Origin of the sequence: Acinetobacter nematophilus (assembly GCF_026344175.1) — a bacterium.
Lineage (GTDB): Bacteria > Pseudomonadota > Gammaproteobacteria > Pseudomonadales > Moraxellaceae > Acinetobacter > Acinetobacter nematophilus.
Map to the genome: position 1 here is coordinate 57,672 of NZ_JAPKMY010000011.1, position 57,671 is coordinate 115,342.

The 57,671-nt window shown below is 39.3% G+C and carries 51 protein-coding genes and 8 tRNA genes (2 of these 59 cut by a window edge); 24 read left to right on the top strand and 35 right to left on the bottom strand.

The features are described from left to right. Positions 1 to 929, top strand: the 3' portion of a protein-coding gene (locus tag OSH00_RS17195) for an anthranilate synthase component I family protein (RefSeq protein ID WP_266131447.1). The gene continues 418 nt to the left of window position 1, outside the view; 929 of the gene's 1,347 nt are visible here — the last part of the coding sequence; its start codon lies beyond the left edge, outside the window; its stop codon occupies positions 927 to 929. Between the two features lie 241 nt (positions 930 to 1,170). Here the strand turns inward: OSH00_RS17195 and hisC are convergent, their stop codons facing one another. From hisC to OSH00_RS17235, 8 genes are all read right to left on the bottom strand, one after another. After that, entirely contained in the window at positions 1,171 to 2,268 is a 1,098-nt protein-coding gene (gene hisC, locus OSH00_RS17200; RefSeq protein WP_266131448.1) for a histidinol-phosphate transaminase, read from the bottom strand. 190 nt (positions 2,269 to 2,458) lie between these two features. Then, positions 2,459 to 3,760, bottom strand: coding sequence for a histidinol dehydrogenase (hisD, locus tag OSH00_RS17205; protein WP_266131449.1), 1,302 nt, complete (start codon positions 3,758 to 3,760; stop codon positions 2,459 to 2,461). Positions 3,761 to 3,888: 128 nt separating this feature from the next. Further along, complete coding sequence (locus tag OSH00_RS17210) at positions 3,889 to 4,551, bottom strand: DUF4272 domain-containing protein (RefSeq protein WP_266131450.1); 663 nt, start codon at positions 4,549 to 4,551, stop codon at positions 3,889 to 3,891. Between the two features lie 147 nt (positions 4,552 to 4,698). Continuing rightward, a complete protein-coding gene (gene hisG / locus OSH00_RS17215; protein ID WP_266131451.1) occupies positions 4,699 to 5,394 on the bottom strand; it encodes an ATP phosphoribosyltransferase in 696 nt (231 codons plus the stop codon). After that, positions 5,394 to 6,659: a UDP-N-acetylglucosamine 1-carboxyvinyltransferase gene (gene murA, locus OSH00_RS17220; protein WP_004830086.1), complete on the bottom strand. Its 1,266-nt coding sequence runs from the start codon at positions 6,657 to 6,659 to the stop codon at positions 5,394 to 5,396. The genes hisG and murA overlap by 1 nt, the downstream gene beginning before the upstream one ends. Positions 6,660 to 6,665: 6 nt before the next feature. Continuing rightward, positions 6,666 to 6,917 (bottom strand): BolA family iron metabolism protein IbaG, encoded by a 252-nt coding sequence (gene ibaG, locus OSH00_RS17225; RefSeq protein ID WP_004830087.1) that lies wholly within the window; start codon positions 6,915 to 6,917, stop codon positions 6,666 to 6,668. A 148-nt stretch (positions 6,918 to 7,065) separates the two neighbouring features. After that, complete coding sequence (gene hpf / locus OSH00_RS17230; RefSeq protein WP_266131452.1) at positions 7,066 to 7,407, bottom strand: ribosome hibernation-promoting factor, HPF/YfiA family; 342 nt, start codon at positions 7,405 to 7,407, stop codon at positions 7,066 to 7,068. A gap of 180 nt (positions 7,408 to 7,587) precedes the next feature. Continuing rightward, the gene (locus OSH00_RS17235; RefSeq protein ID WP_266131453.1) at positions 7,588 to 9,036 is read right to left on the bottom strand and encodes an RNA polymerase factor sigma-54; all 1,449 of its coding nucleotides are present in this window, start codon (positions 9,034 to 9,036) and stop codon (positions 7,588 to 7,590) included. Positions 9,037 to 9,561: 525 nt separating this feature from the next. On the opposite strand from OSH00_RS17235, the gene OSH00_RS17240 reads away from it, so the two are divergent. The 4 genes from OSH00_RS17240 (at position 9,562) to OSH00_RS17255 (ending at position 12,844) form a co-directional block, all read left to right on the top strand. Then, complete coding sequence (locus tag OSH00_RS17240; protein WP_004830092.1) at positions 9,562 to 10,473, top strand: amino acid ABC transporter substrate-binding protein; 912 nt, start codon at positions 9,562 to 9,564, stop codon at positions 10,471 to 10,473. A gap of 91 nt (positions 10,474 to 10,564) precedes the next feature. Next, positions 10,565 to 11,407, top strand: a complete 843-nt coding sequence (locus OSH00_RS17245; protein WP_266131454.1) for an amino acid ABC transporter permease — start codon at positions 10,565 to 10,567, stop codon at positions 11,405 to 11,407. Between the two features lie 2 nt (positions 11,408 to 11,409). Next, positions 11,410 to 12,087, top strand: a complete 678-nt coding sequence (locus tag OSH00_RS17250; RefSeq protein ID WP_266131455.1) for an amino acid ABC transporter permease — start codon at positions 11,410 to 11,412, stop codon at positions 12,085 to 12,087. Positions 12,088 to 12,100: 13 nt separating this feature from the next. Beyond that, the gene (locus tag OSH00_RS17255) at positions 12,101 to 12,844 is read left to right on the top strand and encodes an amino acid ABC transporter ATP-binding protein (protein WP_266131456.1); all 744 of its coding nucleotides are present in this window, start codon (positions 12,101 to 12,103) and stop codon (positions 12,842 to 12,844) included. Between the two features lie 64 nt (positions 12,845 to 12,908). Here the strand turns inward: OSH00_RS17255 and OSH00_RS17260 are convergent, their stop codons facing one another. The 4 genes from OSH00_RS17260 to OSH00_RS17275 all read right to left on the bottom strand — a co-directional run bounded on the left by OSH00_RS17260 (position 12,909) and on the right by OSH00_RS17275 (position 15,410). After that, positions 12,909 to 13,583, bottom strand: coding sequence for a DUF799 domain-containing protein (locus OSH00_RS17260; RefSeq protein WP_266131457.1), 675 nt, complete (start codon positions 13,581 to 13,583; stop codon positions 12,909 to 12,911). After that, entirely contained in the window at positions 13,580 to 13,960 is a 381-nt protein-coding gene (locus OSH00_RS17265; RefSeq protein ID WP_266131458.1) for a DUF4810 domain-containing protein, read from the bottom strand. Before OSH00_RS17265 ends, OSH00_RS17260 begins: the two co-directional genes overlap by 4 nt. Positions 13,961 to 13,974: 14 nt before the next feature. Further along, the gene (locus OSH00_RS17270; protein ID WP_266131459.1) at positions 13,975 to 14,646 is read right to left on the bottom strand and encodes a CsgG/HfaB family protein; all 672 of its coding nucleotides are present in this window, start codon (positions 14,644 to 14,646) and stop codon (positions 13,975 to 13,977) included. A gap of 140 nt (positions 14,647 to 14,786) precedes the next feature. Next, entirely contained in the window at positions 14,787 to 15,410 is a 624-nt protein-coding gene (locus OSH00_RS17275) for a LysE family translocator (RefSeq protein WP_196076473.1), read from the bottom strand. 402 nt (positions 15,411 to 15,812) lie between these two features. Between OSH00_RS17275 and OSH00_RS17280 the strand changes: the two genes are divergently transcribed. Then, entirely contained in the window at positions 15,813 to 17,432 is a 1,620-nt protein-coding gene (locus tag OSH00_RS17280; RefSeq protein ID WP_266131460.1) for an oleate hydratase, read from the top strand. A 63-nt stretch (positions 17,433 to 17,495) separates the two neighbouring features. Here the strand turns inward: OSH00_RS17280 and OSH00_RS17285 are convergent, their stop codons facing one another. From OSH00_RS17285 to OSH00_RS17305, 5 genes are all read right to left on the bottom strand, one after another. Next, positions 17,496 to 17,675, bottom strand: a complete 180-nt coding sequence (locus OSH00_RS17285) for an NF038215 family lipoprotein (RefSeq protein WP_196076475.1) — start codon at positions 17,673 to 17,675, stop codon at positions 17,496 to 17,498. A 104-nt stretch (positions 17,676 to 17,779) separates the two neighbouring features. Continuing rightward, complete coding sequence (locus OSH00_RS17290; protein WP_338150171.1) at positions 17,780 to 18,340, bottom strand: hypothetical protein; 561 nt, start codon at positions 18,338 to 18,340, stop codon at positions 17,780 to 17,782. Positions 18,341 to 18,398: 58 nt separating this feature from the next. Beyond that, a complete protein-coding gene (locus tag OSH00_RS17295) occupies positions 18,399 to 19,160 on the bottom strand; it encodes a class I SAM-dependent methyltransferase (protein WP_266131462.1) in 762 nt (253 codons plus the stop codon). A gap of 99 nt (positions 19,161 to 19,259) precedes the next feature. Further along, complete coding sequence (locus tag OSH00_RS17300) at positions 19,260 to 19,898, bottom strand: hypothetical protein (protein ID WP_266131463.1); 639 nt, start codon at positions 19,896 to 19,898, stop codon at positions 19,260 to 19,262. A gap of 70 nt (positions 19,899 to 19,968) precedes the next feature. After that, positions 19,969 to 20,640 carry a D-Ala-D-Ala carboxypeptidase family metallohydrolase gene (locus OSH00_RS17305; RefSeq protein ID WP_266131464.1) on the bottom strand — a complete coding sequence of 224 codons (672 nt, stop codon included), beginning with the start codon at positions 20,638 to 20,640 and terminating at the stop codon, positions 19,969 to 19,971. 205 nt (positions 20,641 to 20,845) lie between these two features. Between OSH00_RS17305 and OSH00_RS17310 the strand changes: the two genes are divergently transcribed. The 5 genes from OSH00_RS17310 to OSH00_RS17330 all read left to right on the top strand — a co-directional run bounded on the left by OSH00_RS17310 (position 20,846) and on the right by OSH00_RS17330 (position 26,669). Beyond that, positions 20,846 to 21,394: a TetR/AcrR family transcriptional regulator gene (locus OSH00_RS17310; RefSeq protein ID WP_196076478.1), complete on the top strand. Its 549-nt coding sequence runs from the start codon at positions 20,846 to 20,848 to the stop codon at positions 21,392 to 21,394. Between the two features lie 11 nt (positions 21,395 to 21,405). Continuing rightward, the gene (locus tag OSH00_RS17315) at positions 21,406 to 23,058 is read left to right on the top strand and encodes an MFS transporter (protein ID WP_266131465.1); all 1,653 of its coding nucleotides are present in this window, start codon (positions 21,406 to 21,408) and stop codon (positions 23,056 to 23,058) included. A gap of 74 nt (positions 23,059 to 23,132) precedes the next feature. Further along, positions 23,133 to 24,278, top strand: a complete 1,146-nt coding sequence (locus OSH00_RS17320) for an HlyD family secretion protein (protein WP_266131466.1) — start codon at positions 23,133 to 23,135, stop codon at positions 24,276 to 24,278. Between the two features lie 124 nt (positions 24,279 to 24,402). Beyond that, positions 24,403 to 25,290: a 1-aminocyclopropane-1-carboxylate deaminase/D-cysteine desulfhydrase gene (locus tag OSH00_RS17325; RefSeq protein WP_266131519.1), complete on the top strand. Its 888-nt coding sequence runs from the start codon at positions 24,403 to 24,405 to the stop codon at positions 25,288 to 25,290. A 179-nt stretch (positions 25,291 to 25,469) separates the two neighbouring features. Then, a complete protein-coding gene (locus OSH00_RS17330; protein ID WP_266131467.1) occupies positions 25,470 to 26,669 on the top strand; it encodes a BaiN/RdsA family NAD(P)/FAD-dependent oxidoreductase in 1,200 nt (399 codons plus the stop codon). 26 nt (positions 26,670 to 26,695) lie between these two features. Here OSH00_RS17330 and OSH00_RS17335 read toward each other — a convergent pair whose 3' ends face one another. The 3 genes from OSH00_RS17335 to OSH00_RS17345 all read right to left on the bottom strand — a co-directional run bounded on the left by OSH00_RS17335 (position 26,696) and on the right by OSH00_RS17345 (position 28,868). Continuing rightward, the gene (locus OSH00_RS17335) at positions 26,696 to 26,848 is read right to left on the bottom strand and encodes a hypothetical protein (protein WP_266131468.1); all 153 of its coding nucleotides are present in this window, start codon (positions 26,846 to 26,848) and stop codon (positions 26,696 to 26,698) included. Between the two features lie 151 nt (positions 26,849 to 26,999). After that, entirely contained in the window at positions 27,000 to 27,164 is a 165-nt protein-coding gene (locus OSH00_RS17340; protein ID WP_196076483.1) for a hypothetical protein, read from the bottom strand. Between the two features lie 81 nt (positions 27,165 to 27,245). Continuing rightward, positions 27,246 to 28,868: a mechanosensitive ion channel gene (locus OSH00_RS17345; protein ID WP_266131469.1), complete on the bottom strand. Its 1,623-nt coding sequence runs from the start codon at positions 28,866 to 28,868 to the stop codon at positions 27,246 to 27,248. A 552-nt stretch (positions 28,869 to 29,420) separates the two neighbouring features. Between OSH00_RS17345 and OSH00_RS17350 the strand changes: the two genes are divergently transcribed. Continuing rightward, positions 29,421 to 29,843 carry a hypothetical protein gene (locus OSH00_RS17350; protein ID WP_266131470.1) on the top strand — a complete coding sequence of 141 codons (423 nt, stop codon included), beginning with the start codon at positions 29,421 to 29,423 and terminating at the stop codon, positions 29,841 to 29,843. A gap of 30 nt (positions 29,844 to 29,873) precedes the next feature. On the opposite strand, the gene OSH00_RS17355 is transcribed toward OSH00_RS17350, so the two are convergent. Further along, positions 29,874 to 30,323 carry an ABZJ_00895 family protein gene (locus OSH00_RS17355; protein ID WP_266131471.1) on the bottom strand — a complete coding sequence of 150 codons (450 nt, stop codon included), beginning with the start codon at positions 30,321 to 30,323 and terminating at the stop codon, positions 29,874 to 29,876. A gap of 525 nt (positions 30,324 to 30,848) precedes the next feature. Next, positions 30,849 to 32,054 (bottom strand): multidrug effflux MFS transporter, encoded by a 1,206-nt coding sequence (locus OSH00_RS17360; protein WP_266131472.1) that lies wholly within the window; start codon positions 32,052 to 32,054, stop codon positions 30,849 to 30,851. A 147-nt stretch (positions 32,055 to 32,201) separates the two neighbouring features. Here OSH00_RS17360 and yccS point away from each other — a divergent pair, with 147 nt between their 5' ends. The 4 genes from yccS (at position 32,202) to OSH00_RS17380 (ending at position 38,734) form a co-directional block, all read left to right on the top strand. Beyond that, entirely contained in the window at positions 32,202 to 34,376 is a 2,175-nt protein-coding gene (yccS, locus tag OSH00_RS17365) for a YccS family putative transporter (RefSeq protein WP_266131473.1), read from the top strand. A gap of 99 nt (positions 34,377 to 34,475) precedes the next feature. Continuing rightward, a complete protein-coding gene (locus tag OSH00_RS17370; RefSeq protein WP_266131474.1) occupies positions 34,476 to 35,036 on the top strand; it encodes an SdpI family protein in 561 nt (186 codons plus the stop codon). A gap of 166 nt (positions 35,037 to 35,202) precedes the next feature. Further along, positions 35,203 to 37,815 (top strand): sulfite reductase flavoprotein subunit alpha, encoded by a 2,613-nt coding sequence (locus OSH00_RS17375; RefSeq protein ID WP_266131475.1) that lies wholly within the window; start codon positions 35,203 to 35,205, stop codon positions 37,813 to 37,815. Positions 37,816 to 37,948: 133 nt separating this feature from the next. Beyond that, positions 37,949 to 38,734, top strand: a complete 786-nt coding sequence (locus OSH00_RS17380; RefSeq protein ID WP_266131476.1) for a YdcF family protein — start codon at positions 37,949 to 37,951, stop codon at positions 38,732 to 38,734. Between the two features lie 29 nt (positions 38,735 to 38,763). Here the strand turns inward: OSH00_RS17380 and OSH00_RS17385 are convergent, their stop codons facing one another. The 10 genes from OSH00_RS17385 to OSH00_RS17430 form a co-directional block, all read right to left on the bottom strand. After that, on the bottom strand, positions 38,764 to 39,231 hold the full coding sequence (locus OSH00_RS17385) for a DUF2750 domain-containing protein (RefSeq protein WP_266131477.1): 468 nt from the start codon (positions 39,229 to 39,231) through the stop codon (positions 38,764 to 38,766). 77 nt (positions 39,232 to 39,308) lie between these two features. Beyond that, positions 39,309 to 39,384, bottom strand: a tRNA-Val gene (locus OSH00_RS17390). A gap of 100 nt (positions 39,385 to 39,484) precedes the next feature. Further along, a tRNA-Asp gene (locus tag OSH00_RS17395) sits at positions 39,485 to 39,561 on the bottom strand. 8 nt (positions 39,562 to 39,569) lie between these two features. Further along, positions 39,570 to 39,645 (bottom strand) — tRNA-Val (locus OSH00_RS17400). A gap of 115 nt (positions 39,646 to 39,760) precedes the next feature. Then, positions 39,761 to 39,837, bottom strand: a tRNA-Asp gene (locus OSH00_RS17405). Between the two features lie 8 nt (positions 39,838 to 39,845). Beyond that, positions 39,846 to 39,921: transfer RNA gene (locus OSH00_RS17410), tRNA-Val, on the bottom strand. A 76-nt stretch (positions 39,922 to 39,997) separates the two neighbouring features. Beyond that, positions 39,998 to 40,074, bottom strand: a tRNA-Asp gene (locus OSH00_RS17415). Between the two features lie 42 nt (positions 40,075 to 40,116). Beyond that, positions 40,117 to 40,193: transfer RNA gene (locus OSH00_RS17420), tRNA-Asp, on the bottom strand. A gap of 21 nt (positions 40,194 to 40,214) precedes the next feature. Beyond that, positions 40,215 to 40,290 (bottom strand) — tRNA-Val (locus tag OSH00_RS17425). A gap of 284 nt (positions 40,291 to 40,574) precedes the next feature. Next, positions 40,575 to 40,967 (bottom strand): YbaN family protein, encoded by a 393-nt coding sequence (locus OSH00_RS17430; protein ID WP_266131478.1) that lies wholly within the window; start codon positions 40,965 to 40,967, stop codon positions 40,575 to 40,577. A 214-nt stretch (positions 40,968 to 41,181) separates the two neighbouring features. Between OSH00_RS17430 and OSH00_RS17435 the strand changes: the two genes are divergently transcribed. The 3 genes from OSH00_RS17435 (at position 41,182) to dapE (ending at position 43,578) form a co-directional block, all read left to right on the top strand. Beyond that, entirely contained in the window at positions 41,182 to 42,027 is an 846-nt protein-coding gene (locus OSH00_RS17435) for a DUF1853 family protein (protein WP_266131479.1), read from the top strand. A 115-nt stretch (positions 42,028 to 42,142) separates the two neighbouring features. Beyond that, a complete protein-coding gene (locus OSH00_RS17440) occupies positions 42,143 to 42,283 on the top strand; it encodes an entericidin A/B family lipoprotein (RefSeq protein WP_004830144.1) in 141 nt (46 codons plus the stop codon). Between the two features lie 161 nt (positions 42,284 to 42,444). Continuing rightward, positions 42,445 to 43,578, top strand: a complete 1,134-nt coding sequence (gene dapE / locus OSH00_RS17445) for a succinyl-diaminopimelate desuccinylase (protein ID WP_266131480.1) — start codon at positions 42,445 to 42,447, stop codon at positions 43,576 to 43,578. 399 nt (positions 43,579 to 43,977) lie between these two features. Here dapE and OSH00_RS17450 read toward each other — a convergent pair whose 3' ends face one another. Then, a complete protein-coding gene (locus OSH00_RS17450; protein ID WP_266131481.1) occupies positions 43,978 to 46,161 on the bottom strand; it encodes a carboxy terminal-processing peptidase in 2,184 nt (727 codons plus the stop codon). A gap of 196 nt (positions 46,162 to 46,357) precedes the next feature. On the opposite strand from OSH00_RS17450, the gene nagZ reads away from it, so the two are divergent. After that, positions 46,358 to 47,377, top strand: a complete 1,020-nt coding sequence (gene nagZ / locus OSH00_RS17455; RefSeq protein ID WP_266131482.1) for a beta-N-acetylhexosaminidase — start codon at positions 46,358 to 46,360, stop codon at positions 47,375 to 47,377. A gap of 243 nt (positions 47,378 to 47,620) precedes the next feature. Then, positions 47,621 to 48,463 (top strand): class I SAM-dependent methyltransferase, encoded by an 843-nt coding sequence (locus OSH00_RS17460; protein ID WP_266131483.1) that lies wholly within the window; start codon positions 47,621 to 47,623, stop codon positions 48,461 to 48,463. Between the two features lie 202 nt (positions 48,464 to 48,665). On the opposite strand, the gene OSH00_RS17465 is transcribed toward OSH00_RS17460, so the two are convergent. Further along, positions 48,666 to 50,009, bottom strand: a complete 1,344-nt coding sequence (locus OSH00_RS17465; RefSeq protein ID WP_266131484.1) for an alpha/beta fold hydrolase — start codon at positions 50,007 to 50,009, stop codon at positions 48,666 to 48,668. Between the two features lie 304 nt (positions 50,010 to 50,313). Between OSH00_RS17465 and OSH00_RS17470 the strand changes: the two genes are divergently transcribed. The 3 genes from OSH00_RS17470 (at position 50,314) to pta (ending at position 55,811) form a co-directional block, all read left to right on the top strand. Then, the gene (locus OSH00_RS17470) at positions 50,314 to 51,579 is read left to right on the top strand and encodes a glutamate-5-semialdehyde dehydrogenase (protein ID WP_266131485.1); all 1,266 of its coding nucleotides are present in this window, start codon (positions 50,314 to 50,316) and stop codon (positions 51,577 to 51,579) included. Positions 51,580 to 52,179: 600 nt separating this feature from the next. After that, the gene (locus OSH00_RS17475; protein ID WP_266131486.1) at positions 52,180 to 53,397 is read left to right on the top strand and encodes an acetate/propionate family kinase; all 1,218 of its coding nucleotides are present in this window, start codon (positions 52,180 to 52,182) and stop codon (positions 53,395 to 53,397) included. A gap of 272 nt (positions 53,398 to 53,669) precedes the next feature. Continuing rightward, the gene (pta, locus tag OSH00_RS17480) at positions 53,670 to 55,811 is read left to right on the top strand and encodes a phosphate acetyltransferase (RefSeq protein ID WP_266131487.1); all 2,142 of its coding nucleotides are present in this window, start codon (positions 53,670 to 53,672) and stop codon (positions 55,809 to 55,811) included. 120 nt (positions 55,812 to 55,931) lie between these two features. On the opposite strand, the gene OSH00_RS17485 is transcribed toward pta, so the two are convergent. Continuing rightward, a protein-coding gene (locus tag OSH00_RS17485; RefSeq protein ID WP_196076503.1) for a TonB-dependent receptor crosses the window boundary here: on the bottom strand, positions 55,932 to 57,671 show its 3' portion. It continues 450 nt past the right edge of the window; 1,740 of the gene's 2,190 nt are visible here — the last part of the coding sequence; its start codon lies beyond the right edge, outside the window; its stop codon occupies positions 55,932 to 55,934.

The following is a 57,671-nucleotide window of genomic DNA, read 5'->3' on the forward strand; positions in this document are numbered from 1 at the left end:
AATCATGTGCAGAAGACTTTTTTAGATTCATAGAAAACCTTTTAAATACAGACCATGCATTAAGCAAATTTAAACTGGACACGCCCTGTAAGGCGACATGGGCAAAACAAGACTATGTGCACGCCTTTACCCAAGTCCAAGAATACATCAAGGCGGGGGATTGCTATCAAATCAATTTAACACAAGAATTCACCGCACAGGCGCAAGGCTTACTTTTAGATACAGCTGAACATTTCTGGAAATTGACTGACGCCCCATATTCGGGCTATTTAAAACTTGATGATTTTGAGTTATTAAGTTGTTCACCTGAATTATTTATTGATTTTAAAGCTGAGCGTAAAATTATCACCAAGCCGATCAAAGGCACGATGCCTCGCTATAATGATCCAGTTTTAGATCAACAGTCCAAGGATCGATTAATTCATTCTCAAAAAGATCAAGCTGAAAATGTCATGATCGTAGATTTGTTACGTAATGATTTAAGTGTATATGCTGAAACAGGTTCAGTGAAAACACCTCAACTTTTCAATATTGAATCTTTTAACCAAGTCCACCACATGGTGAGTGAAGTCACAGCAATATTAAAACCTGAAGTCAGTCCATTTGATGTACTGTTGACAGCATTGCCTGGTGGTTCAATCACTGGCGCACCGAAAATTCGGGCAATGCAAATTATTGAGGAGCTAGAGAGTGCTCCCCGTGGTGCTTATTGTGGTTCTTTGGGATATTTTAATTTTGATGGCACAGGATCTTGGAATATTTTAATCCGTTCCATTCAAAAATTTCAGAATAAGGTTTCTGTATGGGCAGGTGGTGGAATTACCATTGCTTCTGATTGCGATGCTGAATATCAGGAATGTTTTGATAAAGTTTCTGCAATGCTTGATTTACTCAATACTTGGTATCAAACAGATTCAGAAGATCAATAACCTGAGTTCAATATAAAACGCTTGGTGAACATCATACTCAAAAACATCACTCGCGACAGCTTGAGGCAAGTCTTCATTTATACAGTGTTGTTTCTGTAATTCATTGAATACGAACTAAGTCAGCCCCTGTGATCAGCGAATCATCGTTTATTTTTAATTAGATGAGGGGAACATATGTCCCCCTCTCCCAAATATTCATTGAGATGGCGACATCAATCTCTAGCACACTTTATACTCAGCTTTAATTCAAGATATCATGCTTTAAAGTATCGACAAGCCGTTGATTCTGTTCGTCTGTACCAATCGTAATGCGTAAAAACTGGTTAATACGGGGCTTATTGAAATAACGTACAATAATTCCCTTTTCACGTAACGCTTGTGCAAGTTCACCAGCATCTTTAGAAGGTAAAGATGCAAAAATAAAATTTGCTTTTGATGGCAGCACGTTAAAACCTATCGCCTCTAAATCTGCAACAAGTTTGTCTCGGCTAAGGATCACTTTTTGACACTGAGCTTCAAAGTATTCTTGATCTTCAAATGATGCAACAGCAGCAGCTATAGCAAAACGATCGATTGGGTATGAGTTAAAACTATTTTTAACAGCTTCTAATGCTGCAATCAGGTGCGGCTGTGCAATCGCAAATCCAACACGCAGTCCAGCCAAAGAACGAGATTTTGAAGTCGTTTGACAGACAACCAAATTCTCATATTTTTCAACCAACTGTACAGCAGACTCCGCACCAAAATCAACATAAGCTTCATCAATCACAACCACAACATCTGGATTAGATTGCAAAACCTCTTCAATGGCACCCAAACCTAGCGCAATACTGGTGGGCGCATTTGGATTGGTAATAATAATTCCACCATTGGGCTGTTTATAATCATTCACCTCGATTTCAAACTGGTCATTTAAAGGGATGATTGTTGTTTTAGCCGAAAGCCCAAAAAACTGACTATAAACAGGATAAAAACTATAGGTAATATCTGGATAGAGGATAGGCTGATCTTGTACGAAGAAAGCTTTAAAAATATGGGCGAGAACTTCGTCTGAACCATTACCGACAAAAACATTGGCGATATTGACATGTTGTTGTTGAGCAATTGCCTGTTTCAGTGCAGTTGCATCTGGATCGGGATAGAGTCGCAACGCATCTGCGGAATTTTCCAAAACCGCTTGAACCGCTTCAACCACTTTCGGCGATGGTGGATAAGGATTTTCATTGGTATTCAATTTTAATAAATTTTGAATTTTCGGCTGTTCCCCTGGAATATACGGTTCTAATGCACGTACTTCAGGACTCCAAAAACGCATTTGTTCAGGGCTAATCTTTGACATTTTCTTATCTCTTATTTTCCTCATCCATCCCTTTCAATACTTTAACAGTAAATCTAAAGGTCCGTTTAGAGCAGATAATTCCAACCTATCAAAATGAATGCTGCATAGCCAGCATTCTATTTTAGAAGGTTTCCTCCCTTTTGCTTTGAGAGGAATATGTATTACATGATCAATGAGGTATTCAATTTAATTACTGGTAACGGTATCGTGCAGATCTCGCATGCGCATCCAGATCTTCTTGCTGAGCAAGAAGATCTGCAGTTTTCGCAAGTGATTTTACGCCTTGCTCAGAACACATGATTAAACTTGAACGTTTTTGGAAATCATAAACACCCAAAGGTGATGAGAAGCGTGCTGTGCCCGATGTTGGCAATACATGGTTAGGACCTGCACAATAATCACCAATCGCTTCTGGTGTATAACGCCCCATAAAGATCGCACCTGCATGGCGAATGTTTTCTGACATCAACTGGGCTTCATCCAGACACAACTCCAAGTGCTCTGGCGCAACCTGATTAATTAAATCAATCGCTTCTTGACGGTTTCTCACCAAAACCAATGCACCACGATTGGCAATTGAAGTTCGCGCAATTTCCGCTTTTGGCAAAGCAGCCAAATGAGCCTCAACCGCCTGCTCCACATCGTTTAAAAGCTGTTCATCTGGTGTAATAAAAATCGCCTGTGCAACAGCATCATGTTCTGCTTGTGACAATACATCCATTGCTAACCACTGGGCGTTATTTTCCCCTTCTGCATAAACCAAAATCTCAGAAGGTCCAGCAATCATATCAATACCCACTTGGCCAAAAACCGCACGTTTTGCAGCGGCAACAAAACGATTGCCTGGTCCAGTGATTTTATCCACCTGTGGAATAGTTTCTGTGCCATAAGCCAATGCTGCAACTGCCTGAGCACCACCAATGGTAAATACACGATGTACTCCTGCCAGATATGCAGCAGCCAAGACCAAAGGATTTAATTCACCGTTTGGCGCAGGTACAACCATGATAATTTCTTTTACACCTGCAACATGTGCAGGTATGGCATTCATCAGCACAGAAGAAGGATAAGATGCCAAACCGCCTGGAACATAAATCCCAACACGATCTAAAGGTGTCACTTTTTGACCGAGGGTGTTGCCCAACTCATCAATATAGGTCCAACCTTCTTGTTTTTGTGCTTGATGAAATGAACGGATGCGTTGTGCCGCCATTTCCAAGGCTTCGCGGATTTCAACCGTTAAGCCTTCAAACGCCGCTTTTAATTGGGTTTGTGACAGTTCTAAATCTGAAAATTGATGCGCTGGATGTCGATCGAACTGTTGAGTGAGTTTTAATACATGTGCATCGCCATGCTGACGCACATCTGCAATAATTTGGTCTACTGTTTTTAAAAGCTCAGGATCACTCACTGTTTCAAAAGCTAACAAGTCAGCAAAGACTTGTTTAAAGTTCTGCTCTTGAGTCGATAAACGTCGCATCAATTTACCCACAAGGTTGTTTAAGAAAGATTTAGTTTACCTTGTTTTGAACATCTTGTGGGCAAAGATCACATGGTCAATTCAACTTAGTTTGATAGAAAAGTCTGATGAGGAATTCTGCTGATCATACAAAATCTGATTTAAGTGCTCACGTCTGGATAATCCCAGTCGCTTTCAGCCTGAATTAGCCAATTCAATGCACCGTGTCGTTCAACCACAACCGATGAGTTTAGATTCGCAGGCGCTTGTTGTTGTTTTAAACGTGCATCGACACATGCCCAGTCATAACGATAAATTAAATCTGCTTGATCTAAAATTTCGTCAATCTCCCGTAATTTTACTTTTGCCATAAATGCCTCAAATGTTTCACAAGAGGTCACCACCTGAATCGCAAAATCACAATCAATAATATGATCAGGATAGCTCAGCTCATCCACGATGCCTAAAGCCCATAACAAAACCCAATAGGCTTCATATTTCCAAACCATATTGACAACATCTTGTTCAGATGCATCACGGTTTAAAATCGCCCGTTCTTTTTCGGTCAATTCGTCCAAAACTTGCATTTTTTTTAAAATATCAAATACAAATTCCTGCGTTTCATCATCGTATTGATCGTTGTTTAGATCACAAGCCACCTGAATGACCCACAAACAAGCAATCGCTCGTTTTGCAATCTCTTCAGCTGTACGCATTTGCACTTCTTCCACAGATTCGATCACAGGTAAGTGATCAATATAGGGAATTGAATTTTGCTTAAGGATCTGTATAGATTGATTTTTACGTTGTTGAGGCGTTTTCATCTGAGCTTTTATATATGAATGACTATGATGTTTTATCATAAACCGTATATAGGTTATGCCATAATTTGTTAAAAATTTGATTTTGATTATAAAAAAACACCACTCTAGTTTGAGTGGTGTTTTTGATTATACATTGACTTGAGGATATTACTTTTGCTGTTCACGCTCTTCCACTGCTTTTTCAAGCTGTGCAAGTATAGGATTTAATAAAGTTTGCTTACGCTTAAAGCTTGCTTTATTCACAATCAAACGTGAAGACACTTTGCAAATTTCTTCCAAAGGTTCTAAACCATTGGCACGCAAAGTATTTCCTGTATCAACCACGTCTACAATATAATCACCCAAACCCACCAAAGGCGCCAACTCCATTGAACCATAGAGTTTAATCACATCCACTTGCTCACCTAGGCTTGCATAGTATTGACGAGTTAAATTGACATATTTTGTGGCAATTTTTAAACGCCCTTTAGGACGCACCATCCCCACCTTACCTGCTGTCATTAACTTACAATTGGCAATTTTTAAATCTAATGGTTCATAGACATTTTGAGCGCCATGCTCCATTAATACATCTTTACCTGCTACACCAATATCTGCTGCACCATTTTCAACATAAGTGGGCACATCAGAAGCACGTAAAATTAAAATACGGACTTGTTTATGTGTGGTTGGGAAAATCAACTTACGCGATCTATCTGGATCTTCCAGTAAGTTAATCCCCGCCGTTTCAAGCAAAGGAAGCGTTTCTTTAAGAATACGCCCTTTACTCAATGCCAAAGTCAAACCATGATCAAAATTGCCCATAACGTCAAAATTTGGATCATCGTTTCTCATATCGCTCATTAACTTGTCTCGCTCACTCGCTTAATTTGGGCACCCAGACCTTGTAATTTTGCTTCGATATTCTCATAACCACGATCAATATGATAAATACGATCAACAATGGTTTCGCCTTCAGCAGCCAATGCGGCCAAAACCAGAGAGAACGAAGCACGCAGGTCGGTTGCCATTACAGGTGCAGCAGATAGTTTTTCTACACCTGTTACAATAGCATCATTACCTTCAACCTGAATATTTGCACCCATACGTGCCAATTCAGGGACATGCATAAAACGGTTTTCAAAAATCGTTTCGGAAATTGTTGCAAAGCCGCGACCAATTGCATTTACAGCCATGATCTGTGCTTGCATGTCTGTTGGAAACTCTGGATGAGGTAAAGTACGGAAACTGACTGCTTTGGGACGTTTGCCCATCATGTCAAGCTCAATCCAGTCTTCACCACGAGTGACTTCTGCACCCATTTCTTCAAATTTATCTAAAACAGATTCAAGCAAATTTGGATCTGTATGGGTGGTTTTTACTTTACCGCCAGTGATTGCCGCAGCAGCCAAATATGAACCAGTTTCAATACGATCAGCAACTACTGAATATTCACAACCGTGTAGGCTTTCAACACCTGTAACCACCAAGGTATCTGTATCCAAACCTTCGATTTTTGCGCCCATTTTAATCAGCATTTGCGCTAAATCTGTAATTTCAGGTTCCCGTGCAGCATTACGAATCGTCGTGACCCCATCAGCCAAAACAGCTGCGGTTAAAATATTTTCAGTTCCACCGACCGTCACCATGTCAAAGATGACTTCACCACCTTTTAAGCGTCCATCGACTTTGGCATGTACATAACCCGCTTCGACCTCAATTTGTGCACCTAAAGCTTCCAACGCTTTTAAATGCTGGTCTACAGGGCGTGAGCCAATCGCACAACCGCCCGGAAGTGAGACTTTTGCACTACCATAGCGCGCCAATAATGGCCCAAGCACCAAAATTGATGCACGCATGGTTTTTACCAACTCATAAGGTGCAAATTGATTATCCAGTGTAGAGGTGTCCGCAATCACGGTTTCTCCCTCGTAACTCATGGTGACGCCAAGGCCACCAATCAATTTAACCAAAGTACGTACATCTTTTAAATTCGGGACATTTCTTAAAGTAATTGGTGTGTCTGCAAGAATCATTGCAGCCAACAAAGGTAACGCCGCATTTTTTGCACCCGAAATGCGTACTTCGCCTTCGAGTTTTACACCGCCTTGAATGACAAATTTATCCATTGACGCTTAAGCTCCAAACATACTGGCTTTGCGCCATTCTTCTTTAGTCATCGCACGAATAGTGACCGCATGTACTTCACCACTAGCAATATAACTGTTAAGTGGTGCATAAACAGCTTGTTGACGAGGAACAGGACGTTTCCCTTCAAATTGATCATCGACAATACGGAGATCAAATTTACCTGCTTGTCCACTGACAGCAACCTCAGCATCAGGAAAAGCTGCTTTTAAAATTTCAGTGAGCTGTTCACTATTCATTGCATCGACCTCTTTATAGGACTGACAGTGTAAAAACTGGCTATTTTACTATAACTCACTAAAATAATTCATTAGCTGGTACAAAAAATATAGATAAAAAAAAGAGGTATTTTCAACCTCTTTTCAAAATGTTTAAAAAAATTGGAGTTTAAGTCGTTAAAATATTCATTGGTTGATAATCCAACTGCATTTTGCGATGCTTATCTAATTGTCTTTTTAATTTATCAGTCAGCTTAGTAATGGCATTATACATATCATCCGCAGTTGCTTGTGCAAAAAGTTCAATACCTGGCAAACGGACAATTGCTTCCGCAATATGATTTGCACTGCCTTTTTTTGATCTTTTATCTAATTGATGATCTTTACTTAATTTCACCTGCATACTGTTGACTTGATCAATATGCTTTGTCATCTGTGAGAATCTATCTCGTATATTTTCTTCTATCGCAGGTGTAATGGTTAAATGATGTCCACGAATTGTAATTTGCATAGCTTTATCCCTCTCCTTTTATAGGAATATGAAAGTCATAACCAAAACGATCCCATGACAGAATTCACCAAGGAAAAAACTGTGCTGAATATCATGCAATCATTTAAGTTACTCCAAAAGACAAACAAGCGATTCATTATTTCGTCATAATGAATCATTAGAATAGCCACACTTTAAAAACTAGATCAAGACTTTTCTGTCTGATGACGATGGAATATGTAACGATTCGCGATATTTTGCGACAGTACGTCGCGCAACATCGATTCCATCCTCTTTCAACAAATTGGCAATCGTATTATCAGACAATGGTTTACGAGGATTTTCATCTGCCACCAATTTTTTAATTTTGGCACGAATTGCTGTGGATGATGCTTCACCGCCAGAAGTAGTCCCAACATGACTTGAAAAGAAATATTTCAACTCAAACAAACCGAGTGGGGTCAACAAAAACTTATTGGTCGTGACTCGCGATACTGTTGATTCGTGCAATTCAACTTCTTCTGCAACATCTCTCAACACCAAAGGCTTCATGCCTTCTGCACCAATTTCTAAAAACTCACGTTGATGCTGAACGATACAGCTGGCAACTTTTAATAACGTTTTATGACGCTCATCTACACTTTTGATAAAGTTTTTAGCTTCCAACATTTGATTACGCAAATATTGGTTCTCATCACTTTGATCAGCACGCTTGATCATGCCTGAATAGAAAGAGTTGATTCTCAACTTTGGCAAAACATCTGGATTCAGTTGAACATGCCAGTGATTATTCTTTTTGGAAACCACCACATCAGGAATTTGATAATCTGATTCTTTTTGCTCAAACTCTGCCCCTGGATAAGGTTTCATGGTTTTCAGCAGTTCAATTGCTGATTTCAATGACTCAGCATTCAGACCTGTCTGTTTAATCAATTTATTCAGATCATTGCTAACCAAAAGCTCATAATGTTTTAATAACATGAGAGCTTCTTTTCTAAATAAAGTGTTAGCAGGTAAAGCCTCGATTTGCACAAATAGACATTCTGCAAGATTTCGTGCGCCAATACCTATCGGTTCAAGCCGTTGGATATACTTCAAGACAACCAGAACCTCATCCTCTTCAACTTCAATGTCATAGTCCATTTGCTGTAGCAAATGTTGGACAGAGCTGACGATTTCGTCGATATCTGCTTCCAAAAAACCTTTCTCATCAAGCGCATCGACAATACAGTAGGCGATCAGTTTATCGACTGGGGAAAAATGCAGTAAATTCACTTGTCCCAGCATATGCTCTTTTAATGATGCATTTGAATGGCGATTATCTTCACGATCTTCAAACTCTGGACGTTCCATTGCAGTAGATTGATGGGTATATACGTCATCCCAATCAGTATCTACAGGCAACTCATCAGGTAAATGATTGGCATTTAAAGCATCAGAAAGTTCATACTCTTGTTGCTCTTGTTGTACACTTTCCAAACTTTCATGTGTTTCTTCTTCAACTTTTTCAAGTAAAGGATTGCTGTCCAGTTGAATTTGAATTTCCTGTTCAAGTTCTAAACTCGATAATTGTAGCAATCGAATGGCTTGTTGCAGTTGTGGCGTAAGCGACAACGAATTTGCAACTTTTAGTCCAACCGATAACTTCATACCTTTACTTCCTACAGTGCTTTATTTCACTTTGTTTTGCTTCAATAAATCAAGCAAAATTCATGCCTATTCATTTTTTATACCACAGTAAACATAGGACGACTAGCAAAAAAAATGAATAAATCACATAAAAATATTTATTATTTATAAGTTAAAGTTAAATTTTTAAAATGTATTATTTTTATGAACCACTTACCAATTTGTCAAAGATTGGAACTGATGAAATAGACATCAAATATCTAAATATAGATTAAAAAACTATAAGCAAAAATAAATGAGCTTAGGGCTATTTATTTCAAAATATTTAAATAAAATAGGTTTCGCTTTGTGATACCAATCACATTTCTAGTTTTGCTAAATTTATTATTTTTATCCTTTACTTATTGGAATAGTGAGTATAAAAATAATGATATAAAGAAATATGATGGATCATTCTTTCAAGGAAAAGCATTGGCACGATAACTGCTTAATTTAAGGACAAGCACTATTGTAATGCCAAAATAATCATGTAATGGAGAACTCAAAATGACACAATCAACTAAAGCACTATCAAAAAAAGTATTTACCACTGCACTTGGTGTACTGATGGCAGGTGGCGCTTTTTCACAAGTTCAAGCTGCTGATACTTTGGCAAAAATCAAGCAATCAGGAAAAGTCATCATTGGTTATCGTGAGTCTTCAGATCCAATTTCCTATGTTGTTGGCGGTAAGCCTATGGGCTATGCTGTTGATATTTGTAACAACTTTGCCAATGAACTGAAAAAAACACTCAAAATGCCTAATCTTAAAGTGGAATATAAGGCAGTTACTTCATCTACGCGTATTCCAGAAATGCTGGCAGGCAATATTGATATGGAGTGTGGAACAACCACCAACTCTATTCAACGTCAACAACAAGTGAGCTTTTCTACCAACTACTATGCCACAGAAGTACGCATGGCAGTCAAAGCAAATGCACCAATTAAATCAATTGCAGATTTAAATGGTAAAGCTGTAGTGACGACTCAAGGAACGACTTCTGATAAATATATCAAAATGGGTGAAAAAGGTGAAAAGGTCAACGTAAACAATGTCTACGGTAAAGATCATTCTGATTCATTCGCAATGGTGGCATCAGGACGTGCTGCAGCATTTGTTATGGATGACAATATTCTTGCTGGCCTCATTGCGAAATCTTCAAATCCGAAAGACTTTAAAATTGTAGGTCCAGTACTTTCATCTGAACCTTACGGCATTATGCTTCCTAAAGGTGATGCAGCATATAAGGCAATTGCGGATAAAACTGTCACCACAATGTGGAAAAACGGTCAAATGGCTGCTTTATATAAAAAGTGGTTCCAGTCTCCAATTGCACCAAAAAATGTGAACTTAAATATGCCAATGAGTTCATCATACTTAAAACTTAAAGCCAACCCTACAGACGCTGGCATTAACTAATCCCGTGCTCAAATCACAGTTTATAGATCAGGCTTAAATCAAAGTCTGGTCTATAAGTTTTTTACAAAATTAAAAATACAAAGGAGCACACATGTCAGTAGGCTCACTTAACTGGACAGCATATTGTCTCCCCTCAAATGAATATAGTTTGGACAAGGCTGCATGGGCTGAATCCGTCTGTAAAGCTATAGGTGGTGAAAGTTACTCTCCTGTTGCTGATGCACCCACATGGTTACAACTGTTAGGTTCAGGTGTCTGGACCATGGTTTGGACTGCGGTACTTGCATTTTTTATCGCTTTCCTTCTGGGTTCGTTAATCGGAATCTTACGCACGATTCCAAACAAGCCCCTTGCATTTATTGGCACATGTTATGTCGAATTGTTTCGAAATATTCCACTGATTGTACAACTCTTTTTCTGGGCATTCGTGTTTCCAGAACTACTTCCACTCAGCCTAAGCACAGGAAGTGGTGAAATGGTTCATGGTGGATGGTGGCAAAATATTCTCAATGACAACCCGGCAGTAGTTGGTGTATTCGCTTTGGGTCTATACACTGCTGCCCGTATTGCAGAACAAGTTCGCTCAGGAATCAATACTGTTTCCAGAGGTCAAAAAAATGCAGCTTTTGCGATTGGTCTCACCCAAAGCCAAAGCTATCGTTATGTCATTCTTCCTGTTGCATATCGAATTGTATGGCCAACACTCACTTCCGAAGCAATGAACATTTTCAAGAACTCTGCCGTGCTGTATGCACTCAGTGTTTTAAACTTCTTTGCTTATACCAAAACGATGCGAGAAGAAACATCACAAGATATTGTGATCCTTATTCTTTCAACACCAGTCTATTTGGTCATTACCTACACCATTAAGCTCATCATGGCGTGGATTGAAAAACGAATGGCTGTTCCTGGTCTTGGTTCAGGAGGTAAATAGTCATGGATTTTAGTATTTTACAAAATCAGGATGTGATTCAAACACTGATTGCAGGGTTTAAGTTTACCGTTACTGTGACGATTTTATCTATTATTGGTGGAATTCTGATTGGCACACCTTTAGCCATGATGCGTTTATCCAACAATACACTCGCCAGTAATTTTGCTAAAGCATATGTTGACTTTTTCCGTGGCGTTCCACTGATTCAGGTCATTTTTATTTTCTATTTTTTATTGCCAAAGTTCTTTGAGTTTCAATCTGATACCTATTATGGACCACTCTTTTCAAGTGTGGTGACCTTTGCAATTTTTGAAGCTGCATTCTTTTCAGAAATTGTTCGTTCAGGTATTCAGTCTGTCTCAAAAGGTCAAGTCAATGCAGGTTATGCCTTAGGCTTCACATATGGACAAACCATGTCCAATGTCGTACTGCCTCAAGCATTTAGAAATATGCTGCCTGTTATATTGACTCAATCTATCGTACTTTTCCAAGATGTCTCATTGGTATATGTGATCAGTGCGCCAGACTTCCTAGGCAATGCAAATACTTTAGCAAATACTTACGGTGCTGAAACCAAAGCAACATTCTACCTTATTGTAGCGGTTGTTTATTTCTGTATCTCCTTTGCGCTTTCTCGACTTGTGAAGCGTTTACATCAAAAAATAGCAATAATTCGTTAATTGGAGAATCAATATGCCAATGATAGAAATACAGCATATCTCAAAATGGTATGGAGATTTTCAGGTTCTCACAGATTGCACCACATCCATTGAAAAAGGTGAGGTTGTGGTGGTTTGTGGACCATCTGGTTCTGGAAAATCTACACTGATTAAGACAGTCAATGCATTAGAACCATTTCAAGAAGGCAATATTATTGTTGATGGAACAGCGCTCAAAGATTCAAAAACTGATTTGGCCCAGTTTCGCTCTCGCGTAGGCATGGTATTCCAACACTTTGAATTGTTCCCGCATATGACCGTTTTAGATAACTTGACCATCGGACAGCTCAAAGTACTGAAACGTTCTAAATCGGAAGCTGAGAAAAAAGCTTTACAATACTTAGATCGTGTGGGTTTAGCAGCACATAAAAACAAATTCCCTGGACAGCTGTCTGGCGGCCAGCAACAACGTGTTGCGATTGCTCGTGGTTTGTGCATGGATCCAGTATGTATGCTATTTGACGAGCCGACTTCTGCACTTGATCCAGAAATGGTTGGAGAAGTTCTTGAAGTCATGAGCCAACTGGCAAAAGAAGGTATGACCATGATGTGTGTAACCCATGAAATGGGCTTTGCACGAAAAGTCTCGTCACGAGTGATTTTCATGGATCAAGGTAAGATTTTAGAAGATTGTGCAACTGATGATTTCTTTAATAAACCAGATGAACGCCATGAAAGAACCAAGTTCTTCTTAGACAAGATTTCAATGGTACATTGATATTTCGACTTAAAAACAAAACCCCAATTTAAATTGGGGTTTTGTTTATTACACCAGTAAACCATTAAGGTTTTACGGTATTTTGGGTAAAGTTAGGTGATCTTGGGCCATATAGTAGCCCCTTTTGTTGAGCTGAATTAGGTGAGTACAATTGTGAACTGACGACACTCGATAAAGTATAAGCTTTATCTGACAAATGATTGGAAATTTGATCCACTAAAGCACCAACCAATGCCCCCAATAAACCGGCATTACTATTGTCATTGGCTTGTTGAAGTCTTTCCTCCCCTTGCCAAAGTAAAGTGCCAGAAGCTAAATCTACTAATTTTGCATCCACAGCAACTGTTGAAACAGATTGGATGACTTGGTATTTAGAACCATATTCTTTCACTGTGATATACAGTGCAGCATCTGCCCCAAAAATTTCTTTTAATTTTTGAGGTGCGATCGCCTGAGCATCAAATCCATTGGTTACACCATTTTCCTTAAACATGGTATCCACCACAGAAATCGGGAAAACATAATAGCCAGCTTCAGCAACAGGAAGTGTTACTGTTGACCAATATCCATAAGTTGCACGCGTATCAGGTGAATTGTTAATTGGCGGAAGGACTAAAATCGACTTAGGTTGATGCGCATGATATGCAGCCAAATCTCGATTGGCTTTTGGGGCTACAGCGCAACCAGTAAAAAGCATTCCGAAACAGCTTAAAATCAGCAATTGCCTCATTTTCTTCATGGCGTTTTACCCTCAGCCGATGGATTGGTCATTTTCTTAAGTAAACGATCCATCAATACTGTAGACTCAGGGTAAACTTGACGTTCCAATTCAAAATATTCAACGGCACGAGGCGCATTATTGATATTCAAGTTTAATAACCCCAAATGTGCATATAAACCAGGCGGAACTGCTTCATTTCTGGCTTTTGCTTTTTCAATATCTTTTTCAAGCAGCGAAATTTGTTGCTGCGGTGACGTCTTTTCAGGAACACTCAACATCAGGTAAGTTTGTTGAGGAAATTCTCCCCAACGATATAAAGACTTTGGCCCAGATGAAGCACAACCGACTAAACTAAAGGTCGCCAAACAACTGATCAAGAATAAAACAATTTTCATGGGTTGATTCAAACCTATTGTGTTGACCACTTATTGGTTTGAATATCACTCACAAGATTATTGACCGCTTCACGAACAGCCAAATCTAAAACCTTGCCATTGAGTGTTGAGTCATAGGATGCCGTTGACCCAAAACCTAAAACTTCCCGTTCGCTAAGCGCATATTCACCTGCGCCCTGCACAGAATGTACAACTTCAGCAGTTTTTACATCCACCACATTGATATTGACTTTTGCATACGCAATTTGTGTTTTGCCACGTCCAAGCAAACCAAATAATTGATGATCACCTACTTCTTTACGACCGAACTCTGAAACATCTCCAGTCAGTACGAAACGTGCACCTTTAATCGCTTGAGCAGATTGACTAAATCCAGCTTCTTGCTTTAATTCAGAAAGATTCTCTCTATTCAATACAGAGAAGTATCCTGTTTGCTGTAAATGCGTCTCTAAAATGGTTTTTGCTTGTCCACCCAAACGGTCAACATTGTCAGAAAAAATGCCACGCATATAGCTTGAGCGATTATCAAATTTACCAATTGAAATAGGCGTTTTAACTCCTGCATATTTAATCGTTGTCGTTGCAGCAGTCACTTGTGGTGCTTGAATCGTTTTAGAGGTTTCAGTTGTCGAACAAGCAGTCAATGCTGCCGCATTCAAGGCAGCAATAAGTAATATTTTTTTCAAGGTTACATCTCTCTACGGTCTAAGCCATTATAATTTGCAAGCCGATTATAACAAGCAAATAGCGTTTTAAATAATTAATTTAATTCACAAAATAATCATGCTTGAATTAAATACTAAATTTTCATGGAACAATCACTTGATTATTTCAGTCCAAAAATTAACTTCAAACCCAGTACAGTCATTACACCGCCCGCCACTCGATCAAATAGTTTTTTAAATTTTAAATATACACGGCGTGGCTTTTCTGCAGACAATGCAACCGCAACTAAGGAATACCACCCGACATCAATAAAAAAACACAAAATGGGTAAAACAAAATAATAATAAGTTGGAATTTCTTTGGGTAAAAGTGCAGTAAAAATACTCGCCAAAATAATGGCGATTTTAGGGTTACTCAACTGTGTAATTAACCCCAGACGATAAGCATGTTGATAACTCATACCCAATGCAGAACCACCTGCCTGTTCAATTGGGTCTTTGGCATGTTTAATAATTTTATAAGCCAGCCAAAGTAAATATAGTCCGCCACAAATTTTTAACATGATATATGCAGAGGGTACAGCCAACAAAATCGCTTGTAAGCCCATGACAGCGAGAAGACCAAACAGTGCAGCACCTGTTCCAGTTCCCAGTGCTGTAAATAACCCGTGCTTACGAGAAATCGCAATTGAATTTTTAGCGACATACACAAATGTAGGACCAGGACTGATTGCACCCAGCATCAATGCTAGCGCAATAGAGCCTAAAATCAATAACGATTCCAAGTGTTACCTCGTCACAAAGAGTATTTAAAGAAAGCTTATTTTAAGCTACAAGGGTTTTTTGAAGATACAAAAAAAATGATTATTTCATTATGAAGATTTTCTATAGTTCAAAACTATAGCGATTTCATCTATACACTTCTATACAGTTGTGAATTAAACTCAAATACAATAGCTTCGACTCAATTTAGAGCAAAAACTCAATAAAAAATTATTTTTCAACAACTTGAATCATATCAAAAAATTAATAGATCGTATTGAAACATCCTAAAAAACCATAAAACTGAAGATTTTAATCACAAAAAATAACTTCCCTTTTCACTCTTTTTTAAGATATAAAAACCCATAATAAAACTATGGTTTTAATTTATACATCATCAAAATTTCACATTCAGGGGTAAAAAAATGAACAACTATAAACCTAATCATTTAGATGCTAAACAAGCACATCTTTGGATTGTTGGCGGTGGAATCGCAGGTATGGCTGCTGCTGCATTTGCGATCCGCGATGCCAAGGTTCCTGCTGAAAATATTCATATCCTGGAAGAACTGGATGTATCGGGTGGATCTATGGATGGTGCCCACACTCCCAATACATCTCAAGCATGGGTCACGCGTGGTGGACGTATGCTGACTGATGAAACTTATTTGTGTTTATGGGATTTGTTTTCTAGTATTCCCGCTTTAGAAAATCCTGATATTTCTGTTCGTGAAGAGTGTCGTGAATTTAATGAGCAGGTTAAAACTCATGCCCAAGCGCGTTTGATCAATGCACAACATGTGATATCCGATGCATCTAAACTGGGTTTAAATACATTACATCGTGCACAAATGTTACGTTTATTGGCATCAAAAGAAGAAAAAATTGGTAGTCGTCGTATAGATGAGTTTTTTGATGAAACATTCTTTGAAACAAATTTCTGGCGTATGTGGCGTACTACCTTCGCTTTCCAAAAATGGCATAGTGCAGCAGAACTGCGTCGCTATTTTTTGCGTTTTATTCAAGAACTCCCTCGTATTCACACACTTGCAGGGGTGAAAAGAACAAAATACAACCAATATGATTCAATGATTTTACCGTTACAGCGCTGGTTGGTAGAGCAAGGTGTCGATGTTCGCTTTGGGCATTATGTGACTGAGGCTGATTTCCAAACCGATGAAAGCACCTCAGAACGAAGAGCAACACGCCTATATGTTAACCTTCCGGAAGGGACTGAGCAAATTGATCTCAAAGACCATGATCTGGCAATATTTACTTTAGGTTCGATTACAGCAGACTCCCGTTATGGTGGTAGTGATGATGTGCCAGCACTCATTCGCGATCGTCAGGATCATGGCTGGACATTGTGGGAAACTTTGGCAAAAAAAGCGCCTGACTTTGGTCGCCCAATGACCTTTTATGGCAACATCGACGAGCATAAATGGGAATCTTTCACGCTGACTATGCATGATGATGTATTGTTAAATCGCATTATTGAATATACCGGTAATCAACCAGGCACTGGTGCATTGATGACTTGGTTTGAGTCTGGTTGGCATTTATCTATTGTTGTACCAGCCCAACCTCATTTTGCTGATTTACCTGAAGGCACATTTACACTTTGGGGTTATGGTTTTCAAATTGATCAAAATGGAGATTACATCAAAAAACCAATGTCCAAAGCCACAGGCAATGAAATCCTCACTGAATTGATCCAACAACTTGGCTTTAACGATATTCTCGAACATGTATTGGCTCATACCACAGTGACCACAGCAATGATGCCTTATGCATCGGCCTTATTTGCTTGTCGTAAGCCTGGAGATCGCCCTCAAGTGATTCCTCACGGCGCTAAAAACTTTGCATTCCTAGGGCAATTCGTTGAAATTGAGGATGATGTCGTATTCACTGTTGAATATTCAGTTCGTGGCGCCATGATTGCAATTTATGAGTTTTTTGGTGTAGAACGTGAAATCCCTGATATCTATAATGGTCTACTCGATCCAAAAGTTGGCTTAAAAGCATTAGAAACCGTCTTTCATTAAGCTGGTTTAATTCAGCCCGTATATCAAATTTGGTATACGGGATGAATATTCTTGCATCAAAACTTATGGTTGTAGTTCACTGGATGTATCACGAGCAGTTAAACGGTAATCTTTTTCATATACAGGCATTCCTGCAATATGAATGGAACGAACTTCAGTCTTGGTCGGTGTGGGAGGCTTTTTTTCGCATCCAACTAAAAACGCCACCAATATTACACTCAAACCCACGGATAGCTTTTTCATCGCATCTCCTCTACTTTTTGTTTTATTTATCTTTTGAGCATAACAGTTCTGACTAAAAAAACAGCTTTTTTTTATTTCAAATGTTTTCTAATGCTTTAAGCACTTTATTCTTTACAAGGTTGATTCAGATAGGCACTTATATCTTCAGCATTTTTATTGGAATAACGATAATTAAACCGCCCTCTTTCATCAAATTTCATATCACTAAAGTACTGCGAAGCATCCACCCATACAGATTCGGCTTGCGGATATTCATTTGGTTTTAGCTGTATTTTACTATGGGTTTTCGAGCCAAACATTTTCTGAAAAACTATTGCAGGCGTATCTCTAAATTCAAAGCGAGCGATACACCCCGTCTTTTGATCTACCGCAACAACATCATCCAAGGTTTGAACCACACCATCTTTTGAAATAAACAGGCTATGATGAAGATTAAAAGTATAGCCATAACTTAAATGCAAAAAATCGCTGGTCTGATGTTCAAGATTCAAACCTCGCTCCCAATCCACCACCAAAGGTAGTCTGTAACGGTCACCTTCATATAGCACAAAATCACAATGCTTATTCGCATCCTCATCGCATGTTTCCTGAACAACAGAAAACTGCCCAATGTTTGCCACAGTACGATGGATTGGTTCGGCATCGCTATTCACTGTAAAAAGCATCAGGCTCAATATCATGACAAAAGATCGATTGATTGTTATTTTTAACATGATTTATTTATCAAATTTTACTCAATACCAAATATACCGCTTCACTGGTGAATGTGCCATCTTCCTGAATTTGATAATATGAGCGTACTTGATCGGATATTTTGGAGTGCAAATAACGGATCGTATGGATGCCCTCTTCAGGTGTTTGCATCCGCTCTACCCAACTCTGAAAATTTAACGCTAAACTTTGTTTCTCAATGATTTCGATTTTAAAGCCTGCCTGTTCAACAAAAACCATCCATTCTGACAAATTATAGTTTCGAACATGGCTGGGATCACGGATCGTTTCAATGGTTTGAATAAAGGTATCTAAAATAGGATTGGCGTTACCAATAATATCAAACATGATCACTTTGCCATTCACACGCAATACCCGGTAAATTTCATGGAGTGCCTGCGTGATATTTTGCCAGTGATGTGCAGAATAACGACTGATCACACAATCGAAATGCTCAGCAGGAAAATCCAATTGCTCTGCTGCACCCACCTGCCCTATGACATGATCAAATCCCTTTTGTTGAGATTGCGTGGTCACAAGATTGACCATTTCAGGCGTAATATCATAGGCAATCACTTGCTCAGTGAATGCTGCAATCTGATAAGTGACATGCCCACCACCACAGCCTAGGTCCAAAACTCGCTTGAATTGATGCGTTTGGATTAAATTTTGCATTTTTTCAAACTCAATGCCTTGAGCATGTACTTGGCTATTTAAGTATGCTTCTGATTTATTTTGATATTGTGCCTGATTAACTTGCTGTTGAGTGGTCATTGCAGTGTCCTTCTTGTTGAATAGAACTACAATAGACAACTCAATTAAAAAATAAAAATGATGTATTTTGATTAAATCAATAACTTTATTTTATCAATATTAACTCATGATGACCCGATAATCAGACTGACAAGGGCTTTGAATGACAACATCCTGTACTCCCATCTCGTTTCCGAACTTAATATTATAGTTAAATGAGAAATCACCGTTATCATTAAAATTTGCAGTACTCGGATAGCTGAACTGTTTGAATTGAGGCACTTTATTATTGAGCACTAAACGAACTCGAAAATCAGGAACACTATAAAAAACCAATGAATTTGGCATATTCTTTAAATTTGATTCATAGGTGACGAAACAGCTCTGTGAGCCATTCATGGCAAGAAAACTGCCATAATCTTTTTGCTGGTTTTTATCATTTACCACCATGAGATTATGGTCACCCCCTGTAGCCCCCATCAGGAAACCCATCAAGTATGGATTGAACTGATAAACATGTGCAGTTTTACTCCATTGTTCAAGCAATACCTGACGCTTCCCTTTCGCGTCATACATTACATAATCACAGGTATAACGATTGTTAGCACATGATTCTGCTTTAATTTTTACCTTTCCTGCATGTCCCAATATCTGATCCTGTTCAGTATCCACTTCGACAGCGGCATTACTCTGTGCAAAAATTGAACCACTGGTTAAAATACTGATTACAAACAAACTATTCTTTATTTTTTTCAACATAAAAATTTTCCGGCATCGAAGCATTTTTCAAAATATAACCCGTTGATCATGCTTGATTTTTAAAATCAGATCACTCACTTTTTAAACATGGTGAACTTTTCGACTTGTGATCTTTCCCCCAGGTTCGATAGCCTTGGGTATCAATATGGTAACGGTTATTCCCATATACTCCCAATCCCATTTTATAGTTTTTGCCTTCCACTTTCCAAAAAAGGCACATTTTTTTAACCAACATTTCGCGATCAATTTCAATTGTTTCTTTAGGAGACAAGATGTGGAAATCTACAGCATAATTATTTAAATGTTTGCTTTTCCCAGCACCACCGACACAGTGATTTAGTTCAGGCGCACGATAGATCGCTGAGATTGTATAGGTTTTAAAATATCCATTGCGATTTAACTTTTCCACCAGTTGCAAACTACTCACCACGTTTTTCCAATAAGCTTTAGGAGGAATGGCAAAACGTTTGGAATAGCAATGTTCAGGCATATAGTTTCGAGTCGTGGTGAGTTCCATTAAGCTCGGCGGATGTTTTAAATACTGAGACATAAATTGATAGTAATCCGCCAGTAAACGGGGGTCTTGTTGAGCCTTCCACAGCTTGAATTGCTGTTCGATTTGTTGCTCTGATGCTTTTTTTGAAGATGATGAATGTTCTGCATTTTTTTCAGATGGTGTACAGCCATTTAAAGCCGTGAAACTGATACAGCCCATGATGAAGATGAATTTAGAATTTTTCACATTGACAGCACACGTATTGTTTTATTTTAAAAATTGAATAAATAATAACTTGGATTTTGACTCGTTATGATTTGAATCACAAAGATATTCTAACCAATCCCATCTTTGATAACCGCTCACTTTACAAAAAATCACACAGATAATGATTTACAACGGACAAAAATGTCCGTTAAATATCACTATAAAATTAACACCCTCTCAAGCTATGCGAAAACGCCAACAACTGGCAGCACAAAATCGTGAAGATTTACTCGATGCCGCCCTTACTATTTTCCGTAAACAAGGGATTCGTGCGCCTTTACAACTCGTGATTGATCAGGCAGGAGTAGGCAGAGCCACTTTTTATCGTAATTTTCAAGATCGTCGAGAATTGGTGATTGCGTTAATGGAACAAGCTTTGACTCGTTTAGATGAACGGGCAAAAAGTTTTTCCCAATACCCCGATGGTTTGATTCGCCTGATTCGAAATCATGTTGAAAATTTGCCCTATCTGACTGCATTAATGGAATATTGGCGTGTGATAGATCGTAACGACCCTGTCATGGTGGATATCTACCAACGGCGAGATGCGATTTTACAACCGTTGATTGACCAAGCCATTACACATCAAATTTGCCGCCCAGATCTCACCCCCAAAGACTATGCACTGATTACCGGAATTTTGCGTGCTTCATTTCAAGGTCTGACGGATGAAGAACAAGTTCAACTTGCCACAAGAGCTGTAGATTTGCTGATTGATGGTATCAAGGCGTAATGGGGACAGTTATGGATAAATCACCACGTATACTTGAACCAGCACCCGATTGGACGCCTGAAGAACGTCCAACCTTGCCTGGATCTCCTGCAGTTATTGCACATCCAACTTATAAGAAACTGATTTACTTTTTTATTGGGTTATTTGTGGCAATTTCAGGGAGTTTAAGTAATGGATTTATTACTGCAAACCTTCCCTTGATCCAAGGTGAATATTCACTCACGCCATCTGAAGCTGCATGGATTCCTGCTGCTTATGTGATGGCAAACATCAGCTCCAACATGATTTTATTTAAAGCAAGACAACAATATGGTCTTCGGCTTTTTTCAGAAATCGGGTTGATCTTGTTTATCTGTGTTTTGGTTTTACACATTTTTGTTCATACTTTTGAAATGGCACTGTTTGTCCGTGTCATCAGTGGTCTCGTTGCAGCACCGCTCAGTTCACTGGGTATGTACTACATTATGCAAGCCTTTCGACGAGAAAATTTTGGTCGTGGAATTTATCTTGCGCTGGGCTTCCAACAGTTGGGAATTCCGCTGGCTTGGATCATTTCTCCATCACTGGTCGATGTGAATGACTGGGTGGTGTTATATACCTTTGAACTGGGTTTAGCGATTTGTTGTCTGGCAATGGTGGTGTCTTTAAAGTTACCCCGCAGTTTAAGAATTGAAGTATTTGAAAAGCAAGATTTCTTGACCTTTACCTTATTAGCTCCAGGATTTGCCTTAATCTGTATCGTACTTAGCCAAGGTCCTATTCTTTGGTGGTTTGAAGTCAAGTGGTTGGGATATGCCCTCATTGCAGGATTTAGCTTAATCATGATTGGCTTGACCTATGAACATTACCGGGTTAATCCATTGATTATTACCCGTTGGCTGGGTTCAGCGAGCACACTAAAATTCGTGTTTGGTGCTTTGGCAATTCGTTTGCTGATGTCAGAGCAAAGTTATGCAGCGGTAAATTTCTTAAAGACCATGGGCATGGGTCCAGATCAGTTCGTTACACTTTATAGTGTGATTTTTTTAGGCATTGCGTCGGGTACAGTTTTTAGCGCACTGACCTTTAAACGTGAGCGAATTTCATGGCATCTGGTTGGTGCAGTGATTTTGGTTCTGATCGCTTGTGCTTTGGATTATCACCTCACCAGTGATGTACGTCCAGAAAACTTCTATCGCAGTCAGTTTATTGTGGGTTTTGCCAGCGGTATGTTTATTGGTCCTTTATTATTGACGGGTTTTATCAGTGTCTTACAAAAAGGTCCAACGCATATGGTTACTTTTGTGGTGCTGTTCTCGGCTACACAAAGTTTTGGCGGTTTAATTGGAAATTCATTTTTTTCAACCTATCAACAATTGCGTACCCAAAATTACCGAGCAGAAATAGTCAGCGATTTATCTCCAACAGACCCGCTTGTTGTACAGCGCCTCGCCTTATATCAACAAGCAGCCAATAAATATACAATTGATAATACTTTGGAACAGAATCAAGCTTATCGTAATCTTAATCAGATTGTGACACGTGAAGCTCAGGTACGCGCATACAACGATGTGATTGCATTAAATGGAATATTCGCCATTTTACTGCTGATTTGGAGTAGTTTAAATATTACCTGGTCACGTTACCAACTCAAAAAACAGCAACTGGCCCTCAATAGCAGCTAGATAACGCTCATGATTTTTATCAATTAAATACCCCATGACGTCATTCTATGCATTAAAAATATTTGAGAATTCTTATGTCACAAGATCAAAAACCAACAGAAACAGCAACGCCTGCACCTGCACCTGCACCTGCACCTGCACAGCAGACATCTGGAGCAACTGTAACACCACCGCCATCAAGTAAATTAATTCCTACAGCCAAAAGAACCTTGTTGATTATGTTTTTGGTATTGCTGGTGGGGATTGCGGTGATTATGCGTGCTTGGAAAATTGGTCCGTTTGACAGTGCAGTAGAGTCAACCGACAACAGCTATATCAAAGGTAAAACCACTGTTCTATCTTCGCAAATTAATGGTTATATCAAAGATGTCCTCGTCACCGATTTTGATCATGTCAAAAAAGGTCAGCCGTTAATGCATATTGATACCACCACCTATGATCAGAAAGTTACTCAGGCTGAAGCGGGTGTTGACCAGGCCAACACGACTTTAGCCAATCAAAGCCAAGCCATTGAACAGCGCAAAGCGGATATCGTCGCAGCACAGGCCAAAGTTGAACAAGCCAGAGCAAGCTATGAGTTAGCTACAGCACAACTTCGTCGTTATCAACAACTGGGCAACAGTGGTGCGACCTCTAAAACCGAACAAGACAAAGCCGCAGCAGATGTAAAAAATAATTTGGCATTATTAAAGCAGGCTGAGGCAAACGTTTTAGTCGCTCAAGAGGCCTTAAAAACAGCCCAAGTTGCTGAATCTGGACTTAAAGCACAAGTCACCAATGCCAAAGCACAATTTGACCAGGCAGTGACCACTAAAGACTACAGTATTATTTCAGCACCGATGGATGGACAACTTGGAGAAGTAACACCGCGTGTTGGACAATATGTTTCAGCAGGAACACAGTTGATGTATCTGATTCCTCAACAGACATGGGTGATTGCCAACTTTAAAGAAACTCAAATCGCGGATATGCGTATTGGACAGAAAGCAAGCTTTACGGTGGATGCAATGAAGCATCAAAAATTTACTGGACACGTTGAACAAATTTCACCTGCTGCCGGTGCTGAATTTAGCGTATTGAAACCAGACAATACTACTGGAAACTTTACCAAAGTTGTGCAGCGCATTTCAGTGCGGATTGCAATTGATCCAAATCAAAAAGGTTTAGCGTTCTTACGACCGGGAATGTCTGTAGTGACTTCTGTTGATACACAATCCTAGTGGATGTTGACGACTGAATGGCGTTTCGCAGAGTATGTTTACTCAAATCTTTATTCCTTGACAGATTTGAGTAAACTATCTTGTAAATACATTTCCCTTTACGAAAGATTTGCTCAAGATGACGATGTTTGATCCCATTGCCCAAACAATTTCCGATCAGCACTTAAATTTAGATTATTCTGTGCAACTCACGGTTAGGCGTCTTGACCAAATTCATCCAAACATTTCAGGCAATAAATTTTTTAAACTTAAATATAATTTTATAGAAGCTCAGCGTCTTGGCTTTAAAAAAATTCTGACTTTTGGTGGCGCATATTCCAATCATATTGCTGCAACAGCGTATGCAGCACAATTCTTCGGCTTTGAAAGCATGGGAATTATTCGTGGAGAGGAATTAGCCAATAAAACGTATAACCCCACCCTCAAGCTTGCCCAACAAATGGGCATGGATTTAAAATTTGTTTCACGTGAAAATTATAAGCTAAAGCAAGATCCTGAGTTTAATCAGCAACTCCAAGTAGAGTATCCCGATAGTTATATAATTCCTGAAGGCGGTACGAATGGCTTGGCGATACAAGGCTGTCAAGAAATTTTAAATCCTCATGATTATACTCAGTATGATGTAATCTGCTGTGCTGTAGGGACAGGTGGAACAATTGCAGGCATTATTGAAAGCAGCGCGCCTAAACAGCATATTCTTGGCTTCTCGGCACTAAAAGGTGATTTCCTTAAACAGGATATTCAGCAGTGGACACAGCGGACCAATTGGTCACTCACAGATGCCTACTGTTGCGGTGGTTATGCCAAGACAACACCTGAATTACTGTGCTTTATTGAAAATATTGAGCAACAATTTCAATTGCCGCTGGAACATATTTATACAGGCAAAATGTTCTACGGCGTTTTTGATCTGATCTCTAAACATTATTTTGCTGAAAATACTCGCATACTCCTGATCCATAGTGGAGGCTTACAAGGTCGATTACAAAAAATCTCGATCAATCAAAAATAGTGATGTGTCATCATGATATTGATAATTTCAGTGGTTTTGACAGAAGCGAGGAACAGAACTGTTGGATAATTTTTCTCATACAATCAGATAAAATAACTCTCATTATTACTGAATAATTGTTCTGAAAATTCATCTAAATTTGTCTATAATCCCCTGCTGATCATTATCATGAGTGTGTTATGTCTTCGAGCCAATACGATGTTGTAGTCCTTGGTGCAGGTGCTTCAGGTTTAATGCTTGCAGCCAAAGCTGCTGCACGTGGACGTAAAGTTTTGGTCGTTGAGAAAGCCAACAAAGTGGGTAAGAAAATTCTCATGTCTGGTGGTGGAAAGTGTAATTTCACCAACCTCTATGTTGAGCCTGATCATTTTATTTCACATAATCCTCATTTTGTTATCTCAGCCCTTACACGTTATACCAATTGGGATTTTATTGGTATGGTTTGTGAATACGGTATCGACTATGAAGAACGTAAACATGGGCAACTGTTTACCCTGAATGGTGCCAAAGAAATTTTAGCCATGCTGCTCAATGAATGTGAAAAAACCCATCTGGTCGACATCAAAACCAGTTGCGAAGTCAAAGGCATTACATGTAGCGCAGAGGATCATTTTCAGGTTGCAACGAGTCTCGGTTATTTTCAAGCGCAATCCGTTGTGGTTGCGTCGGGTGGTTTATCCATACCCACTTTAGGTGGGTCAGGGATTGGCTATGAAATTGCCAAACAGTTTGGTCACCACATCTTCCCAACACGAGCAGGCTTGGTTCCTTTTACTTTCTCCGATCAATTTAAAGAAGTGACTACACGTCTAAGTGGTAACGCAGTCGAAGCAACACTATCCAACGACCTCAACAGTTTTACTGAAGCCCTGCTGTTTACCCACCGTGGTTTAAGTGGTCCAAGTTCGTTACAACTGTCTAATTACTGGAATGCAGGACAAACCTTTAATATTGATTTTCTACCGAGTCTGGAATTATTTGATTTTTTCAAGGCAAAAAAACAAATTCAACCTAAAGTGTTGCTGAGAACCTTATTGACTGAACATTTACCTAAAAGTGTAGTGCTTGAATTACAAAATCTGATTTGGTCAACATGGGCAGAAACAGCAATTGGACAATTGAGCGATGAAAAGCTTGAACATATCGCCAAGCAATTACATCAATTCGAAGTTAAACCTTCTGGTACAGAGGGCTATCGAACAGCTGAGGTCACTTTAGGTGGAGTGGATACTACTGAGGTTTCTTCCAAAACCATGGAAAGTAAAAAACAAAAAGGTTTGTTTTTTATTGGTGAAATTCTGGATGTCACTGGACATCTCGGTGGATTTAATTTTCAATGGGCATGGGCTTCAGCACATGCCGCATCTGAATATGTTTAAACCTTCTACACTTGGAGTTTATCCATTTACTCCAAATAGTCTGTTTGAAATAAAATAAGTTGGTTTTGGATTTGCTGTTTTTGGGTAACGCGTTGAATCGCCAAATCCATACGATTCTGTTGGTCTTTTCTAGCAAATAAAGACTGATGAATTCTTTGTACAAAATGGATTAATTTCATTTCTATTTCCTTTAAAAATGACTTTTATTCAGCTCGATTGGTGTTTTACTTCTTACCTATGAATGACTTGAATTTAGACAATAAATCAGTCGATGTCTATCTTTTTTCAAGAAAAAACATCATATAAAGCACTTCACTTATGCCGAATCAATCACGGTTGGGATTTATTTTGAGATTCGTCTTGTTTTTCAACAAAATCCGCTTGCTGCTTCTTGGGTTTTGAAAAAACAAATTTATATGCACTTGCTAAAAAACCAACCGTAATACCTGCAATCACAATTGGAGCAATAAAATTATTTGGCTTTTTCTTTGACATCTCAATCTCCCTTATTTTTTGACCTTAAAATAAAAAATCGATCAGCTTTCATCCTGATCGATCTTTGTCAGGATTTACATGTTAATTCGGGTCATCTTTATCCTCTTTAAAAGAATCGGTTAAAGATTTATATTCATTTTCGATCGCAGGTGTATCTGCTGTAACTTGACTCGAATCTGCTACAGGAGTGACAGCAGAATCTGTATTCTTCTGATTTAAAGGATTTGGTTGAGTTGCCTGTTGTTTTGCTTTGTCAATCAAATCTGTTAAAACACGTTCAGCAGGTTGACGCCCCCCCAGGCCAAACGCCAAGGCAAATGCCACTGCAACAGACCCCAGGGTTAGACCAAATGCAAGGTTAACAATTGAATCTGCAATACCCATGGCTTTTAAGCCCATTGCAATCACCAACCCCATGATCAATACACGAACGAGATTTCCCAACCATCTAGAACTGTTATATTCTCCACGTTGTACAACATTTGCCACGATATTGGCCAACCAGAAACCAATAACCAGTATGACTGCACCCAAGAGAATATTCGCACCAAAGTGGATGAACATCGAGATCAGCCCACTGACCTGCTCAAAACCGAGTCGATTCGCAGCTTCTGAAACTGCAAATAACATGGTAAAGAACACAATTAAATATCCAATGATGCAAGAAACTTTAGTTTCACCTAAAAAGCGTTGTACATCTAATTTAGCAGGAATTGAATCTACGCCTGTTCCTGCAACAACTTCCGCAACCAAACGTCCTACAAAACGAGACACCACATATGCAACAATTAAAATTAATCCTGCTGCAATAATATGTGGAATCGCATACATAATTTCACCCAACATCATTGTTGCAGGTTGTGAAATTGCCTGTATACCCAAAGCTTCAAATGCCACGATTAAAGCCGTAATCATGACCAAAGCAAAAACAAATGAACCTAAAAACTTAGACAATCCTTGATCTGAGTTTTTAAATAACCCCACTTTTTCAGCTTGGCTTTGTAAATTTAAACTACTGATTAAGCCCTCTACGATCCCACGCACTATTTTTGCCAATATATAACCGACAAAAATGATCACACCCGCAATAAAAATATTAGGTAAATAAGAAATGGCTTCATTCAACATCGATTGAACAGGAACCAATAATCCCTGCAATCCTAAGATCGACAGAACAATTGGCAGGAACAACAATAAAATCAACCAGTAAACAATATCGGCAATATTATGACTAATTGGACTAACACCCACATCTGCACTTAGCTTTTCGTCCAGTTGAGTACGATCCAAAGCTTTTTTTAGCCCGACTTTAACGAGATTTGCTATAATCCATCCAATGAATCCTATCGCTACAGCTGCCAATAACTGCGGGATAAACAACAAGAATTGTTGAATCATCAAACTAAATGGACTACTCACACTGTTCAGGTTCAATACATTGAGCGCACCAATTACAGCAATGACCATAACCACCCAGAAAATAATTCTGGAAAGTATACTCTCAATGTTTGAACGATGCCCTGTAGCAGAAGATAATTTCGAATTCGTTCCCAGTTTCTCTAGGATCTTTCTAAAACCTGCTGCGACAATCAATGCAATAATCCATCCAACAATGAGGATAGCTACAGCGGCTAAAATAGGGTGAAATTGATTCCAATAATACATGGCATCAAAATTCCCCTGAGTGTGTAAAATTTCATTCATTTTTATTCCCTCAAGTTATAGATTTATAACAATTTGAGTGTGCTCAAATGACTTCAAGCATCATTCTTATTTTCAACAGAAAGCGTGATGAACTACTCTTTTACTTTATAATTTGCTTATATAGCGATCAATTTTTACTGCATAAATACAACAAAACAAAGCATAAATGCTAAGCAGAATCAAAAAACCCTAGCTTACTGACTAGGGTTTTTGCTTAAGTTATGATTTAAATTATTGATAAATTTAAAATTATAGCCAATCGGCTATCATGTAAATAAGCAATGATACAAGAAATAACCCCACAAGAATAAGCATATAAATTGGTAAGCGATTCTTATGTGTGATCTCTTCATTACTGGTTACATAAGATGGTTTATTGAAATCGTGTCTCATGATATCCACCTCCATCAATTTGATGTATTTTTATACTACCAGTCTATTCATCAAATTTGTGTAAAATATTTTAAGTAAAAGTAAATTTTAATCTAACGCAGTACGAGACAGATAAATGGGCTATAATATGTACCCCCATTTTTGTTGACTATTGTATATATGGCATATCAACGACAAAGTGTCGCACTCGATCTAGACACCGATGTCACTCATCAATGCTTCTTACATACATCTAGAGATGATCATTTAATCGGAATCATTGAGTTTAGTAAGCCTAGCTATATTTTAAAGTGGGGAGATCTCGAATATTTCCGTAGACGTACTGATGAATTTTCAGTAATGCCTTTCCCTGAATGTATCAATGCAATGATTATTGATATTCGTAATGTCAGTTCATTTTTGGACAATGATGTTCCCATTATTCCTTGGCGTTTACTTGAGGAAGATTGCCCAATACGACTTGTCGTTCCTCAAGATCGCTTGGAACATTATGTGGGAATTTTTGAACCCACTTGGCTCACCACTGATATTGAAGTCGCAATTCATGAGTTACGAGAGTTTATGGATATGTTTGTCCACTAATCGATCAGCAAATATGACTGATGCTGGATTCTATTCTGCAAACATTTTTGCCGCCATTCGTTTTGCCTGCTTTCCGTAAAACCAATGGGTAATTAAATAAAGCGGAATGGCAAGCATGAGCAGCATAATAGTCATTGTGCTCAAAAATCGGATATTTTGCATATAGGCAAGGAATGTTTGCCAAATTTCAGGGTCGTTGCGGGAAAAAAACCAAACGCCTGCAAAAACACCCAATAAATTATAACTCCAGAAAATGAGCGTGAAACCTAAGGTTAAACTTCTACGTTCTTTATCAGTAGGTGCCCGACGTTGTTGTTTGAGAAAACGATGCAATACAATAATCATGGCAAGTAAATAAGGTATTGCTGTTAATCCACCTGCAATCTCATTGGGTAAAATTGCTGCCAATACACCCGCAATCATCGTGAACACTAAACAGAGTAGAAAAAACCAGAAAAAATATTTATTTAAAGAAACCATAGTGTCGACTTAAATTGCAATCGGAACCGCATTATAAATTTTTTTAGATTTTTTTTCATTTTCTTGTCAACCAATCTTAAACTGTTGTCGTTATATAAGTATAAGGTCTGCAGCAACCAAGTTTATTGCACGGCATCCGCAGTTAAATTTGGAGACCTTAACTCCCCCAGAGAGACTAAAAACTTATGCTTCTTCAAGATTTAGAATAGCAGCCTGAATCTTTATAAACGAAGTATTTTGGCCGACGATTTACTCATCACTCGAATCGTCGGCTTTTTGTTTTTTAATATTTGGTATTTTTCAATGCGTCATTTCTGAATAAGCGTAGTATTCTTATCAGTCGAACCAAGCATTGTTCTTTTATTGAACGCTGATCAATGGGTTAATTTACTTGATCTTAATATAGTCCAATCCAACTCAATCTTCATACTTCGTGCCTCGTATCGCCTCAAAAACACAGCGGGTCGCAAACGTCAACAGCCCCTATATTTGCTCTATGATTTTTCAACAGATTGACAATAAAGGCTACTTCAATCTAAGTTGTTGTGATACTTTTAAAATGGCTAAAAATCCAGCTACAGTAAAAGCCAACATCAATATTCCCATATTGAACAAATGATTCCAAACCAGAAAGTTCAGTACGACTCCACCCAGAAGACCACAGGCGAATTGCATACTGCCCATAATCGCACTGGCTGTACCTGCTCTAGAACCTTGTTCAGACATTGCTAATGCCATTGCATTGGGTCCTGTAAAACCAATTCCAGAAACGGTGAGGAATAAACCCAGCATTACAACGACCAAAGGCGCATGAAGCATTAAACCCGCTCCCACGATAATCAGTGCACCTGTGACCTGAATCAATCCCCCTAATGTTAAACGGTGGATCACTGAAAAGCGATTGGCTAAGCGCTTGTTGATTGAAGACAGTAAAATAATACCAAAAGCATTAAAACCAAAAGCAATTGCGAACTGTTGCTGTGTTAAATGATAGCCATCCATCAGTACCGCTGCCGCAGAACTGATATAACAAAATAGGGCAGCACCAGTAAAACAACCTGCCATCATTGGAAAGCGAAAACTTCGATCTTTAAAAATAGCAGCATATAAAATAAAAACCTGACTAAAATTCAATTGAAGTCTACGTGAAGGTGCCAAGGTTTCTTTAAATAAGAAATGAACACAGGCTAAACAGATCAAGCCAATGATAAATAAAGCAACAAATACAGCTTGCCAGTGAAAGAAATACAGAATTGCAGCACCTATTGACGGCGCGAGAATCGGCGCTATCCCCATCACAATCATCATGCTGGCAAACGCTTGAGCCGAGCCTTGCACATCGAGACGATCACGAATGGCGGCACGTGCCATGACCACACCAACGCAACCGCCCAGCGCCTGTAAAATTCGTGCGGCAATCAATGACCAATGATCAGGAGCTAACACACACAATAAGCTGGCAAAAGCGAACAGGGTCATACCAAAGTAAAGTGGTTTTTTACGACCGATGCGGTCGCTGATTGGGCCATAGATCAATTGCCCCACAGCCAAACCAAAGAAATATGCAGGTAAAGTATTGGCAACTTGCTGGGTGGAGACATTAAAATCTTGCGCCATTTGTGGGAGTGCTGGCAAATACATATCGATAGATAAAGGACCTAACGAGGTAAATAGCGCCAAAAGCATAATCCAACCTGTTGAATACTGTTGACCAGCGTTTTTTTCAGACATAGATCGTTTATAATTTCATACTAAATATTGCAATCAAGTTTACACTGTCCATTGTAAGATGTGTCACAAAGATCAGTGAAAAATCGGCTCAGCAATAAAACAATCACTCCCAGCAATAACACCGTATCGATTGAATAAGGACTTCCTTTGAACACATGGCTGTTAAAACTACGAAAAGCTACCTATAACACAAGTTTCATGTATAACTTGAGGATGATCATCGCCTTTACGGGCACTGCTTTTGTTCCTTATTTATTGGATCAACAGTTGATGACCATTCCATTGACCTTGGGTGTAGTTGCAGCCGGTTTGAGTGATATTGATGACCGCTTTTCAGTGCGAATCATGAATTTGATTTATACCTATATCGGATTTTTTATTACCGCTGCCTCAGTCAGTCTGCTGTTCCCCTATCCCGTACTTTTTGCCTTAGGCTTAATTGTTTCTTGTATTGGATGGATTTTACTGGGTTCTTTGGGAAGACGCTATGCCACCATTTCTTATGGTTGTTTAGTCGTTTCAGTTTATTCCATGCTTGGAGTTCATCTATTTGAACAATGGTATATTCAACCCAGCTTATTGGTTATTGGGGCAATTTGGTATGGTCTCATTTCCACCATCAGTTTTTTGCTCTTTCCAGTGCGCCAGGTTCAAGACAAACTGTCACAATGTTTTTCGTCGTTGGGCAATTTTCTTTTTTCCAAATCCAACTTATTTGATGTCGATATGACACCGACCAGCTATCAAGACAGCATGATTAGCCTGTCCATGGAAAATGGTCAACTGATTAGCATTTTTAATGACATGCGTACGGCATTGCTCACCCGTCTAAAAGGTGACCGAGGGCAACGTGATACACGACGTAGCTTACAATACTACTTTGTAGCACAAGATATTCATGAACGTGCAGATTCAGCGCATATTGACTATCAAAAACTGGCAAAAATGTTTGAACATAGTGACGTTTTATTTCGCTTTCAACGTATTTTGGCTTTACAGGGTAAAGCGTGCAAGGATTTAAGCGACAGCATTTTACATCGAACCACATATCAACATAATGCCCGCTTTGAACATGCCTTTAAAAATTTAAAACAGTCGCTAAACAAACTTAAAAAAGAAGAGCATTATGATCTCATCTGGATCAATTCATTATTCGCACTCTATCAAAATTTGAAATCGATTGATGCTCAATTGCAGAACCTAGAAACTGAACGTCATATTATAAATGATCAAAATAAAAACGTTGAACAACAACTGAAAGATGATGATTTAAAAGGCTGGGATGATATTGTCATCCGCATCAAACAAAATTTAACACCTGAATCAGTCTTATTCAGACATGCAATTCGGGTTTCTGTGGTTTTATTTATCGGTTACGTTTTTGTGCAATTAACCAATATCCAATATGGTTATTGGATCTTATTAACAGCACTCTTTGTCAGCCAACCAAACTTTAATGCCACCAAACGCCGCCTAAGATTACGCATCGTGGGAACACTCGGTGGAATTATATTAGGTTATGCGATCTTATTCTTTGTGCCCTCCATTGAAGGACAACTCTTGTTGCTCGTGATAAGTGGCGTGCTATTTTTCGACCTCCGCAGTAAACAATACGCCCAAGCAACAGCCTTTATTACCATCATGGCACTGATCAACTTTAACTTAGATGGGCTGGGCTTTGAAGCAGCTCTACCGCGTATGATCGATACGGTAATTGGATGTGCCTTAGCCTGGTTTGGGGTGAGCTTTATTTTTCCAGATTGGAGATTCCGTCGTTTGCCTAGAACCATTCAACGTTCTTTGGAAGCACAATGTAATTATCTGGCTGATGTGGTCACCCAGTATCATCAGGGGCGCAACAACAGTCTGAACTACCGTATTGTACGTCGAGCAGCTCACAACACAGATGCGGATGTTGCATCATTGATTTCAACTTTGGCAACAGAACCGGATTTCGATCAAAGTCAGAAAACATTGGCTTTTGAGTTTTTATGTTTGAATCATACCTTCCTCAGCTATATCGCGGCATTGGGTGCACACCGAGAAAAAATCCAGGATCAGCAGGTTTTAAATCTACTGGATCAAGCTTTGGACGATATTCGTGGTGCCTTGTTACGGGATGAAATGCCTGATTTAACAGCACATAATATGCTACAAGCAATTCGAACTCGCTTAGGTCAATCAGAAGCAGATGACTCTAAATCATTGATTATTCTTCAACAACTTTCATTAATGTTTAGTATTCTCAAACAACTGAGTAATCTCAAACAAAATTTAAGTCATGCCCGTGACGATCAATCTACAGAATTAGCTTCTTTATAAAAGAGCATAAAATTTGCCTAGATATTTGGTACAATAGGCGAACTAAATCTTGGGATTTAGTGCTAAACTCTGACTAGATTTACATACATTACTGACACTATGACTGCCAAGAACATTTACGCTTATACCTTACAACCAGTTCCATACGAAGTATCGGAAGCCGAACAACGTAGTGCTCAACTTGCGATTTGGCGCAGTACCAATAAAATTGGGACTAAAGCTTGGGCAATCATGGGTGTCGCTGTTGTCCTTTCCATTCTGGGTATTGCATTAATTAACAACTACTCCACCATTATCTTTTGGGTCATTCTTGCCTGTGTGGCGATATATCTTTTAGTACGAAAATTTGGGCTTGAATGGTATGTAAAACGTAAGATGAATGAGTTTCCAGTTCAAGAAATTAAAGGTGTCAAATTAGGTGTACAGCCAAGTGGTATCGTGATGCGCCAGCAAATGGGCGTACAAGAAGGGGTGGGTACAATTGGCTGGAAAGATGTTTATGAATGGTATAACACACCAGAATTTTTACTTGTGAATTTTAAAGTAAAAGGTCAGCAAGGTGCCTATATCTTACCTAAGCGTATGGACAGTAAAAATTTCCCATTCGAGACTTTGCGTAAACATCTTAAAGAAACAGTTGGCGAAGCAAAAACACTGTAAACGTTAAAGACTTCATAAAACCTCCATTGTTGGAGGTTTTTTTACATTTATGACGACTATTTTAATAAAAATGATAATGAGAATAAATATTATCTGCAAAATTCATTATCTCTCCTAGATATTCAGCTATAATCTATAATCAAACAATTCTTCACTTTCCATCACCATGTTTAAAAAGACTTTTTTCCAAATACACTGGTTTTTAGGCATTACAGCGGGCTTGATCCTTTCGATTATGGGGGTTACTGGTGCGATCTACTCTTATGAACAACCGATTCAAAGATGGTTAAATTCAGACAGTTATACTGTAAAAGTTGAAAATCATGCGAAATTAACCCCTGCCGAGATTTATCAACACTTTCAAGTTCAAAATCCTGAAATGAAGATCAACAGTATTACTGTCGCCAAAGCGCCTGAAGAAGCGTCAAATATTAATATTGTTAAAGAAGGTGCACGTAGAGGGTATACCATGATGGTCAATCCCTATACGGCAGAAATCCTGCCTGAAGTTAGAGGCAAAGATTTTTTTCAATTTATACAACAACTGCACCGCAATCTTACAGTAGGTGAAGTCGGTAAACAGATTACTGGTGCAAGTACCTTGATGCTTATCTTCTTTGTACTCAGCGGTTTATATCTTCGTTGGCCAAAAAAACATTCTTTTAAACAGTGGTTTGCATTAAAACCTAAACTCAAAGGTCGCAATTTCCTTTGGGATTTACATGCAGTGGTCGGAACTTGGGTGGTTATTTTCTATTTACTTTTAGCATGTACAGGACTGTATTGGTCATATGACTGGTGGCGTGATGGCATGTTTAAGGTGATGGGTGTTGAAAGACCTCAACCCGAAATGCAAGGACCTCGCATGGGGGAAGGAAAAGAGCGTCAAGGCAATGCCACACAATTGCAACAAGGACGTGATCAGCATCTACGTAATGGATCACGAGAAGCAAAAGAAGAACTCAAACCTGAACAGATCCAAAAAGTTCTGACACAGACATGGAATGGCTTTAATTCACAAATCAAACGAGATTACTCGACGCTGACGATTTCGATTCCGAAAAAAGCCAATGGTAAAGTAGAACTCACATTTGTTGATGCAATTCCGCAGCATGAGCGTGCACGAAACAAAGCGATTTATGATTATCAAAATGCTCAAATTGAAAAAATTGATTTATATGAAGTTAAACCGTTGAATGAAAAAATCATGAGCAGTATGTTACCTGTTCATCGCGGTAGCTTTTTTGGTCCAGTATTCCAATTTATTATTATGCTTGCCGCTTTGGCGATGCCATTGTTCTTTATTACAGGATGGATGCTCTATTTAAAACGTCGTAAACAAAAGAAATTAACCCTTGCGGCGAAACAGTCTGGTTCAGCAATTCAAATTGATCCCAATGCAACACCATGGTTAATTGCTTATGCTTCACAGACAGGTGTATCTGAACAATTGGCATGGCGCACTTCTATCAGCCTGCAAGAAGCACATCAACCCACTACTGTAAAATCTGTTCAACAGCTTTCTGAAGAAGATTTAAAACAAGCGAAGCAAGTTTTATGGATTGCCAGTACTTATGGGACTGGTGAAGCACCTGATCTAGCATCGCATTTTGAGAAGAAGTTAATGAGCAAATCACTAGACCTGTCTCATCTCAAATATGCGGTTTTAGCCTTAGGCTCACAAGACTATCCAGAAACTTACTGTAGCTTTGGTCATCGTATTGACCAGTGGTTACAACAATCTGGAGCTCAGCAATTATTTAGAACCCTTGAAGTCAATAATGGCAGCAATAGCGACATTCAACAATGGAATAAGGCTTTGACACAAGCCACCAAACTTGACCTGCAAACCATGTCGATTGATAAAGTTTTTGATCAGTGGCATTTGAGCAAACGAGAATTACTCAATCCAGACAGCTTAGGTGCACCTGCATTCAATATTGAACTCCATACCTGTCATGAAACAATATGGCAAGCGGGTGATATCGCTGAAGTTCAAACGGGAAACAGCCCAGAACGTATTCAAAAATTTTTGGATAAATATCAAATTGATCCCGATACACCAGTCGATTCACACGAACAACAGCCGATTAAAAATATTCTTTGGGATCGAGATTTAACTGTTGAAGTTGAACCTTTTGCCAACATGGAACATTTACTTGAACAGTTAGCAACTTTGCCTACTCGGGAATACTCGATTGCCAGTATTCCAAGTCAACAAGTATTACGCTTGGTGGTTCGTCAACAACGTGATGCTCAGGGTGAACTTGGTTTAGGCTCAGGCTGGTTGACCTCACACTTAAAATTGCGTGACAAAGTTGCGTTAAGAATTCGCAATAATGATTCATTCCATTTAATCACGGATAATCGCCCGATTATCTGTATTGGGAATGGGACAGGGATTGCTGGTTTAATGAGTTTAATCCATGCCCGTGTTCGTCTGGACTATACGGAAAACTGGTTAATTTTTGGTGAACGTCAGCAAGCACATGATTTCTTCTTTAAGGACACCATTCAAGCTTGGCAAAATACAGCAATGTTACAACGGATCGACTTGGCTTTTTCCCGTGATCAAGCAGAAAAAGTCTATGTTTACCATAAACTACGTGATCATGCTGATGAAGTTCGTAAATGGATTGCAAATGATGCTGTGATCTATGTCTGCGGAAGCATTCAAGGAATGGCAAGCGATGTTGATCAAGCTTTGATTGATATTCTAGGACAAGATACAGTTGAACAGTTACGCTTAGATGGGCGGTATCGACGTGATGTTTACTAAGCTGAACATAAGGTCTAAACCATCCTAAATAAGCCAATAAGACCGAGCAAAATTGCTCGGTTTTATTTTCACTACCCCTCATTGCCTGAGATCGTTTACAATCAATGTTGGATGACATTAATTCTCATAGACCATGAACAAAAATAAATTATTGCGTTTGAGCCTATTCATTATTGGGGGGGTATTATTTCTTGATGGCTTTATTTTGCTACTGTATAAAAAGATTCATTTAGGCACACTCCTCCCCTTATTGATTGGTGTGGTCTTTATCTGCACCAGCATCTGGGGAAAAGCAATTCAACAATACCTGGCACGACATTCCAAACTTAAAAAACTTTGGCGCCTCGGTTGGTCTCTGTTTGGGATTTGGCTGATCAGCCTCATTGGCTTTTTTGCTTACATCCAAGTTAACACCCAGCACAATCATATTGAAAATGGTTTAGATGCAATTATCGTTTTAGGCAGTGGAATAATACAAGGTAAGGCTTCTCCCACACTTGCCAAGCGCTTGGATCGAGCAGGTAATATTGCAGAACAACAACCACAGGCATGGATTATTGTCAGTGGAGGGAAAGATTTTGGTGAGATTAAAACTGAGGCTGAAATCATGTCAAAGTACTTAGAAGAAAATTATAAGATTCAATCCAATAGAATTCTTCAAGAAAATAAAAGTACCAGTACAGATTTAAACCTCAAGAACAGCCAAGCCCTTTTGCAGCAGCATGATGTGTCTTTAAATTCAAAAATTGCGATCGTCACCAGTGATTTCCATACCTTACGTGCAGCAGCAATCGCAAAAAAGCAAGGTTATCGCAACTTTATGACTATCGGTGCTGAAACACCCCTGAGCACCCGATATAACGCATGGTTAAGAGAATATTTTGCATATATCAGCGGTTGGGTACTTGGAGAATATTAAACTGAATATAACTCCATTCAACCCATCCCTCAAGGATGTATCCGAATCTTGCGTGGTAAAGGGAGACGGGTTTGGTCTTGAAAAAGCTCAGGTTGAGCTGTATAAAGCTGATATAAATAGCTTTTTATGTCCAGTAAGAACTTACGTCCTGAAATCAAAATATTCTGCCCTTCAGGGGTTAAATTGATTGACAGTAAAGTATCATTCTGTTGAATGAAAGGAATCATTTGCTCGATAAAAGAAATAAAATTGATTTCCTGAACATTGAAACGACACCAGTTGTCTTTGACCAATAACTGCGCCAAACTTCTACTTTGCCATACCGCTACAGCTTGTTGTCCTGTAGGGGTTGCACATAAAGCCCAACCGTCATCATAAAGTGCAAAAACTTTAGCTTCAGACACTATTTTTTCGACAAATGCTTTGTATTGATCTGTAGCTTGAGCAGTATTTTTCTGTACTGAAGACGCAGCCTTGCGTTGATATGGATTTCGCATAAGATACTTATTTTTAAAATAATTATATAGCTATTCTACACAAACTTTTAAAATAAATAAATAGAATAAAGGAAATTTGGTGGGCGCTGACGGGATCGAACCGCCGACATTCTGCTTGTAAGGCAGACGCTCTACCAACTGAGCTAAGCGCCCTGATGAGAATAAACAATATTGCATTGCTTAAACTGAATGAGATGTAAAAAGAACAATCATTTTACATTTACATATCTTAATCTCAGGATATCAAGATAAATGGCGCAGCGGACGGGACTCGAACCCGCGACCCTCGGCGTGACAGGCCGATATTCTAACCAACTGAACTACCGCTGCACTGTATATGGTGGGCGCTGACGGGATCGAACCGCCGACATTCTGCTTGTAAGGCAGACGCTCTACCAACTGAGCTAAGCGCCCTGAGTGAGGATCAACAGAGATCACCCTGTTTAAACTTCAATAATGATGAATTGAACAAACGAAAGCGTTATATCTAAACATCTCCATTTATCTTCATCTCAGGAATCAAGATAAATGGCGCAGCGGACGGGACTCGAACCCGCGACCCTCGGCGTGACAGGCCGATATTCTAACCAACTGAACTACCGCTGCGTTTTATATGGTGGGCGCTGACGGGATCGAACCGCCGACATTCTGCTTGTAAGGCAGACGCTCTACCAACTGAGCTAAGCGCCCTAAACGAGTCAATAAACAAAAAACTTATTTAAACTCTGATTAGGTCATTAAACCTGTTCACAATTTTTCTGTAAAGTGGCGCAGCGGACGGGACTCGAACCCGCGACCCTCGGCGTGACAGGCCGATATTCTAACCAACTGAACTACCGCTGCACTTTAACATATTATTGCTATACAAACGATTCTTGAATTTAATGGCGCAGCGGACGGGACTCGAACCCGCGACCCTCGGCGTGACAGGCCGATATTCTAACCAACTGAACTACCGCTGCACTAAATTCAACGTTAAAGCTTGGTGGGCGCTGACGGGATCGAACCGCCGACATTCTGCTTGTAAGGCAGACGCTCTACCAACTGAGCTAAGCGCCCTAACGACTTCATCGTTTGTGAGGTGCATTATAGAGAATCTTTACTGTGTGTCAAACGCTTTTCTCTATGTTTTAAGTATTTTAGGCGTGAGTGATTAAAAAATAGATCATTTTAATTTAATTTATTCTTTTTTGTTTATTATTTATCTATTTATCAAATATCCATTCCACTGCTTTTATTCTCTTTCATTCGTAAGTTAAGTCATATTTGTGCTATTACAGCTTAATTATCTAGCGGCTTAAAAACTCTTTGCAGATGGTTGAACATATTTAAAATCTGTCCAATCACGGCTGATCCTGTTGTGTACCCGTTGCGACAGAACTGGGTTCTGGACGCAACCACAACCAGACTGCAACAATAAACATGGTGAGATCAGTGAAAATTTTGACGGCCAAAGGTGCATTGGTAAAGAGCATAATAATCCCACTGATCAGCATCATGATACTGGCAATCCATTTTGCTTTACGAGGGACAGTACCATTTTCTCGCCATGCTCGAAGAGTTACGCCATATTTAGGATGATTCATTAACCACGCATCAACCTGAGGCCAACCTTTTGAGGCTGCCCATGCAGCTAAAATAAGAAAAACTGTGGTTGGCATTCCAGGTAATAATGCGCCTATAAATCCAAGTACAATAAACAGCACCACCAATGTTCGCCAAAACAAAATTTTCATAGCTTCACTCAACCTACGCACAGCCCAGTATACCGTTCAATTGATATACGCTGTATATTTTCAAACGATACTGCTCATTTTATTTTAGAATCATGTTGTTCATTATTTTCGATACTCAGCAAATTAAACTTGCATCTTGATCATCTTGTTTGCTTGAATTACCGCTTTACCCTCTCTTTCTTTATTCCTGAGTTTCGAGCTGAGATGTAATGCAATGACAGATTATTTTGAGCCTTGGTTGAAATATCATCACCCAATTGTCCGTCAATTGGCTTTTTGCATTGCCAGTCCAAATATTATTCAAACGCTCCCTGACGAATTGCAGATTCACCATCATTTTGAATTACATAATACTGAGTTTTGGCAACAACAATTCTTCGCCTATAAATCCCGCCTAGACGACTTGGATCAAAATCCAGCCGCATTAATTGAATTTGTACAACAACTCAAAAGTACGCGTTTAGGTTTACGTTTTGAATATTTATTCTGGTTTTGGCTACAAGATGAAGCCAACTCACATTACCAGCTGATTCAACACAGTATTCAAATCATTGAAGGTAAACACACCAAAGGAGAAATTGATTTTTTAGTGTTGAATCGTATAACCCATCAAACTGAACATTGGGAAGTTGCTTTAAAATACTATTTAGGTGAAGGAGATTTACATTTAGCCCGTTGGTATGGCTTAAATCGTAGTGATACTTTATTCCGCAAACTAAATCATTTCTCTGAAAAACAATTTCAATTTAGTCAGGTTTTAGATCGAAACATCGAAAAAAAATGGGCTGTGCTCAAAGGACAATTGTATATCCCCTGTTTTAGAGATGCGGCCCCGCTTCCCTTCTGGATGAATCCTCAACGTAGGTTGGGGCAATGGGGATACCACTTGAAGAAAGATTTATATCGCTTACAGCGCCATGAATGGATTTGTCCAGATTTGAAGCAAAGTTCAACAACCGCAAAATGGTGGTGTAATGGCTTATACCATGATCGTCAGACCCAGCAATTCTATATGTATCGTCAAGCACCTTTATTATTTTCTCTTGACATTAATGTTTAATTATTCACGTTTTCTATACAGTGTTTTACGAATACACTCATAAAAGCATAACGATATATTTCAAATAATTTCGTATAGTATAAATGTAATTAACGCGTGAAACACGGAGATAGTAATGAAAAAAATTTTAGCAGTTTCAATGTTATTCGCTTTTGTTTTGTCTGGCTGTAACACTTTTAAAGGTGTTGGTAAGGATGTGTCCAAAGCGGGGGATGCGGTTACGAATTCTGCAGAAAAAGTTGAAAATAAGATGTAATTCAACACCATCAAAATTTGATTTTTGGAAAGCCTTATCTGCCACAGATAAGGCTTTTTCATGCATATTTAAAAGCTTTTGGACTTTCTCCAATTTTGGGTTTTCATTCAGTTTTATCTTCCTCTATTATATTGTTCAATTTTCTTACTTGATCAATGTCCATGAATCGTTCGGATACCTTAGAACTCAGTTTACAACTTCTTCGTCAGCCCTCGGTGACACCTGTCGATCATAATTGCCAAAACATCATGGCTGATCGCTTATCTGCAATTGGATTTAATATTGAAAATATGCGTTTTGAAGATGTAGACAATCTTTGGGCAAGACGTGGAACCAGCTCACCTGTTTTCTGCTTTGCTGGTCATACAGATGTTGTACCCACTGGTCATTTGGATGCATGGCTATCAGATCCATTTTTACCGGAAATCCGTGACGGCAAGCTTTATGGTCGTGGTAGCGCTGACATGAAAACAGCTTTGGCAGCCATGGTGGTGGCCTCTGAACGTTTTGTTAAAAATCACCCTGACCATAAAGGATCTATTGCATTTTTGATTACCTCTGATGAAGAAGGTCCATCGATCAATGGTACAGTCAAAGTCGTTGAAACATTAGAAGCCCGTAATGAAAAAATGACCTGGTGTCTGGTTGGTGAACCTTCAAGCACCTCCAGCCTTGGCGATATCGTTAAAAATGGACGTCGTGGTTCATTGAATGCAGTCTTGACGGTAAAAGGCAAACAAGGTCATGTTGCCTATCCCCATCTGGCAATTAATCCGATTCATACCGCATCTAAAGCCCTAGCAGAACTTTGTGATACTGTTTGGGACAATGGCAATGAATACTTCCCAGCAACTTCTTTCCAAGTGTCTAATATTCAATCAGGCACAGGCGCAACCAATGTTGTTCCAGGCACAATGACGGTGACCTTTAATTTCCGTTATTCTACTGAAGTAACAGCGGATCAACTCAAAACCCGCGTCGTGGAGATACTCGATCGCCATCAAGTGAACTATGATATTGAATGGACACTCTCAGGCTTACCATTTTTGACTCCTGTAGGTGAATTGGTGAATGCTGCGCGTACTGCAATTAAAAACGTCACAGGTACCGATACTGAACTTTCAACCAGTGGGGGTACTTCTGATGGACGTTTTATCGCTCCTACGGGTGCACAAGTGCTTGAATTGGGCGTACTCAATGCAACCATCCACCAAATTAATGAACACGTAAATATTGATGAACTCGAGCCTTTGGCTGAAATTTATGAACAAATCCTGGTTGAATTGCTGGCTTAATGCTTTCAGACTTTTTTGATCAATAGTTTAAACCGTTTCAGCCTGTAATAGGATGGTACACGCAGATTACAGGATCATTCATTGGACATGATCGGTGAAGTTTGATGATTTGATTCACGTATCGATCATCATTGGGACTCTGAAAAAAGCATCTAAGCTAAAGCATAAAGTTAATCAAAATAGAATAACTCGAGATTGCTGATATGGCAGACTTTCATTCCATAAGGTAACAGACGAAATTAAACCAGTAACAGAGCCATAAAATCCGGTCAAAAGAACGCCCAATCAACTTGATTGGGCGTTTATATCAATACCTATCAACCTATATTTCGCTTCTTTCGAGTACTGCCTAAAACACACATGATGGTAAACATAGACGAACGTCAACGTTCCCCATCACTATTTACTTTTTAAATGTGACATATCAAGCAACACATGAGCAGCCTCATTCACAAAAGTCTCTTCCTCTGGCAACGCCGGACGTTGATTTGCTTTCATTTTTGCTCTGGACTCTGCTAACGCATCCAAACTGGCTTGATAACTTTCCCAATTCGAATAAGGTTTCAAGCCTGTAGCAGCACGACGTTTGTTTTCGGCCGCTAAAGTTTTCATTTCAAGCGCAATCAATTCTGCTTTACGTTTATCAATATCCAAAGAAATACGTTTTTGATCTTTAGTTTCCTGAGCAATTGCCTTACGTGTTTCCAGATATTGGAATTGAGGATCTTGACTTACACGCACCTTGGATTTTTGATCTAGTTGTGCAACATAAGGTTGAATTGAACCTTCACGCTTAAATGGTGCAGTTGGAATGGTATCCCATTTTAAAGCATTCTTTGCTTTACGCTCACCAAACTCTTCATCGTAGATATCAACCAGCTTAATGTCAGGAATTACACCTTTATTTTGCGTACTTCCCCCCGTCACACGGTAGAACTTGCGTTGCGTCAATGTTGCTTGACCATAAGCCAAACTATCCAACTGAACTTGTGCTGTTCCTTTACCTGTTGTGGTACTTCCCAGAATAACGGCGCGATCATAATCCTGAAGTGCAGCAGAATAAATTTCACTTGCAGATGCAGACGCGAGATTAACAAGTACAGCCAAAGGTCCCGCATAAGTTTGCGCACCACCATCCGTATCTTCAAACACACTGACATTGCCGTTGCCATCACGAATTTGTACGACAGGTCCTTCTTTAATCACCTGTCCAATCATTTTGGCAACTTCTTCTAGAGAACCGCCTGGATTATTACGCAAATCAATGATTATACCTTCAACATTTTGTGCAGCCAGTGCTTTTAATGCTTTGTTGGTATCTTCGGATACAGAGCGATATTCTGTACCTGCACGACGAGCACGGTAGTTCAAATAGAATGATGGAATTTCCAATACACCGAACTTGTGCTTTTGCCCATCACGACTGATTTCTACTGTTCGTGAACGTACTCCTGCATCTTCTTCCTGGATAACATCACGAGTAATGGTGACAACACGTGCTTGACTCATAGAGGCGCCAGCACCAAGTAACTTCACTGAAACTTTGGTTCCACGTTTACCACGGATCAATCCCACGATTTCAGAGCTTGGCCAACCAATAACATCGACCATTTTTTCACCATCTTGGGCAACACCAATAATTCGGTCACCCGACTTCACTTGCCCTGTTTTACTTGCAGGCCCACCATCAACGATCGTTTCAATCTTGGTGTAATCCTCATTACCACGCTCTGGACGAATCGATACACCAATCCCCTCCAATTGCAGGGTAGTTTGGCGATTCAACTCCATTGCATCAACAGGTGGGAAATAATTACTATGAGGGTCATAGGTCAATGTCATTGCATTGAGGATACGTTCAAGAACATCATCGCTCTTGGTTCGACTGATTCGTTCCAATTGACGTGTATAACGTTTCGTTAAAGTCTGAACAGGTGTTAGATCTTCAGATGCCGCTAAATCTTGCCCATTGGCAAGCGTTGGATCGTCTTTCAATGCTTTCTGTTTGGCTTGATCTTCTTGCTTGGCAATCGTGAGATTAATCAACTGCGAAACCAGCATTTTGCGCCAATAATTCTGTAATTCAGCTTTGCTACCAAAAAATGCGGCTTTTTCACGATCTGTATCGATAAATTCATTCGGCTGATTTAAGTTTTGTGGTTTTTTAAGCTCAGCCAATTCAAATTCATAAAATTCTTTTAAACGTGTTCGATAATGTGCATGAATTGCAAACGGTCCAGACAAATCGCCCGCTTTGAGTTTCGCACCAAGCGTTGCACCATATTGTTTTTTATATTGCTCAATTTCTGAAGCTAAAAATAACGTGTGTTCAGGATCAAGGCTGTCAATATACATATCTAGAATACGATTGGATGTATTGGCATCTAAGCGCATATTTAAATAATGCTGACGATCAATTAATGTTGCCAGTTGACGAGTCACAAGCGCTTGTTCTTGTGAAGGATGGATCGATTGAGCAACGTTTGTAGCATTGGTTTCCGCCATTGCTTGATTGATGGTATGTGTGAAGAACAAACCACCTGTTGCAAGTGCGATAGCGCAAGCGAGAGTTTGAATTTTCATAAATTCTTAATATTTCCTTGGGTTTTCCAATTTCTCTATCGTTTTTCAATCTGAACTCAACAGTTTCAACATCTTAAACGACTTTATCTGTGTATGTTGTGTAGTTTTATCATAATCTGTACTGAGTAAATGTAGCAAATCATTGCAGAAATCGGGTATTGTTTCCAAGTTTATATAAATACAACCGTGGATTCCTATGATCGGCGCATTGATGCTTGATATTGCAGGCACAGAACTTACTCAAGAAGATATTGAACTATTACAGGCTCCGCAAGTCGGTGGCATGATTTTATTTTCAAGGAATATACAATCTCCTGCTCAAGTCCGTGCCCTCACTGACCACATGCGTAAAATTCGTCCAGACATCTTGATTGCTGTCGATCAGGAAGGCGGTCGTGTACAACGCTTAAAAAATGGTTTTACTTTACTTCCAGCAATGGGGCATTTTGGTCAACTTTACTTAAGCCAACCTGAAAAAGCCATAGCATTGGCTGAGCAATGTGGCTGGCTGATGGCGATAGAAGTGCTTGCTGTCGGAATTGACTTTAGTTTCGCCCCAGTCTTGGATATCAATGACATCAGTGATGTGATCGGTGATCGTGCTTTTGCAGAAAATGTGCAAGATATTGTTCCGTTGGCAAGTGCATTTATGAAAGGAATGCAGCGTGCTGGTATGGCAACCACAGGCAAACACTTTCCCGGGCATGGTTCAGTCAAAGCAGATTCACATGTGGCTGCTGCAATTGATCAACGAGATTACCAAGAGATTTTTGACAACGACATGCAGAGTTTTATCCAACTTCAGGGACAATTGGATGCACTCATGCCAGCTCATGTGATTTATGAAAAAGTTGATCCAAACCCAGCTGGCTTCTCTGCATATTGGATTCAAAAAGTATTACGTCAAACCTTAAAATTTGACGGTGTACTATTTTCCGATGACTTGAGTATGCAAGCTGCCTGTGTGGCAGGAGGTGCAGATGCCCGTATTCGTGCCGCCCTCGAAGCCGGTTGTGATATGGGACTCGTTTGTAACAATCGTGAATCCGCATGTATTGCTTTGGCAGGTATTGAAAATTTACCGTTCCCGAACCAAATACGTTTATCACGTATGCGTGGCAAAATTCCCAATCTCACCATCGGTGAATCTTTTGATTTAGGTGATGAATGGAAAACTGTCAAAAAAGTCATTGAAGAATTTAGAAATTCTCTTTAAAAAGATAGATAGGACTTCCCTGCAATGCACAACATGTTGTAGGGAGAGCAACTTAGGCTTGTTCAACTTGCTTTGTGCCCTTGAAGACAACACCATGAATGCTGTGTAAATATTTTTCACTATTCAGGTTGCTTAAAAGGTACGCTATTGAATCATGAAGAGCAAATCAGTGAACCATTAAATTCAGTATTTGTGTTTCCATATTTGATGACCCAATTAAAAAAACAATAGTTAAGGAAAACTATGTCAGACCAACAACTTTCTAAGCATCGGCATATTTCATTTACCGCACATTATACAGGTTATATCTGGTATCAAATGGGTATTTCCCACCCTTTGCTTGCTACATCTAAAGGCAAAAGACTGGCGATGATTGCTCATCCCATCGAAAGTTGGGGCGAAAGATTTGTTGGTGGCAGTATGCGGACCACTTTAACACAACGTCACACCATCTTGGACGATCGTTTACATCAATTGATTGCACAATTCCCTGATTTACAAGTACTTGAAATCGCTGCAGGGTTGTCACCGCGTGGATGGTGGTTTAGACAACAATACGCTCAAATCGATTATCGTGAATTAGATTTGCCTGAGATGGCGAAAACCAAACAAGCTGCACTAAAACTAATAGATCCGAATAGCCCTGAAGTTTTATCAATCGATTTATTTACCCAAGACTTTCAAAATGCATTCAAAGTCTTTGATCCTCAAAAACCTCTCGTTGTGATCAGTGAAGGTTTAATCAATTACTTCAATAAAAACCTTTTAAAACAGTTGATTCAATCCATAGCAGATTATGGAAAAAATTTTAAAGCTTTACACTATCTCACAGACATATATCCTGAACCTGTCAAAAACAAATTGGCTACGGTCATCTGGAACAGCAGTAAATTACTGAAATTGATGTCTAGAAGCGCCTTTACTTTTCATTTTATCTCTCCCGAACACGTCAGACATTTTATCTCTGGAACTGGGTTTAAAAAAATTGAAGTGATTCAGCCTAGTCTCTATTTCAATCAGAATAGTAAACAAGATCCTGAAGAGCATCTAGGGGATTTAGTCTGGGTCATTGATGCACAATTATAAATGATAGAAATATGAGATAGTGTTAAAGCGTCTAATTATCCATACAAGTTTTTGGACATAAATCACTCATATTCAATGAACTTTATGCTTGTTCTGAACATTCATTTTATTAGTCAGGAGAAATGATATTTTACTATGCGTTTTTCAACAGATTGACAACATAAAAAACCAGTTCAATTTGAACTGGTTTTTTATTGCGACATTAAGCCAGAACTGTATCTTCTATACGACAAGCAGATGTGAGTGTTTGACGGGTAATAAAGCGCAATAAGCGGTCTGCATTTTCAAAACTGCCATGTTTAAATAAGGCACGAACACGATGCTCAGATGTTTCAAAAATCAGACACTCAATTGCAAATTCACCTTCATCATCACTGAGATTCAATGCCAAATCACGAGTATGTTCATTAACAAAGCTCAAATCACGCAAATGATCGAGATTCATTAACAGTCCGAAATAATTCAAATCAACAATCTGAACAGGAATTACTTTATTAGAATGACGATGCGTCAATTGACGTTGGGGATCAAGCACATGAATCCGAGCCTCTCCGCGACGTTCAATAGTATGCATTTGCTCGCGTGTTAAATTGATAATCCCATCCAATCCCTGAATAGACTTACCCTGCAAGTAGGTAGTAAATAAATTCATGGTTTCTTTACGGCGTTGTAATTGTGGTACATGATCCGCATTGGCAATCATGGCAAACTGCATATCTGGACACTGCAAAGCAAAATGAGCATTTTCATGCGGTAATGTGAAACTGTCATACTGACCACAGGCGACAAGCGTATTTACACGTGGAACAGGAACATGACTCAAACGCAGTAAACGATTGCAGTTGATTTCATAACGTTCTTGTTCAGTATTTGAAAACTCTGCCATTTGTTTGAAGAACAACCTTTTCGCTGTAGGTGACATTCGCGTTTTATCGAGTTTGGCATGGTTGACCAAATAAAGAATAACGGCTTGACCAAACTCATCCATCCGTTGCTCTTTCATCAACATTAAAGACTCTTCCAATAACATGCGCCAGCTCTTGCGCGTTTCCTGCATGACTCCCATTAAAATCATCTTTTCAACCAGTTCTGGACGTTGATCAACAAAAAAGGATGCGATCACTGAACCGAGTGAAATACCGACAACTGCAACTTTCTGAATATTCACGATATCTAGCCACTGACCCAACATGCGTGAAAGATCAGGAAGCTCCAATGTACCTGCAGATAAACCGGAATCAATATTGGTTATTTGCTGATTCGCTCCCATAGAGGGTAGATCAATGAGAATGACTGGACCACTTTCAAAGAATTGTTCAACACAATATTTATAGGAGTTAAAGTTTTGAAATGCTCCCCCTACAATCACAATCGGTGTATTGTGAATAGTTCGCGCATCAGCAATCGCCATATACTCAACTTTCCAACCATCAATCCAAGTTGTCCTGGGTTCCTGTTTGAAACTATTTTTATGGTATATGTCGAAAAAACCAAAGCTTGATAAAGATTGGTGTGATTCTGTGTCCATTTGGATAATGGAATTCATATCCTTCCTCCATCCTTGCTTTATTCTTTTAATATGCAAGATTTCGACCCGCATTATTCTTTCAAATTTGTGATACGTATATGTTCTGTATCACATCAATGTCCTTATTGTTTCATTCTTACAGATGTGTGATTTATACGCAATCGCTAAATTGACCGTCTGTCCAGTTTAAATGGCAAAAACATTGCAATATATTTAGTGACTATACGCAGAGTAAATAAGTTTATTTCAATGAAATACTTCCTTGCTTTTGCTTAGACTGCTACTATCAAAGGGAAATTTTTAAACGATCAAATAAACTGCTATGCAAGATTCAATTGAACAGTATATGCAAACTGTAGGAGTTCAAGCTCGTCAAGCCGCTAGTGCTTTGGCAGGTGCGACTACACTTGTAAAAAATAATGCCTTATCTGCGATTTATACTGCCTTGGAAAATAGTGAACCGCAAATCTTGGCTGCTAACCAAATTGACATGACCAAAGGTCGTGACAACCATTTAGATAGCGCTTTACTTGATCGTTTAGAACTCAACCCCACACGCTTCAAAGGCATGTTACAAGGCTTAAAAGATGTCATCGGTCTGGTAGATCCTATTGGTGAAATTACCGATTTGGCCTTCCGTCCAACCGGAATTCAAATCGGTAAAATGCGTGTACCCTTAGGTGTCGTGGGTATGATCTATGAATCACGCCCAAATGTAACTCTTGAAGCTGCATCACTAGCACTAAAATCAGGCAATGCCATCATTCTACGCGGCGGTTCTGAAGCGCTTCACTCGAATCAGGCAATTGCCCAAGCCATCCAGCATGGTTTAAAAGCGGCTGGATTACCTGAAACATGTGTGCAGGTCATCAATACCCCTGATCGTGCAGCAGTTGGTCAGTTGATTACAATGTCTGAATATGTCGATGTGATTGTCCCTCGTGGTGGGAAAGGTTTGATTGAACGTATCAGTAATGAAGCAACAATTCCCGTGATTAAACACTTGGATGGTAACTGTCACGTATTTGTTGAAGCTCAAGCCGACTTACATAAAGCGCTACCGATCGCATTAAATGCCAAAACGCATCGTTATGGTGTGTGTAATGCCATGGAAACTTTATTGGTAGATGAAAACATTGCTGAAGAATTTTTACCTCGTATCGCTGAACTCTATGCGGAGAAACAGGTTGAATTACGGGGATGTATCAAGGTTCAGAAGATCTTAGGCAATATCGTGAAACCGGCAAGCGAAGAAGATTGGTATGAAGAATATCTTGGTCCAATTTTGGCAGTGAAAATTGTGACAGGGATTGAAGAGGCCATTCAGCATATTAATAAATATGGCTCACATCATACGGATGCAATCATTACTGAAAATTTTAGTTTGGCACGCCAATTCTTAACACGAGTCGACTCCAGTTCAGTGATGGTCAATGCTTCTACCCGTTTTGCAGACGGTTTTGAATATGGCTTAGGCGCTGAAATCGGTATTTCAACCGATAAAATTCATGCACGTGGTCCAGTTGGACTTGAAGGTTTAACTTCGCAAAAATGGATTGTATTGGGTGACGGTCAAATTCGTCATTAATCGCATTTTAAAAATTTGCAACCTCAGCATTGTCCTGCAGTGCTGAGTATTACAACTGCTTGCCCCCTATTCGCCACAAAGCTCACTTAACATCAAAACAAGTAGAATACCTTGCATAAACAACATATTATAAACAACACCCTATTTTAAAAAATTGCAGATGATGTTTTTGAGTATCCTATTTCATCAGGTAGTTTACAGAGTAACATTTTCATGAATGATCGAGTTTAAACATTAAAAAAACCATAACTCATCTGATTTTCTCAAGAGTTTGAATCATCAAAAATTATTTAAAACTCAAACAGCTGTACCCTCGGACCGATTGATTGTCATAAATTGATATAAGTTTGTTTACAAGAAACTGCACAACGCAGATAGATTAAAATAAAGATGAATGATAGTTTTTATTAATCAACTGATAAATATTAAATATTAATCAATATCAGGTCGATAGTCCGAAAGTCTAATCACCTAAAGTCTATCTAGGACAAAAAAACTACACATGGTACAACATCACTACTGATCTAATTTGCCCTATAAATAAAGCGTAATCAGATCAATCAGGATGACTTTTTCAAATTACAATTTGGGTATTAAAACGTGTCTACATCAGTATTAGTAATTAACTGCGGATCTTCATCAATCAAATATGCGCTTGTTTCTGAACGTCGTGAAGATCGGATCTTTGGTTTAGCGGAAAACCTTGGCTCTGCTGATGCACGTATTAAGGGGATCACAGCGGGCAATCAGCCACTTGAACTCGCCATCCCGCATGCAGACCATGAAAAAGCTTTAGAAACCATTTTAAGTCGTTTATCACAATACCAACCGAAAGCCATTGGTCATCGTGTTGTCCATGGTGGCACATTGACTAAAGCAGAATTACTCACACCTGAAATTGTAGAAAAAATTCGTGAAGCGACTCCGTTAGCCCCGCTGCATAACCCTGCTCATCTGGTCGGTATTGATGCAACAATGCGTCTATTCCCCGAACTGCCGCAGGTTGCCGTATTCGATACAGCATTCCATCAAACCATGCCTGCCCATGCTTATCGTTATGCATTGCCGAAATTTCTTTATACACAACACAATGTCCGTCGATATGGTTTCCACGGCACTAGCCATGCCTATGTTTCTGAACGCGGCTCTGAACTTGCAGGCAGCTATAAACATGGTGGTTGGTTAACTGCACACTTGGGTAATGGTAGCTCAACTTGCGCAATTTGGAATGGTCAAAGTGTAGATACCTCAATGGGGCTTACGCCTCTTGAAGGCGTAGTGATGGGGACACGTAGTGGTGATGTAGACCCAAGTATTCATAGTTTCCTTGCTTCCAACTTGGGTTGGGATATTTATAAAATTGATAAAATGCTGAATAGCCAATCAGGTCTACTTGGCTTATCTGATCTTTCCAATGATATGCGTACATTGATTGAAGCTTCGGAGCAAGGCAATGAAGATGCTACTTTAGCAATTGAAGTATTCTGTTACCGTTTAGCAAAATCACTCGCGGCACTGAGCTGTGGCTTACCTCGTATAGATGGTTTATTCTTCACGGGTGGGATTGGAGAAAATTCTGCATATATTCGTGAAAAAACAGTGTCGTATTTACCACACTTCGGTTTCAACCTAAGCAAAGAACAGAATGATGGTTTAAAACGTGGCACTGAAGGTCGTATCGACGCAGGAACAGGTCCGCAAATTTGGGTTGTTCCAACAGATGAAGAAGGTCGTATTGCCAAAGAAACTGTACATGTTGTTGAACATGAGGTACAACAGGCTGCAAAAAAGCCTGAATCGGATGTTGCGGCAGTTTAAACTGTCGTGGCGATGATCTGAACAAAGATGATTCGTTGTGAATCATGTCATTCTTAAAACATGATTCACAACAAAGCATAGGACTACACAGCTTAGAGTTTCTGCGATCCTTGAATAAAGGTCATACAAGCATGGATCTGATCACAAAAATTCTTAATGTTTGACTCAAATGTATCGATAAATAAAGAACTTGTGTTAAATAGCGTACTCTGCTTTGTTAGCTTCTCTGTATATACAAATTTCAATCTTTTTTATTTATTAAAGAATAGTCTATGAAAACGATTCTGTTGGTTCCAACTGGGGAAGGTGTCGGACTAACCTCCGCATGCCTAGGTTTAGTCTATGCTTTGGAATGCCAAGGTGTTAAAGCAGGCTTCGTCAAGCCATTTTCACAAGAGTTACAAGCAGAACCAGATCGCACAACAGCTCTGTATCGCCACATTTCAAAACTAGATACTGTTGAACCTATTGCGTATACGAAAATTACCCAACAGTTGAATGATGGTGAAACTGATGAGCTTTTAGAAGAAGCGGTAAGTTTACAGCGTCAAGTGGCTAAATCACATGATATTATTATTGTAGAAGGCTTAGTCCCAACGGCTCGTGATGCTTTTGCCAGTGATCTAAATGCTTCTTTGGCGCAAGCGCTAGATGCAAAAGTTATCTTTGTCAGCAACGCAGACATTAATCGACCAGAATACACAGCTGAAAAAGTCGAAGCACAGTTACGTAACTTCGGAGGTGCTTCATCCACCCGTAATGCGGGTGTATTGTTTATGCGTACCCGCGGCTTACCAGCCGAATCTGCTCAAATTCCTGTGACCATTGATCCTAGTTTACGTTTGATTTCAGACATAGAACAATTCAAAAAAGAAATTCAAAAAACCCATGCTCACATCGGTTCTACAAATTTCCCGATCATCGGTTTGGTGCCTTTCAGTGATACTTTAAGTGTGCCTCGTGTTTCTGATCTTGCAAAACAAATTCAGGCAACATGGATTAATCAAGGTAAAGCCTCTACACGCCGTGTATTACATAGCAGCTTGATCGCTTCAAACATTGAACATGAATTACAAAAATTTGTGGCTGGGGAATTAATTATCAGTGCATCTGATCGTATTGATGTACTGTTGGCAAGTAGTTTAGCGACCAGCAATGGTATTCCGCTTGCAGGATTAGTCCTTACTGAACATCATGAACCTAATCCTTTGGTTTTGGAGTTCTGCCAAACTGCAATCAAAAATGGTTTACCGATTTTACATACGCCACTCAGCACCTTTGAAACAGCCCAACAACTGGCGAATCTAGGCAATGAGATTCCTGTAGACGATACCGAGCGAGCAGATCAAGTCACCCGTTTTGTATCCAGTCATATCGACCAAGACTGGTTACTTCAAATCCTCAATGGGGACTATAAACCCCGTCTATCTCCATCTGCCTTCCGTCATGAATTGGTGCAAAAATCAATTGCAGCCAAAAAACGGATTGTACTTCCCGAAGGCGATGAACCACGTACCATTCAAGCAGCAGTCATCTGCCAGTCTCGTGGAATTGCGCAATGCGTATTGTTAGCAAAACCTGAAGCTGTACTTGATGTAGCCAAAGCTCGCAACATCGAATTACCTGCTGATTTAGAAATTATTGATCCAGATCTGATTCGTGAAAATTATGTTGCTCAAATGGTTGAGCTGCGCAAAGGCAAACTCAATGAATTACAGGCGCGCGAACAACTTCAAGACACTGTAGTATTAGGGACCATGATGTTGGCGCTGGATCAAGTGGATGGCTTGGTATCAGGTGCAGTACACACCACTGCCAATACCGTTCGCCCTGCTTTCCAACTGATCAAAACAGCGCCTGAATACTCTCTAGTGTCCTCAATCTTCTTCATGCTCTTGCCTGATGAAGTGTATGTGTACGGTGACTGTGCGATTAATCCTGATCCTGATGCTGAACAGTTGGCAGAGATTGCGATTCAATCTGCAGATTCAGCAAAAGCCTTTGGTATTGACCCACGTATTGCCATGATTTCTTATTCTACTGGGACTTCAGGTGCTGGTGCAGAAGTTGAAAAAGTAGCCAAAGCAACTGAAATTGCGAAACAACGTCGTCCCGACTTACTGATCGATGGACCATTACAGTATGATGCAGCCTCTGTGGAAAGTGTTGGACGTTCTAAAGCACCAGACTCTCAAGTTGCAGGTCGGGCCAATGTCTTTATTTTCCCTGATCTCAATACAGGCAATACTACGTATAAAGCAGTTCAACGTTCTGCCAATGTGGTGAGTGTTGGTCCAATGTTGCAAGGTTTAAATAAACCTGTAAATGATTTATCTCGTGGTGCATTGGTAGATGATATTGTGTTTACTATTGCATTGACGGCGATTCAGTCAGAACAGCAAGCAGCACAATAAGCTTTTACATAAATAAAAAAACCACTCAGCTGATTTGAGTGGTTTTTTTATTTTGTTGTTCTTATAGTTTATTGATCAACATACCGCATGATTCAAATAAATATGAGTACACAGCAGCACTTAAAAGTAATAATTCACACGGAATAGATAGTTTCTTGGTGTACCAGGCATCGCGTTTGAACGCCAATATTCTTTGTCGGTGAGATTGTTCACCGCAAATGTTGCCCCCCATCTATCATCCTTATAACCCACTGCTGCATCAACACGAGTCCAGTCTGGCATTTTTGTGGTGTTTTCATCAGAGGTATAATAAGACCCCATGTAAGTTGCACCGACTTCTCCATAAAACTTTTCTGTAGGAAGGTAGCGTACAAACAAATTACCCGTATGTTTTGAAACGTTTCTTAAATCATTATCCACCAATTCAGGTTTTAAATCATTTTTAGCGATTTTGGAATCTGTATAACCATAACCACCACGAATATAAAGGTTATTGAGTGCTTGACCAATAAAGCTAAATTCAGCCCCAGTAGATTCATGTTTACCAACAACTACATAAGGTGAATTATTGTCATCAGGGTCCTTACGAGCACGAATATTATTTTTATTGATATTGAATACAGAAAATTGTGTATTTAACTTAGAATCAAGCCATTCGCTTTTTATACCAATTTCATACTGATCAAGATACTGAGGCTCGTAATTGTATGCATTTAGATCATCTGTTGCATTAACAACATTGACGCCCATGTTTCCACCAAAAGGTGAAAAACTACGACTATAAGATGCATATAAGCTTTGTTCAGGTACAGGTTGCCATACAAAGCCTACATTCGGACTAAATGTTTCATCCTGAACAGTTCTTGATTGTCGATAAGAAGTTGAACTCTCTAATTTATTTGTAGTTTTTGCTTCATAATAATCATATCTTCCGCCCAACATTATTTTAAATTGGTCATTAATACTCATTAAATCTTGAAGAAAAAGTGCATAATTCGTCCCTTCATTATAATTATGAGAGGTCATGATATGCCCTGTGCCACGATTACTAAAACGATCCCCAGTCAATGGATTTACAAACCCATAAATCAGTGACCCATCCGAGTTTTTATTAGATAATAACGGCTCTCGTTGTTCATAAGACCAATCTGTACCAACCAAGATATTGTGTTTGATTGCCCCAGTCTTAAATTCTCCTGTTATATCCCAAGTATTGGCAGTAGTTTTATTGGTCGTTTGTTGCCAGTAATAGATTTGATTGATATAGCCTTTGTAACAGCCTTTATTTGTATTCGTTGGCTTCACATCAGCTGTACACATAGATCCTAAATAAAAATGATCAAAATTCTGTTCCGATTCACGATGACTTAAACTCCAATGAAATTTCCAATTTGGTGCAAATTCATATTTAACATCTGTACGCATTGTTTGAAGAACATCTTCTACATAGTCACCGGGTTGAGAAAACCCCATCTTGATTGATGTTCCTAAAGGCAAGTTATCATAGGAAGGTCCACGATCAGGTACGCGTTCTAAATTGTCATATGTAAATTCTGTGGTCCAAATCAGTTTCTCATCATCACTGCGATAGGTCACGCTTGGAGAGATCATTTCTTCTTTCGAACCGATCCCTGAACGAAAACTATTGGTATCTGACTTTTCTCCAACCAAACGTACAGCCCAGTTATCATTAAGTACTTTATTTAGATCAATAGTTCCACCAACATTGCCATAAGACCCAGCGTAAGCACCAATTGAACTTGGTGAGTCAAAATTTGCGTATTTGGTGACCATATTAATCACACCTCCACCACCGCTACGACCGTAGAGTACAGATGCTGGTCCTTTTAAAATCTCAAT

Coding starts and splice junctions, on each gene's coding strand:
- hisC (WP_266131448.1), bottom strand. CDS start 2,268: ATGTCAAAGATTAGCCCTGAACAAATGCGTTTTTGGAGTCCTGAAGTA.
- OSH00_RS17210 (WP_266131450.1), bottom strand. CDS start 4,551: ATGAAAACGCCTCAACAACGTAAAAATCAATCTATACAGATCCTTAAG.
- hisG (WP_266131451.1), bottom strand. CDS start 5,394: ATGAGCGATATGAGAAACGATGATCCAAATTTTGACGTTATGGGCAAT.
- murA (WP_004830086.1), bottom strand. CDS start 6,659: ATGGATAAATTTGTCATTCAAGGCGGTGTAAAACTCGAAGGCGAAGTA.
- ibaG (WP_004830087.1), bottom strand. CDS start 6,917: ATGAATAGTGAACAGCTCACTGAAATTTTAAAAGCAGCTTTTCCTGAT.
- hpf (WP_266131452.1), bottom strand. CDS start 7,407: ATGCAAATTACAATTCGTGGACATCATTTAACCATTACACCTGCGATA.
- OSH00_RS17235 (WP_266131453.1), bottom strand. CDS start 9,036: ATGAAGTTATCGGTTGGACTAAAAGTTGCAAATTCGTTGTCGCTTACG.
- OSH00_RS17240 (WP_004830092.1), top strand. CDS start 9,562: ATGACACAATCAACTAAAGCACTATCAAAAAAAGTATTTACCACTGCA.
- OSH00_RS17245 (WP_266131454.1), top strand. CDS start 10,565: ATGTCAGTAGGCTCACTTAACTGGACAGCATATTGTCTCCCCTCAAAT.
- OSH00_RS17250 (WP_266131455.1), top strand. CDS start 11,410: ATGGATTTTAGTATTTTACAAAATCAGGATGTGATTCAAACACTGATT.
- OSH00_RS17255 (WP_266131456.1), top strand. CDS start 12,101: ATGCCAATGATAGAAATACAGCATATCTCAAAATGGTATGGAGATTTT.
- OSH00_RS17260 (WP_266131457.1), bottom strand. CDS start 13,583: ATGAAGAAAATGAGGCAATTGCTGATTTTAAGCTGTTTCGGAATGCTT.
- OSH00_RS17265 (WP_266131458.1), bottom strand. CDS start 13,960: ATGAAAATTGTTTTATTCTTGATCAGTTGTTTGGCGACCTTTAGTTTA.
- OSH00_RS17280 (WP_266131460.1), top strand. CDS start 15,813: ATGAACAACTATAAACCTAATCATTTAGATGCTAAACAAGCACATCTT.
- OSH00_RS17285 (WP_196076475.1), bottom strand. CDS start 17,675: ATGAAAAAGCTATCCGTGGGTTTGAGTGTAATATTGGTGGCGTTTTTA.
- OSH00_RS17290 (WP_338150171.1), bottom strand. CDS start 18,340: ATGCTTTTTACAGTGAATAGCGATGCCGAACCAATCCATCGTACTGTG.
- OSH00_RS17295 (WP_266131462.1), bottom strand. CDS start 19,160: ATGACCACTCAACAGCAAGTTAATCAGGCACAATATCAAAATAAATCA.
- OSH00_RS17300 (WP_266131463.1), bottom strand. CDS start 19,898: ATGTTGAAAAAAATAAAGAATAGTTTGTTTGTAATCAGTATTTTAACC.
- OSH00_RS17310 (WP_196076478.1), top strand. CDS start 20,846: ATGCGAAAACGCCAACAACTGGCAGCACAAAATCGTGAAGATTTACTC.
- OSH00_RS17315 (WP_266131465.1), top strand. CDS start 21,406: ATGGATAAATCACCACGTATACTTGAACCAGCACCCGATTGGACGCCT.
- OSH00_RS17320 (WP_266131466.1), top strand. CDS start 23,133: ATGTCACAAGATCAAAAACCAACAGAAACAGCAACGCCTGCACCTGCA.
- OSH00_RS17325 (WP_266131519.1), top strand. CDS start 24,403: ATGTTTGATCCCATTGCCCAAACAATTTCCGATCAGCACTTAAATTTA.
- OSH00_RS17330 (WP_266131467.1), top strand. CDS start 25,470: ATGTCTTCGAGCCAATACGATGTTGTAGTCCTTGGTGCAGGTGCTTCA.
- OSH00_RS17335 (WP_266131468.1), bottom strand. CDS start 26,848: ATGAAATTAATCCATTTTGTACAAAGAATTCATCAGTCTTTATTTGCT.
- OSH00_RS17340 (WP_196076483.1), bottom strand. CDS start 27,164: ATGTCAAAGAAAAAGCCAAATAATTTTATTGCTCCAATTGTGATTGCA.
- OSH00_RS17345 (WP_266131469.1), bottom strand. CDS start 28,868: ATGAATGAAATTTTACACACTCAGGGGAATTTTGATGCCATGTATTAT.
- OSH00_RS17350 (WP_266131470.1), top strand. CDS start 29,421: ATGGCATATCAACGACAAAGTGTCGCACTCGATCTAGACACCGATGTC.
- OSH00_RS17355 (WP_266131471.1), bottom strand. CDS start 30,323: ATGGTTTCTTTAAATAAATATTTTTTCTGGTTTTTTCTACTCTGTTTA.
- OSH00_RS17360 (WP_266131472.1), bottom strand. CDS start 32,054: ATGTCTGAAAAAAACGCTGGTCAACAGTATTCAACAGGTTGGATTATG.
- OSH00_RS17370 (WP_266131474.1), top strand. CDS start 34,476: ATGACTGCCAAGAACATTTACGCTTATACCTTACAACCAGTTCCATAC.
- OSH00_RS17375 (WP_266131475.1), top strand. CDS start 35,203: ATGTTTAAAAAGACTTTTTTCCAAATACACTGGTTTTTAGGCATTACA.
- OSH00_RS17380 (WP_266131476.1), top strand. CDS start 37,949: ATGAACAAAAATAAATTATTGCGTTTGAGCCTATTCATTATTGGGGGG.
- OSH00_RS17385 (WP_266131477.1), bottom strand. CDS start 39,231: ATGCGAAATCCATATCAACGCAAGGCTGCGTCTTCAGTACAGAAAAAT.
- OSH00_RS17430 (WP_266131478.1), bottom strand. CDS start 40,967: ATGAAAATTTTGTTTTGGCGAACATTGGTGGTGCTGTTTATTGTACTT.
- OSH00_RS17435 (WP_266131479.1), top strand. CDS start 41,182: ATGACAGATTATTTTGAGCCTTGGTTGAAATATCATCACCCAATTGTC.
- OSH00_RS17440 (WP_004830144.1), top strand. CDS start 42,143: ATGAAAAAAATTTTAGCAGTTTCAATGTTATTCGCTTTTGTTTTGTCT.
- dapE (WP_266131480.1), top strand. CDS start 42,445: ATGAATCGTTCGGATACCTTAGAACTCAGTTTACAACTTCTTCGTCAG.
- OSH00_RS17450 (WP_266131481.1), bottom strand. CDS start 46,161: ATGAAAATTCAAACTCTCGCTTGCGCTATCGCACTTGCAACAGGTGGT.
- nagZ (WP_266131482.1), top strand. CDS start 46,358: ATGATCGGCGCATTGATGCTTGATATTGCAGGCACAGAACTTACTCAA.
- OSH00_RS17460 (WP_266131483.1), top strand. CDS start 47,621: ATGTCAGACCAACAACTTTCTAAGCATCGGCATATTTCATTTACCGCA.
- OSH00_RS17465 (WP_266131484.1), bottom strand. CDS start 50,009: ATGAATTCCATTATCCAAATGGACACAGAATCACACCAATCTTTATCA.
- OSH00_RS17470 (WP_266131485.1), top strand. CDS start 50,314: ATGCAAGATTCAATTGAACAGTATATGCAAACTGTAGGAGTTCAAGCT.
- pta (WP_266131487.1), top strand. CDS start 53,670: ATGAAAACGATTCTGTTGGTTCCAACTGGGGAAGGTGTCGGACTAACC.